Here is a 55,565-nt window from a genome sequence, read left to right as displayed (position 1 = left end):
TCAATGACTGGATCGGACGGCCGGTCACGCAAGGCGAGCGCATCCTGATGGTGGCGGAGCCCAAGGATGTGGAGCTGGAGATCAAGCTGCCGGTGGCCGACGCCATCGCCATGGACACGGGCGACCCTGTGTCGCTGTTCCTGAACATCGATCCGCAGCATCCGCTGGACGCCACCGTGCGCCTGGCGGCCTATCAGCCTGAGGTGGGCACGGACGGTGTCGCGGCCTATCGCCTGAAGGCACGGTTCAACGATGGCCAGGCCCCTGTGCGCATCGGCCTGCAGGGTACGGCCAAGATCTACGGCCAGCGCACCACCCTGTTCTATTACCTGTTCCGCCGCCCGCTGGCGGCGCTGCGTCAGCGGCTGGGCGTCTGATGAACGGTGAGGTTCCGAACGCCGCGCCCGCGTCGGTGGACGCCCCGCCCATGCGCCTGGCCCCCTTGCGGGAGGAACTGACCTTGCTGGCCGGGCCGGCCCTGGCGGATGGGTCGCCCAGCTGGACGCTGCATGACCAGGTAGCCGGACGCTTCTATCGGCTGGGCTGGCTGGAGTTCGAGATCCTGCGCCGTTGGCATCTGGAGGTGCCGCAGGCCATCGCCGCCGATGTCGCGTCCAACACCACGCTGCGCGTCACCGTCGACGATGTCATGGCCGTCTCGCAGTTCCTGGCGCTGAATAACCTGTTGCAGCGCCATGGGCCGCAGGCGGTTTCGACCCTCATGCGCCAGGCGGAGATGCGCAAGCCCGGCTTGTGGCAGTGGCTGCTGAAGAACTACCTGTTCTTCCGTGTGCCGCTGGTGAAGCCGGACCGTTTCCTGACCCAGGCCCTGCCTTATGTATCCTGGATCTTCACCCGCGGCTTTTTCCTGGTCACGCTGGCCGCCGCCTTGTTCGGCATTTACTTGGTGACGCGGCAGTGGGACCAGTTCCGCACCACCTTCGTCAGCTTCCTCTCCCCCTCCGGCCTCATCACCGGCGCCGTCGGCCTGGCCGTGGCCAAGGTGGTGCATGAGTTGGGACACGCCCTGACCGCCAAGCGCTATGGCTGCCGGGTGCAGACCATGGGCATCGCCTTCATGGTCATGTACCCGCTGCTCTACACCGATGTCAGCGACGCCTGGCGGCTGCCCAACCGGCGCCAGCGCCTGGCCATCGGCGTGGCCGGCATGGGGGCGGAACTGACCCTGGCCGCCTATGCCACGCTGGCCTGGTCCTTCCTGCCGGAGGGGCCGGTGAAGGCCGCCGCCTTCCTGCTGGCCACCACCAGCTGGATCATGACCGTGCTGGTCAACACCAGCCCCTTCATGCGCTTCGACGGATATTTCCTGCTGTCGGACCTGCTGGACGTGCCCAACCTGCATGACCGCGCCTTCGCGCTGGGTCGCTGGTGGCTGCGCGAGCGACTGTTCCACCTGGGCGAACCGGTGCCGGAGGAGCTGCCGGCCAAGCGCCGCACTCTGTTGATCGCGCTGGCGTTCGCCACCTGGATTTACCGCTTCACCCTGTTCGTCGGCATCGCCGCGCTGGTCTACCACCTGTTCTTCAAGGTGCTGGGCATCATCCTTTTCCTGGTGGAGGTGTGGTGGTTCATCCTTCGCCCGCCCCTGAACGAGGTGCGGGAATGGATACGGCGGCGGGGAACCATGACCTGGAACCGCCGCTCCGCCACCACGGCGGCCGTGGCGCTGGGCCTGCTGGCCCTGGCCGTCATTCCCTGGCGCAGCACGGTGACGGCGCCGGCCGTCCTGCGCGCCGCGCAGGAGATGGAGATTTTCCTGGACCAGCCAGGGCGGATGGACGCCGTGCTGGTCAAGGCCGGCCAGAGCGTGGCGGCCGGCCAGGAGCTGTTCCGCCTGAGTTCCCCCGACCTGGACTACAAGCTGGCCAGCCAGCGCCAGAAGATCCAGACCCTGCAATGGGAAGCGGCATACCGCGGCAGTGCCGCCGTTGACCCCAAACGCCAGCGCATCGCGGCGCAGGAGCTGGAGACCGCGCAGGCCGAACTGCGCGGGCTGGAGGCGGAGAAGGCCAAGCTGACCGTGACCGCCCCCTTCGCCGGCATCATGGCCGAGGTGGCGGAGCCGCTGTCGCCCGGCGAATGGCTGCCGGCCAAGGAGCGGCTGGGCCTGCTGCTGGACCCGGCGCATCCCATGATCGAAGCCTATGTGCGCGAGGCCGACCTGCACCGCGTGGCCGTGGGGGACCGGGGCCGCTTCCGCCCCGACCAGACCGTGACCAGCGCGGTGGACGGCCGCATCCAGGACATCGACGACACCAGCACCCGCGTGCTGACCCGGCGCTATCTGGCCAGCACTTATGGCGGCGACATCGCGGCACGCGAGGACAGCCAGCACCAGTTGGTGCCTGAGGAGTCGCTATATCGCGTGCTGATCGCGCCGGCCAAGGACACCGCCCCGGCCAGCCTGGAACGCGGCCGCGTGACGCTGGAAGGCGCGCGCGAAAGCCTGCTGGGCAGCCTGTGGCGCCGGACCGTGGCCATCCTGCTGCGCGAAGGCAGCTTCTGAACGCCAACCGCCGACCCCGCCCCTTATGAAAAGCCGCATGCGATGACAGACGACCTCACGCTTCCCCTCTTCTACAAGCAGCCGCGCCTGATGCAGGCCACCCTGGACGAGGCCATGTCCCTGCGGCAGCCCATCGGTTACGGCTTCGCCGCCGGGGCGCACGCGGTTCCCCTGGTGATGGGTGAGTTCGCCGCCGCCTGCCGGTCCATCCCCATCCTGTTCGCCGGCGAGGCCGCGGCCCCCATCGCCCTGCTGGGCCTGCGTGAAGGACAGAATCTGTTCGTGCACGCCGATGGCCGCTGGGACGAGGGCGCCTACATCCCGGCCTACGTCCGCCGTTACCCCTTCATTTTCCTGGAGGACGCGGAAGCGGACCAACTGACCTTGTGCGTGGACGAGGCGGCGGACGCCGTGGTGGCGGGAACGGAAAACCCTTTCTTCGTGAACGGCGCGCCCACCGACCTGACGCTTCAGGCTCTGGACTTCGCGCGCGAGTACCAGGCATCCCACGCGCTGACCATGGGCTTCGTCGCGGCCCTGCTTGACGGTGACTTGCTGACCGAACGGCGGGCGGACATCACCTTGCCCTCCGGCGAGACGCCCAGCCTGTCCGGCTTTCGCGTCATCGATGAGGAAAGGCTGAACCGGCTCCCGGCGGAAACGTTGGCGCATTGGCGCGACAAGGGTTGGCTGGCCGCGGCTTACGCCCACCTCATCTCCCTCAACGACTGGTCGGCGCTGATCCGGCGGGCCGGGTGATGGCCCGGTGATGGACCGATTGCTGCCGCAGGAGATCGAGACACCAACGCCGGAGATGGAACGGCTGACGGCACGGATGGTGCTGCCCATCCAGCCGCAGCTGATGGTCTATCTCGCCGAGGTGCGCGCGCAGGTGGACGCGGAGCTGCAGCCCGCGCTGCGGCCGGTCAGCCCGGTCAAGCCGTATCCCCTGGGCCGCTGTGAGGAGATCACGCGGGCGGCCATGGCGATCCTGGGCCGGCGCTTGCGCGAGCCTGCCCATCCGGTGGAGCACGCCCTCGCCTCCTTCCTTCGCCAGGGCGGCCGCATCCGCACCATCTGGGGCGCGCTGCGCGGCACCTATTTCCAGAACGCCTTCCAGATCGGCAGCCTGTACGCCGACGTGGCCAACGACACGGTCGTCGTCACCAAGCCCAAGGTCGAAATCCTGCCGGTGCAGGAGTGCGGGCTGGTGCCCATACGGGACATCGCCCATTTCATCGAGATCGCCGGCAAATATTGGGGTGGGGAGATCTACCCCAACCTGGTGATCCCCGACCTTGCCCCCCTGTTCCCCATGATCAGCCGCGTTCCCCACCAGTCCGTCCGGCCGCAAATGGGGTGCGACTACATGATCGACCTGTTTCGCCGGGACGAATTCCGCGGGCCGGAAGCCTTCCTGGCCACCGCCCTGCCGCCCCCGCCCGAGGTGGTGGACGAACTGCGCGGCCTCTGCCCCGAAACCATACGCCATGTCACCCCCGACAGCGGCCGGGACCTGGCCGTCGCCGCCTGCCGACGGGCGCGGGACATCCGGGCGGACGATGCGTGGCGGGACCGCCTGGTCCTGGACCTGTTGAGCATCAGGCGCCTGTGAAAGCCGCCGCCCCCGCCCCTCGTACTACCAATCGGTCATGGTCGCGGACGGGTCCCTGCGCTAGGCTTTCCCGATAATAAGATCGGGAGGAGTCCATGATGCGCGTAACGCGGTCCCTGCTGGCGATGACGGCCCTGGTGGGGCTGACAATGGCGCCGGCATCGGCTAGTGCCGCGGAACCCAAGGCCAAGGGGGAGCATCATCCCCGTTACGACTATCCCACCGCCGTGCGCGCCGACTACGTCATCGGTTGCCTGGCATCCAATGGTTTCAAGCACGAGCTGCTGGGCAAGTGCGCCTGTGGCATCGACACCATCGCCGACATGATGCCCTACGACGATTATGAGAAGGCGGACACGATCCTGCGCATGCAACAGGGCGGCCTCGGCGACCGGGGCGCGATGTTCCGCGACACCCCCATCGCCAAGGACGAGGTGGAAAAGCTGCGCCGCGCCCAGGCCGAGGTCAACCTGCGCTGCACGTGAGGGCCGGCGTCCATCCGTCTTGCGCCGCCCCCGGGCCCACGCCACAATCCGGCCGACCATTGCGGGGGAAAATAGACGGTGAAATACCATCCGGAGGCGCTGGACCCCATCGTCGGCTTCCTGCGTGACATTGGCTTCACGGTGACGTACGGCGCGGGGGCGCAAGGCGGCTTCCTCCCCGGCGTCAACATCGCGGCCGGCGTCCTCCATGTGGACCCTGAGACGCTGGTGGGCCCCGGCGACCTGTTGCACGAGGCCGGGCACATGGCCATCCTGCCCCGCCGCTTGCACGCTCTGTTGGGACGGGATCTGGAGGCCGACATGCGCGCCGCCATCGCCGCCGAGGCCGGACCCGGCCTGCCGGCCGATCCACGGTTGTCCGTGCCCCTGCAGCAGGGCGAACTGATGGCCCAGGCCTGGTCCTACGCCGCGGCCCTGCATTTGGGCGTGCCGCTGGAGTGCATCTTCTTCCCCGGTTCCTACCACGTCGACGCGTACGAAGGCCCGCATCCCATGCAGCGGTGGCTGGAGGCCGGCACCCACCACGGGCTGGCCGGGCTGGCGCGCGTGGGCATGACCGGCTTCACCGGCGTCTTCGCCCTGATGGACGACAACGGCCTGCCCCCCTTCCCCCAGATGAGCCGGTGGGTGCAGGCGTAAGCCCCCTCACCCCTTGTCATCGCCCGCGAAGGTGTGGCTGAAGGTGGCGTCGGTGCTGTCGCGCACGGTGACGGCTAGTGGGCCCTGGGGCCGATAGCTGAAGGTGATGGCCGGATCCTCGCTCAAGGAAATGTCGGCCTCCAGCTGGAAGACCAGGGCGTCGCCGCTTTTGACCGTAATGTCGCGGACAAAGCGCGCGGGCGTGTAGTTGCGGGTCACCTGGTCCATCTGCATGCCGTTGTAATTGGGATGGCTGATCAGCAGCTGGGCGGTGATCGCCCCCTTGGGCAGGCCGGCCGGACCCTCGGTCAAAGTCTTCAGCCGCATCTGGCCCAGGCGCTCCATGGCCAGGGCGGCGTCCTTGGTGGCGGGGGCGGAGCAGCCGCCGGCGGCCTTGATGTAGCGCTCGGTCACGAACCAATGTCCGTCCATCGTTTCCGCCACGGCGTGCATGTGGGTATAGGCGTCCACCCGGATGCGGGTCTTCACCTGCGCCGGCACGGCCGCAGGGCCGAAATGAAAGGTGCCGACCAGGGGGGCGGGGTTGTTGTCCACCACCAGGTAGAGGGCCTTCAGCGACAGCGTGGGGTCCAGGGTCACGGTCACCGGCACCAGGGCCGCGTCCATGGCCCGGTCCGGCGCCTCCAGCGCGATCTGCCCCTTGGCGGGGGTCAGGGTGTGGGCGGTGAACAGGGTCTGGCGCAGGTCCTGCCAACGGGCGGCGTCGGCCGCCGGGTCCTCGGCCCGGGCGACAAGCGGGGCGGCCAGGAGTGACAGCAGAACCAAAGCGAACAGGCGGGACTTCATGACGGATCCTCCCACTCCAGTTGCTTGAAGGCGGTGATGGCGTTGCGGCCGTTATAGGCGTCGAACAGTTTCCAGCGGCCCCGTTCCGACCGCGCCACCGTGGTGGCGGCGGCATCAATATCCCCGCCGTTTTTCAGCAAAGCCCGGACATCGCGGGCCAGCGTGGTGAGGTAGCGTTCCTCATCCGCCGCCCCGGCCGGCCAGGGCAGCTGGGCGGGGCCATGGCCTGGCACCACGCGTACCGCCGGCAGGGCCTTCAACTGGCCCAGCACCGTCAGCCAGCCGGTCAGGCTGCCGTCCAGCGCCGGGATGCGGTCCTGGAACAGCAGGTCGCCGGCCCACAGGGTGCGCGTCTGCCCATCATACACCGTCAGGTCGCTGTCGGTATGGGCGGCGCCATAGGCCGCCAGGTGCAGCACACGGCCGCCTAGGTCGATGTCGGCGGTGGTATCAACAGCCTGGGTGGGAGGCAGCGCGTCACCTGCCTTGGCCCCCGCCTGGGCCAGGTCACCGCCCAGGATGCGGGCCAAGCCCTGGCGATAGTAGGCCCCCCGCTCCGCCCAGGCGGCGGCGAAGCGGGCATGGGCCACCACCAACGGGTGATCGTCCGCGAAGGCGACGGCGCCCAGCACGTGGTCGGGATGGACGTGGGTGTAGATCAGATAACGGATGGGCAGGCCTGTCGTAGCCTTGATCTGCGCCCGCAACCGGGCACCGTCCCCGGCGCTGCCACCCGGATCAATGACGGCCACGGCGTCATGGCCGACGATGAAGCCGATGTTGGCGATGGCATCGTCATTGGCGGCGGTGGCGTCCTGCACCGCGCCGGAACGCACGTAGACGCCGGCCGCCACCTGAGTAAGAGAGATATCTTTCGCCCACAGGGACGCCGGCAGCCCCAAACCGGCCACCACGCAGAAGAGAAAACCGGCCCGGATCAGGGTTCGGCGGGCCATGTCTCCCTCACCTGGGTCCCGTCCACCGGACCTGTTTTCGCCAGCCCATATTGGCGATAGATGAACTCGGCCGGCGCTTCGCCACGCGCCCGCACCGCCGCCAGCATGACGCCGTGGTCGGGCGACAGGGCGCAGGCGGGATCGGTGCGGGCGGCATCGCCGGTCAGGGCGAAGGCCTGGCAGCGGCAGCCGCCCCAGTCCACCTCCCGCCGCTCGCACCCCTGGCAGGGTTCCGGCATCCAGGCGGTGCCGCGATAGCGGTTGAAGGCCTCGCTGTCGTACCAGGCCGCGGCCAGCGAGCCAGTGGCGACCGAGGGCCAATCGAAGCCGGGCAGTGTTTCCGCCGCATGGCAGGGCAAGGCGAGACCGGCGGGGGAGATGTTCATGAACCGCCGGGCCCAGCCGCCCATGCAGGCCTTGGGGCGCGCGGCGTAATAGTCCGGCGGCACGTAGTCGATGACCATGCGGCCCTTCAGCCGCACCCGCGCCGCCTCCACCGTCGCCGTGGCCGCGTCCAGCTGCGCCCGGCTGGGCAGCAGGGCGTCACGGTTCATCAGGCTCCAGCCATAATACTGGACGTGGGCGACCTCGATGCGGGCCGCCCCCAGCTCCAGCCCCAGGTCTATCATCTGCGGCAGTCGGTCCAGGTTCTGGCGATGCACGACGAAATTCAGGGTCAGGGGCAGGCCCGCCGCCGTCACCTGCCCAGCCAGCGCCAGCTTGCGCGCCTGGGCGCCCGGCATGCCGCCGATCCGCTCAGCACTCTCCACCTCCACATCCTGGAAGCTCAGCTGCACATGGTCCAGGCCGGCGTCGGCCAGCACGGCCAGCGACGCCCCGTCCAGCAACACGCCGGAGGTGATGAGGTTGGTGTAGAGGCCCAGGCTTGCGGCATGACGCACCAGGTCGGGCAGATCCTTGCGGGCCGTGGGCTCCCCGCCCGAGAAGTGCACCTGCAGGATGCCCAGGGCGGCGGCCTCGCCCAGCACACGCTTCCACGTGGCGGTGTCCATCTCCTCCCCCGCCCGCTGCAGCTCCACGGGATTGGAGCAATAGGGGCAGCGCAGCGGGCAGCGGTGGGTCAACTCCATCAGCAGGCCCATCGGCGCCTCCACCGGGGGCGACACGGCCCCACGGCCGGCCGCAGGAGAGGAAGCGGGGCTCATAGCAGGACCACGCCTTTCTCGGCCAAGTCGCGCAACATGCCGCCCACATCGCCCGCCATCTCGTCCCGCGACACGTCGAAGCGGGTGGCCAAGTCGTCGATGATGGCCCCCAGGCTGCGCTGGCCATCCACCAGCTTCAGGATCTCGGTGGCCGCCTCATCCGGTAGGAAAAGTCGTTCCGGTGCCAAAACCATCCAGCTTTTCCGGGTGTCGTCGAAGCGGAACTTCACGCCCCGGGCAAAGCGCGGCACCGATGCCTCGCCCACCGCTTCCGTGGTCGCGGCATCGGTCATCGCCGGCGTCCTTCCGGTATGAAGGCGCCGGGCGGGATGTAGCCGGGCTCGACATAGGCGAAGTGCAGGGCATCCAGTTGGGCCCACAGGATGTTGCACTTCTCCGTCAGGGCAGCGATGGCGCCCCGCTGCTGCTCCGCTGTGCGGGCGTGTTCCTTCACATAGGCCAGGGCGAAATCCACGTCGCGCGGCGCCTGGGTCAGGCGGGGGGTGAAGTAGGCCAGGGTTTCCTGGGTGATGAAGTCGTAATTGGCCAGCATCCCGGACACACGCTCGGCGATGATGGTGGGGGAAAACATCTCGGTGAGGGAGGAGGCCACCGCCTCCAGCACGCTACGGTCCCGCACCAGGGAAACATAGGCGTCCACGGCGAAGCGCGTGGCCGGCAGGATGCCGACGGTGGATTGGACATAGTCGCGGTCCAGCCCCACGCCGGTAGCCAGGCGCAACCAGCGCTCGATGCCGCCGTTGGCGGGGGTGTCCGCCCCGGGGAAGCCGTCATGGTCCTCCAGCCGGCTGCGCCAAAGCCGGCGCAGATCCGGTGTGGGCAGGCGGGACAGCAACACCGCGTCCTTGGCCGGGATACGGCTTTGATAATAATAGCGGTTCAGGGCCCAGGCCTGGACTTGGCCCCTATTCAAGGCGCCGCTGTGCAGCAACTTATGGAAGGGATGCAGGTTGTGGTATCGCTCCGCCCCCACGGCGCGCAACGCCGCCTCCAACTCTTCCGGCGATAGGACGCGATCCTGCGGCTCAGCGGTCATAAGGCGATTTCCATTCCGTCGAAGGCCACCTCCCATCCCGCTTGGTCCACCACCCGGCGCTGCGGGCTGTCGTCCATGAGGATGGGGTTGGAATTGTTGATGTGGATGAAGATTTGGCGGTGAACGTCCAGGCCGGCGAAGGCGGCAAGGGTGGCGTCCACGCTCATGTGTCCCATGCGCAGACCGGTCTTCTTCCCAAGGCCGGCATCGATCATTTCGGTATCGGTATAAAGTGTGCCGTCGAAGAACACCAACTCGGCACCGCGCAGGCGATCGGCCAGCGCCGCCGTCATGGCGGCACAGCCGGGAATGAAGAAGAAACGGCGTTCGCCGTCATCCACCGCCACGCCCACCGTGTCCTCCCCCTCCTCGATAGGGGGCGGCCCGTCGTGGCCCTCCAGATACAGCGGCACCTTGCCGGGCACCGGGAACAGCTCGATCCACAGCCCACTCTCCGCGCCGCCGATGCCGCCCCCGGTCAGGGGCACGCGCTCGTTCAGCGGCAGCACGCTTCGCGCCACCACGTCACGGGCCAGCACCTCGAAGATCGGATTGGCGTCCAGGATGCCCAGGGTGCGGGCGGTGCCGTGCAGGGTGAAGGGTTGGCGTTCCCGCAGGTTCAGCAAACCGGCGATGACGTCCACATCTCCGCCGCTCAGCACCACACCTGCGATGGGAGAGGAACGCAGACCGTGGCTGGGGTGCAGCGCCGGGTTGGCGGCAATTTGCTGCCGCAGGTCGGGGGACGCATTCAGCAGGAACCAATCCCGGCCGTCGCGGCTGACCGCCAGCGAGGCCTGGGTGCGGGGCAGTACCGCCGGATCGCCAGCGCGCGCCCGCCGGCAAGCCTCGGCATGCGAGTTCCATTGGGGAAACCCGCCGCCGGCCGCCGCGCCGAGAACAAGGATATGCATGGGTCCTTAGGCGCCAAGCCAAGCACGGGGGGCCGTCGCGGCCGGCCGGATCCAACGCCCGGAAGACCAGCGGCGGCCCCAAGTCGTTGAATTGCTTATTTCACTTCCGCGCAAGCGTAGCAGTTGATTTCCATGCCCAGCGCGATTTCAACGATCTTCGGAGTCTTCCAGCTCATAACATTTCCTCCGGTTTTGAGGAACGGCCACATGTCCGCCCCTGTATTTAAAATAATTCTAAATTACCTTTCCGTCAAGGCACCAGCCGGTGCCGCATCCACGGCACCCCCTCATCCCTTAGGCGCAAACAGGCGCGTTACGGCACCTACGGCTTTAAGCTTCGCATGCCTTCCACTGTTCCGCTGGATCGGCGCCCCGTCCATGGTGACCCCACGGCAGGGGGCGCCGTTAGAGGAATAAAGGCCGGTTAGAAGAACGCGATGGCGCCGGCGGCGATCGTGTCCTCCTGGGCCTTGTTGCCGCCGTGGGCCGTGGCGGTGGTGTGGGCATACTCACAGATCAGGTTGACCCAACTGGTCAGCTTATATTTGCAGCCGGCGGCCCAGGATTCGTTGGTCTTCACCAGCAAGGGGTTGACCTCGCCCGAGGCCAAGCCCAGGCGGCTCAGCCCATAGCTGCCGGACAGGGTGAACCTCTTGAAGAAGGTATAGCTGCCCTGGACGTAGTAGCCGTCCGAACTGCGCGCCTGTCCAGCGGCGCTGACGCCGTCGAAGAACAGGCCGGTGGTTCCCAGCGCGTCGCCGGTGTAGCCATAGGCCACCAGCTCGGCATCCGCGATATCGACCTTGGCGCCGAAGTCCCAGCCGGTGCCCCGCACGCTGCGTCCCTGCGGCAGTGCCTCGGCGGCCGACACGCTCTTCAGGTCCTGGGTGACGACGTTGGCCCATAGCTGGGCCTTCAGCAGGCTGCTGGCGTCGGTCGGCAGCTCATAGTTGACGCCGGCCTGGATCTGCGGATCGTCATGGGCGGACAGGGTGCCCGATTGGCCGGAGAAGTTGAAGGCGTCCAGCGGCTGGAAGATGCCGACCGAGGCGGTGAAGCCGCTGAACTTGGGCGTGGTGTAGGTGATCTGGGGCATGAAGTCGGTGTAGACATAGCCGATGCCGATCCGCCCCAGCGAGGTGTTGGACGGCGCCACGTTGCCGCCGGTGGATCCCACGCCGAACAGGGTGAAGTCGTTCAGGATCGCCTGCTGGCCGAACAGGCCGATGTCGCGGCCCACCTTGACCGTGCCCATGCTGGGCGTGCCCACCGTCAGGTACTGCTGGCGGAAGTCGATGCCCGACGTCGCCAGGGCATGCGCGGCGCCGGCGGAGTTGGCCCCCCCGACCCCCGACACGCTGTTCAGGCCCGGGTACAGGCCGAAATGGGCGACGATGTCGAAGCCTTCCTGCTGGGTCTTCAGCTCCACGGCGAAGTTGCCGGGTAGCAAACCGTTGCGGATGGAGGAGTTCTCGCTGCTGCCCACCGCCGCCAGGCCGCCCGCCACCACATGGTTGGGCGCCACGCTGTCCGGACTGTCGTGGACATAGTAGCCGTTGATCTCCCCCGACAGGGTGACATCGACGGGGCCGACATGCACGCCGATGCCCTTTTCCGTCATGCGCACGGCGAAGGGATCGGGCGGCGGGGCGGCGGCCACCGCCGCGGCGCTGGCGCTGGCTACGGCCGCCGGCGGCGGGGGTGGCGGCGTCTCGACCGCCTTGCGCTGTTTCAGTTGGTCGTATTCCTGCTGGGACAGGATGCCTTTGGCCAACAATTTGGCCAGAAGATCGTCGGTGGTGTCGGCTTTCGCCATGGATCCCGGCAGACATGCCAGGCCGCTGATCGCGGTCACGCCCAGAAACAATGCCATCCGCTTGGATTTCATTCTTGTTTCCTCCCGGCTTATATTTGCGGGGTGTCGGCCCGGTGGTCATGGCAATAAAACGCCATTCGGCGGAAGTTTCCGCGCGCCGATCATTTCCCTGCTGTTTGGCGGGGTCTTTCTTGGCCCCACCTTAATTTGAAACTTGAAGTCGTTTGCCTTGTCCGCGCAATAGAACTAAAGAACCGTTGCGGGTTGCCAGCCGGTTGCGCACGCTGGGAAAAGCCTATGAAATCATGGGGCGGTTCGCATGCGGCCCACCGGCCGCCGCACCGCACCCGGATGGACCCATGAAAACTAAGCCTGGCGACAATGGCCAATCCCACAGCGGCCAATCCCACAGCGGCCAATCCCACAGCGGACAGCAGCCCGGTGCCAAGACCCGCCCCGTTGACGGGCCCGGTGCCACATCCCCAACCAAAACCAAGGTGGCGGCGCGGTCCGGCAGCACCCCGCCGCGGATGAACGGTGCCACCCCCATGCCTCCGGCCCCTTCCCTGCCGCCCCTGCCGCCCTTCCCGGTGGCGCCGGCGCGGACGCGCGCCCGCGGCGATGGGGGCCCCACCCTGCCCTTGCGCCGCGGCGGGTCCGACAAGACGGACGCCCACGCGGCGGTGGCGGAGCTGCGCCAACAGATCGGGGACGGCGGCGACGCGGCTGGCATCCTGGTCTTCTTCTCCCCCGCCTATGACCGGGAGGAGATGCTGTCGGCGCTGAAGGAGGCGTTCGGTTCCACGCCTGTCTTCGGCTGTACCACAGCGGGCGAAATCACACCCTTCGGCTACATCAGCAACGGCCTCACCGGCATCAGCTTCCCGGCGGCGGATTTCATGGTCCATTCCGCCCTGTTCGAGGGGTTGAGCCAATTCCAGATCGCCAACACCATCGAGCGGACACATCAACTGGTATCCGAGCGCCATGCCCAGGCCCAGGGGCGGCCTGGCTTCGGCCTGCTGCTGGTCGACGGCCTGTCGACGCGCGAGGAACAGCTGGTCAGCGCCATCGGCAACGCGTTGGCGGGCCTGCCGCTGATCGGCGGGTCGGCCGGCGACGGACTGGATTTCAAATCCACCATCGTCCTGCATGAGGGCCGCTGCGTCAGCGACGCCGCCATCCTGCTGCTGATCACCACCCGCCGGCGCTTCTCCGTCTTCAAGACGGAGCATTTCGTGCCGACGGAACACAAGATGGTGGTGACCGGCGCCGACCTGGAAACCCGCCGGGTGTTCGAGATCAACGCCGAGCCGGCGGCCCTGGAATATGCCCGCCTGGTGGGCCTGTCGAACGAGCCGCTGACGCCCAAGATTTTCGCCGCCCATCCCGTGGTGGTGCGGGTGGGCGGCCAGTACCACGTCCGCTCCATCCAGAAGGTGAACCCGGACAACAGCCTGACCTTCCACTGCGCCATCGACGAGGGCCTGGTGCTGACGGTGGCGCGCGGCATCGATATCGTGGAAAATCTCCATGAATTGTTCCGCCGGCTGGAACGGGAGATCGGTCCCTTGGATGCCATCATCGGGTTCGATTGCGTCTTGCGAAACCTGGAAACGGAACAGCGCAACCTGAAGGCCGCGGTGTCGGATCTGTTCGTCGCCCACCGCGTCACCGGCTTCTGCACCTATGGCGAGCAGTACATGTCCATGCACGTGAACCAGACCTTCACCGGCGTCGCCATCGGTGGGACATGATCATTCCCAAGCCCCTGCCCGCCAACCGGGACGCAGCTCCGGTGCCGGCCGACGCGGACGCGACGCGCCGTATCGCCGACCTGGAACAGCAGGTGGCGAAGCTGACGCGCATCAACCAGTCGCTGATGGACCGGGTGGAGCGCCATGTGGACGGCCAGGGCTCAGCCTTTTCGCTGTTCCAGACCGCCATCAGTCTGGAGAACCAGGTCCGGTCGCGCACCCGGTCGCTGGAAGAGGCGCTGGTTGACCTGGAGCAATCCTATCAGGAAGCCGCCATGGCACGGGAGCAGGCGGAAACGGCCCGCCTGCGCCTGTTCACCGCCATCGAGGCGGTCAGCGGCGGCTTCGCCCTGTTCGATGCCGACGACCGGCTGGTGCTGTTCAACCAGGACTATCTCAGCTTCTGGCCCGGCATGGCGGGCGACGTCCACCCCGGCATGTCGTTCAGCGACATGGTGCACCTGGCGGTGCAGCGCAAAAGCGTGATGGATGCCTATCGCGACCCCGACGGCTGGGTCCGCCGCCGCCTGCGCCAGCATGCCGATTGCCAGGGCCCTACCGTCCACGCGCTGAGCGACGGCCGCTGGATGCAGATCAATGAGAAGCGCACCAATGACGGCGGCGTCGTCGCCATCTACACCGACATCACCGCCCTGAAACGACGGGAAACGCAGCAGTGGAAGGCGGCGCTGGCGCAGAAGAGCACCCTGCTGCAGGCCACGCTGGACAACATCTTCCAAGGGGTGGCGGTGTACGACGCCCAACTGGCGCTGGTGGCCTGGAACAACGAGTTCGTGCGCCTGCTGGACCTGACGCCCCGCTGCGTGCGGCGCGGCGCCGTCTTCGCCGATTTCCAGCGCTTCAATGACGGCCTGCTGGCCCATGGCATCAGCGAGCCGCGTTTCCTGGACCCCCAGAACAACCCGCTGCCGCTGCGGCTGGAACAGACCTGGTTCAACGGCCGGGTGCTGGATATCGAGCGCAATCCCATGCCCGACGGCGGCTTCGTCCTGACCTTCACCGACATCACCGAGCGCAAGCGCAATGAAGAAGCGCTGCGCGACAGCGAGCGGCGCATCCGCCTGGTGACCGACGCCATGCCGGCCCTGATCGCCTACGCCGACGCGGACGAGCGCTACCAGTTCGTCAACGCCCCCTACCGGCAATGGCTGCGCCGGCCGGAAACGGCCATTCTGGGCCGGCGCATGCGTAACGTGCTGGCGCCCGCCTTCTATGAGCGCAGCCGCGCCTACATCCGCCAGGCCCTGGCCGGGCAGACCGTGTCGTTCGAGGTGGAGCTGACGCCCACCGGCGATCCGGACAATCTGGCGGAGCCGCGCTACGCCCATGTCACCTTCGTGCCCCATATCGGGCTGCCCCATGCCGATCAGGATCGGGTGATCCTGGGCCTTTTCACGCTGATGCAGGACGTCACGGAGCGGCGCCGCGCCGACGCCGCCATCAAGGAGGCGAATGAGACGCTGGAGCGGCGGGTGACCGAGCGCACCGCGGCGCTGACCGCCCTGAACGGCCAGTTGCAGCAGGAGATCGCGGAGCGGCGGGAGGTGGAGCGCGCCCTGCAGTCCGCCAAGGTGGAGGCGGAGCAGGCCAACCTGTCGAAGACCAAGTTCCTGGCCGCCGCCAGCCATGACCTGCTGCAACCCCTGAATTCCGCCCGCCTGTTCGTGTCCGCCCTGGCGGAACTGGAGCATACGCGCAAGAACCGGTCGCTGATCGACAACATCGACGTGTCGCTTGGCGCGGTGGAAGGCCTGCTGGATGCCCTGCTGGACATCTCGAAGCTGGACGCCGGTGCGGTGTCGCCGGAAATCGTGGACTTCCCCATCGGCAGCCTGCTGGGCCCGCTGTCCACCGAGCACCAGGTGTTGGCGCAGGAACAAGGGCTGGCCCTGCGCTATGTGCCGTCGCGCGCGGTCGTGCGCAGCGATATCCGCCTGCTGCGCAGCATCGTGCAGAATTTCCTGTCCAACGCCGTGCGCTATACCCAGCGGGGGGGCGTGCTGCTGGGCTGCCGCCGGCGCGGCGACACCTTGCGCATCGAGGTGTGGGACAGCGGTCCCGGCATACCGCCCGACCAGCTGGACGAGATCTTCAAGGAATTCCACCAGTTGCATCGGGGCCCCATGCTGGGCAGCCCCACGGGGAACTCGACCAGGGGTGAGGGACGCACCCGCGCCACCGGCCGGGGCATGGGCCTGGGCCTGGCCATCGTGCGCCGCGTGGCCAAGGTGCTGGACGTGACGGTGGAAACCCGGTCCATGGTCGGCCGCGGCTCCATCTTCTCCGTCGCCGTGCCCTTGGGCGCCATGACGGCCTCGGCCGTCGCCCGCCGTGTGGCCGGCGACGGCAACGCCCGTCCCCTGGACGGAACCTTGGTCCTGGTCCTGGATGACGAGCCCAGCGCGCTGATGGGCATGCAGGCGCTGCTGTCCACGTGGGGCTGCGAAGCGGCGGTGGCGTCCACCGGAGAGGAAGCGCTGGAGGTGCTGGGCCGCCTGCCCCGCCCCCCCGACGCCCTGATCGCCGACTTCCACCTGGGCGATGGCCACACCGGCCCGGATGAGGTCACCCGCCTGCGCCAGGTCATCGCCGCCGACACCGGCCTGGCCCCACCCGCCATCATCGTCACCGCCGACCACACGCCGGAGGTCGAGGCCCAGGTGAAGCAGCACCAGTACTGGATGCTGAAAAAGCCGCTGAATCCGGCGCAGCTGCGGGCGCTGCTGTCCAGCATGCTGGGGTAGGGCCGGGTTCCGGACCCCGAGCGCCCGGTTGACACGCCTTCGCAACCGGCGATATGCCTGGCCGGTCGCTTTCACGCCCGAACAAGGTCCGGCCGCGCATGCGTTCCCTTCTGGCCGGTCTTGGCCCCGCCGATGTCCGCACGGCCCCCTTCCCCCATATCGTGGCCGACCGGCCCATGGAAGACGGTCTTTACCAGGAGCTGAGCGCCAGCTTTCCCGGATTTACCCGCATGGGCTGGGACTGCGCCCCGGACCAGGTGCCCAACAACCGGCGCTTCGAGCTGTCGGCCGAAATGATCCTCCAATCACCGGATTTGCCGGCCTGCTGGAAGGATTTCGCCGCCTACCATGCCAGTCCGGCCTTCCTGGCGGAGGTCGCGGCCCTGTTCGACGGCCACTGGGACCCGGCGATGCTGGCGGCCCTGGACGGGCGCCTGACGGGTCACAGTGCCGGGTTGCGGCGCCTGACCTCGACAGGGCCGTATCGCATCCACCAGGATGCGCGCATGGAGATCAACACCCCCGTGCGCGACCGCGCCTTCTCCTCGCGCGGCCCCCATCTCGACACGCCCAACCGCCTTTTCTCCTGCCTGTTCTACATGCGGGCGCCCGATGACGATGCACAGGGCGGTGACTTGGTGCTGTACCGCTGGCGCGACGGGCCGACAGGGCGCATTGCGGACTATGCGCTGCCGGAGACGGCGGTGGAGGAGGCCCTGACCGTGCCCTACGCCGCCAACCGTCTGGTGATCTTCCCCCAGAGCCTGAACGCCCTGCACGGCGTCAGCCCCCGCCACCCCACACCGCACACCCGCCGCTACGTCTTCGTTACCGCGGAACTGACCGAGGACTGGTTGCGCCAACCCTTGAGCGAAGGGGTATGACATGCGCCTGCTGGTCCATGGCATGCAGTCGAGCGGCGCCACCGCCTTCACCCGCGCCCTGGCGGAGCGGCCCGGCTGCGTCGCCCTGGCGGATATTCCCAACAACTTCGCCGCCCCGCGCGTGACCACGACGGCCGACTTCGTGGCCAAGGTGGTGGTGACCACGGCCTACCCCCTGGCGACCCACGTGGAACGCTTCCGCCCCGACAAGGTGGTCTTGTTCCTGCGCGACCCGCGTGACAACTACGCCAGCCTATCGACCGCGAACTACCGCCACCATTCCGGCCTGATGGACGAGAAGTTCCTGATTCTGGACCAGTTGTTCGCCGAGCGGCACCGGCTGTTCGACGCCGTCATCCATTATGAGGATTTCGTCGCCCGCGAGCCGTCGGTGTTCACGGCCCTGGCCGCCCTGGGCTGGCCGCTGGACGAAGCGCACTACACCTTCCGCCGCGACTACAACGACCTGCTGCGGACGCTGTGGGAAGCGGAACCAGCGTTACAGGAAACAATGGACGTGGTTTTCGGCAACACCCGCGGCGCGGGCGTGACCGACCGCTGGCGCGACAAGCCGCGCGACCCGGCCATCGATGCGCGGCTGGAAATTTTGTGCCCCCGGCTGCTGCGGCACTACCAGGGCCGGCCTATAAGAACCGGTCAGGCCAGGTCGGTCAGTGCGAAGTCATCGCCCTTATAGAGAAGGGCCGCGCCCTGCGCTTTGGCACAGGCATAGGCGAAGCAATCCCCCATGTTCAATGCGGCTGGATGACGGCCCTTCCCGTAGCGGGCGTAGGCATCATAGGCAATGTCCCACTCCCGCACGCCGAGGTCCACAAACCGGAAGCCCGCTTCCTTCAGGAAATCAAGTACATGGCTGCGCGCTGTTACCGGTGCAATTTTGTAGGATCGGCAAAGGCCAGCCGCCGTTTCCCAAACCGCAAGGGCAGAACAGAAGCGATCCGCGTGCATCTCCAGCCGGTCCGCCAAGGCGGCGGCATCCTCCTCCCCCGCAATGAGCGCAATAAGGGCCGACGCATCCGCGAAGATCATTCAGAGGTTTCCGGAAAGATCGTCAAAGAATGCCTTGTCGGCCGGCAGCCCGGTTGAGGCCGGCAACGGATGCCGGGCACGGAAAGCCGCTAGGCGATCCCGCAAAGGAACAGCCTCTGCCAGGCGCTGAAGTTCCGCCCGCACCGCCAGCTTGACCGCATCCTGTTTGGAAATGCCCCGGAGGACCGCCAACTCCGCCACCAATTCGGCGGTAACGTCGTCCTTGATGTAGAGAGGCATTGCCATTATCTCCCCAACGGGCCGCCGGATATCCAAGAAAGATACATCGGGATATCCGTGCATTCAAGAACCACCCGCGGTGTAAGAATTCCACCGCTGAGCGCTGGTCCGGAAAATTTGCCTTGTTCCTCGACGTGCAACTGACAACTGGGCAGATGCGCCGGCTTGCGTCCCCGCTGGGTCCGGCATTGGGCATTCTGACACCCGAACCGCACCTACATCCGGTAGCCGGGGGTGGGTGTCCACAGCTGGGTCAGCGGCCCGTTGGCACCAGTGACGGGATCAAGGGGCGGGAAAGGCAGGTGGGCGATGCGCTCCAGCTCCGCCGGCGTGGCCGCCTCGCGCCGGATGTCCCAGTCCTGGCCCGGCGGATAGCCGCCCACCACCAGGAAGTCATCGCTGGCGGCAACGCGGCAATGGCCGGTGCCCGCGGGCAGCACGGCGACGTCGCCGGCCCGCACCGCCACCCGGCGGCCATTGGGCCCGCCCAGCATGAGTTCCGCCTGCCCCCGGGCAAAGCCCAGCACCTCATGCGCGGACGTGTGATAGTGGTGATAGTCGTAGATGCCGTCGCGCCAGCGCGCGGGCCAGCCGTTGCGCTGGAACAGCGCCTCGAACACCGCCGCCGGGTCGCCACCGCCCAGGGGCACCATGCCCCGGTAGATCAGGACGTGCAGGCGGGCGTTGTTGGGCACCCAGCTGAGGCTGTGCAGGATGAAATTCTCCGGCCAGCGGCCGTGTTCACCCGCCATGCCGCCGTAGGCATCGGCTTCGGCGTGCTGGTCGGCCATGGCGTGTCTCCCTGAGGGCGGAACGGTTCCACCCTCTGAAATCCGCTGGGCCGCCGCAGGTTCCGGATCAGCCTTCCGCCACGTCGGCGAAGCTGTCCAGGTGCAGGCGGCCGGCCATGACCACGGCCTGGGTCCGGCTGTAGACGCGCAGCTTGTGCAGGATGCTGGAGACGTGGGCCTTCACCGTGGTTTCGGCGATATCCAGGTCATAGGCGATTTCCTTGTTCAGCTTGCCCGTGCCCAGCAGCTGCAGCACGCGGCGCTGCTGCGGCGTCAGCGTCAGGACCCGTTGCAGGAAATCATCGTCCGCCGCCTGGCCCTTGGGATTCGGGGCTGGCTCGGCCAGCGCCAAGTCGTCGGGACGGTAGGTGCCCCCGGCGGCCACCAGCGACAGGGCGGCCACGATCTCAGCCCGGGGGGTCGACTTGGGGATGAAACCCATGGCGCCCAAGGCCAGCGCCTCGCGTACCAGGCGCGGATCCTCCAGGGCGGAGATCACCACCACGGGGGTGGCGGGAAATTGACTGCGGATACGCACCAGCCCTTCGAACCCGTCCACACCGGGCATGCGCAGATCCAGCAGCAAGAGGTCAGCGGCGCCGATGGACTCCAGCAACTGCATCACACCCGCCAGATGGGCGCACTCCAGGATTTCAGGCTGGTCAAACGCGGACTCCACGGCCAGGGCCAGGGCGCCCCGCACCATGGGATGATCGTCGGCAATGATTATTTGCGGCATGCGTCGCCTCGTTTGCGGGCGATTATGATTCGGCGTTTCCTCGAGCTTGACGATAGTCGATATCGGTCAACCCGGCTAGTGCCTGGGAGGGTTAGGCCGCGTCCCGTCGGCGCAGCCTCCGCCACTGCTGGGCGTCTGTATGCAACCCTTTGACATGCAATCAATATCAGACTGGAAGAGCGAACGCCGACACCCCCTGCGCGGGTGCGGCACGGGTGTCAAATTACCCTTGTACCAAAGTACAATTGGCACCCGGGACGGGCTTCTTGAAGATGGGCAGCAAGCCGAACGGTGGCGCATTCCCTCTGAAGTTCCAAAGGGAAGGCCGGAAGGAACGGCGCCCCGGAGAGGAACGGCCCGGCGGGAAAGCCCCGGCGGGCCAGCAAAGACGAAGAACTGGCAGAGTCGAAGTTCCCGCGTGATCATGGGCCTGCGGCGTGACCGGTTATTGGCATCCCGACCGCCCCCTTTTTGCCGACAGCCGCCTGGTTTCAAGGGTATCTCTTTCATACCTTGCGACATCGGGCGCGAACGACATCGATCCCACGAAGGCCGGTATGCCGGTCCCCGTGGATGGCAGGGGTGGAGACGGGATTGCCCGTGGCGGCCAGCGGCCCAGGACGGGATGGGAACAAGCGGGATGGAAACCGGTCCGAAGGGACCTATCCTTAACCTTCTCAAGGAGAGACCCGATGCGTTGGAAGAAGCCCATCGTCACCGAGATCGCGCTCGGCATGGAAATCAATTGCTACGCCTGCGCGGACGTCTGACGCCCCCGCCATAATCGGCCGGCCCACGGACCCGGTCGGACGTGCATCCGCCCGATGTGCGTCCTTATGCGTTTTGTCCCCAGTCTCCGGCCTGGATATCCGCCCGTGCCGGCGGGCTAGCGGCCCCTGATCAGCCTAATCGCGTCGCCCATCCGCCGGCCAGGCGGACACCAATCGGACCGGACCTACCGGCCAATCCCCAGGGAGGGAAATCAGATGAAACAGCGGAAGAAGGTGTTGTTGTCGTGGACCGCCCTCGTGACGGCCAGCTTGCTTTCCAGCCATCCGTCGCTGGCCAACGACGAGCTGACCAAGGCGAGCAAGGACCCCAAGCAATGGGTCATGCAAGCCGGTGACTACGCCAATCAGCGCTACAGCTCCTTGAAGCAGATCACCACCGCCAACGTTAAGGAACTGCGCCCGGTGTGGACCTTCTCCACCGGCGTGCTGCGCGGCCATGAAGGCGGCCCGCTGGTCGTGGGCGACGTCATGTACGTCCACACCCCCTTCCCCAACGTGGTGTATGCGCTGGACCTGAACAACCAGGGCCGCATCCTGTGGAAGTATGAGCCCAAGCAGGATCCGACCGTCATTCCCGTCATGTGCTGCGACACCGTGAACCGCGGTGTGGCCTATGGTGACGGCAAGATCATCCTGAACCAGGCCGATGCCAACGTCGTGGCGCTGGACGCCAAGACCGGCAAGGAACTGTGGAAGGTCGCCAACGGCGATCCCAAGAAGGGCGAGACCATGACGGGGGCGCCCGTCATCGTGAAGGACAAGGTGCTGGTCGGCATCAGCGGCGGCGAATTCGGCGTGCAGGGCCGCATGACGGCGTACAACCTGAAGGACGGCTCCGTCGCGTGGAAGGCCTACTCCGTCGGCCCCGACGACCAGATCCTGGTCGACCCGCAGAAGACCACCAGCCTGGGCAAGCCCATCGGCGCCAACTCCTCCCTGTCGACTTGGCAGGGCGACCAGTGGAAGACCGGCGGTGGCGCCACCTGGGGCTGGACCAGCTATGACCCGCAGCTGAACCTGATCTACTACGGTTCGGGCAACCCCTCGACCTGGAACCCCAAGCAGCGCCCCGGCGACAACAAATGGTCGATGACCATCTTCGCCCGCGACGCCGACACGGGCATGGCCAAGTGGGTCTACCAGATGACGCCCCATGACGAATGGGACTATGACGGCGTCAACGAGATGATCCTGGCTGACATCAAGGTGAAGGGCACGCCCGTCAAGGCGTTGGTCCACTTCGACCGCAACGGCTTCGCCTACACCATGAACCGCGAGACCGGCGAGCTGCTGGTGGCGGAGAAGTACGACCCGGCGGTCAATTGGGCCACGCACGTGGACATGAAGACCGGCCGGCCGGAAGTCGTGGCACAGTACAGCACCGACAAGAACGGCGAAGACCACAACACCAAGGGCGTCTGCCCGGCGGCCCTGGGCAGCAAGGACCAGCAGCCGGCCTCCTACTCGCCTGACACCGGCCTGTTCTACGTGCCGACCAACCACGTCTGCATGGACTATGAGCCGTTCAAGGTGTCCTACACCGCTGGCCAGCCCTATGTCGGCGCCACCCTGTCCATGTTCCCGCCCAAGGGCGAGAACCACCTCGGCAACTTCATCGCCTGGGACGCCAGCACCGGCAAGATCGTCTGGTCCGACAAGGAAACCTTCTCCGTCTGGTCGGGTGCCCTGACCACGGCCGGTGGCGTCGCCTTCTACGGCACGCTGGAAGGCTACCTGAAAGCCGTGGACATGAAGACCGGCAAGGAGCTGTACAAGTTCAAGACGCCGTCGGGGATCATCGGCAACGTCACAACCTATGAGCACGGCGGCAAGCAGTACATCGCCGTGCTGTCCGGTGTCGGCGGCTGGGCCGGCATCGGCATGGCCGCCGGCTTGGGCGGCGACACGGACGGCCTGGGTGCCGTCGGCGCCTACAAGCAGTTGGCCAACTACACCCAGCTGGGCGGTGTGCTCACCGTCTTCGCACTACCGTAACCCCTCTCTCCTTCTCAGCCCCGCCTGGGGATCATCCCTCAGGCGGGGCTTCTTTGCCCCTTGAGCTAAAGCACACATGCCTGGACTCCCCACTTCGCGAAAAGAGGTCCGACTGATGCCGAAACGCTTGGCGCTGGCCGCTGCCGTCACCCTTCTGGCCCTGCCCCTCAGCGTCGCCGCCGGCGCCGCCGATGGCAGCGCGCCCACCGCAACCAAGGTGGCGGCCGAGGCCAAACCCTATAAAGTCGAAGGCGGCAAGGTCGATCCCGGCACCTACAACGGCTATCGCCGCTATGGCGAGTCCTGCATGCGGTGCCATGGTCCTGACGGGGCCGGCAGTTCCTACGCCCCGGATCTGACCGACAGCCTGAAGCACATGGACTACGACACCTTCGCCGAGACGGTGATCAACGGCCGCAAGAACGTGAATACCGCCAACAACAACGTCATGCCGTCCTTCGGCACGACGGAGGACGTGGCGAACTATCTGGATGACATCTACGGCTATCTGAAGGCCCGGTCCGACGGCGCCATCGGCCGCGGCCGGCCGCAGCGCATCGGGGACTGAGAACAACGGCGGCATCCTCATGAAAACGGCCTTCCGCCTGGCGCTGGCGGCGTTACTGCCGCTGGCCCTGCCCGCATCCCAAGCCCTGGCCCAAACGGCCGAGCTGGTGTCCCGCACCGAATTGCGCGTCTGCGCCGACCCCAACGACATGCCCTATTCCAACCAGAAGGGCGAGGGGTTCGAAAACAAGATCGCCGCCATCATCGGCCAGGATCTGAAGCTGCCCGTCAGCTATGTCTGGTTCCCCCAGGTCATGGGCTTCGTGCGCAACACCCTGCGCGCCCGCCAGTGCGACCTGGTCATGGGCACGGTGGCCGGCGACCCGCTGATGGACAATACCAACGCCTATTACCATAGCGGCTACATGATCGTGACGCGGGCGGACGCCGGCATCACCGCCACCTCGGTCGGCGATCCCAGCCTGGCCGACAAGCGCTTCGGCCTGGTGGCCGCGACGCCGCCCACCGACCTGCTGCTGCGCCATAACCTGATGGCGCACACCACCTCCTACGCCCTGACGGTGGACACGCGGTATGAGTCGCCCTCGCGCGCCATGCTACAGGATCTGGCCGACCGCAAGATCGACGTCGCCCTGCTGTGGGGCCCCATCGCCGGCTATTACATCAAGCAGGACAAGCTGCCGCTGAAGGCCGCCTTCCTGGACCCCGAGGGGGACGGCAACCGGCTGGATTTCCGCATCGCCATGGGCGTGCGCGCCAATGAGCCGGAATGGCGCCGCTCGGTGGATCAAGCGCTGCAGCGCCATCGGGCCGAGGTCGGCAAGCTGCTGGCGGACTATGGCATCCCGTTGCTGGATGAGCAGAACAAGCCCATCCCCGCGTCCTTGCCGGGGGCCGCCGGCGCCAAGCCATGAGGGCCCTGCCCGCGGCCGTGCTGGCAAGCGCGATGGCCATCCTGCCCGCCATCGCCGCGCCGGCGCAGACGGCCCCGGCCGTGCCGGAGCCACCAGGCTATCGCCTGGATGATTACCGGGCGCCGGTGCCGGCGACGGTCTCCGGCGGCCGCGTGCTGACCACCGCCGCCCTTCAGGAGTTGCTGGCGCGGGAGGGGACCCGTGTGGTGCTGGTGGACGTGCTGCCCTCCCCCCGGCGGCCGGCCGGCATGACACCGGGATCGCCCTGGATGCCCCTGCCCCATGACGACCTGCCCGGCAGCGTCTGGCTGCCGGACGTGGGGCGGGGCGCGCTGAACCCAACCCTGGAAAACTGGTTCCAGCAACAACTTGCGACTTTAAGCGGGGGCGACAAGAACCGCCCGCTGGTGTTCTATTGTCTGCCCGAGTGCTGGATGAGCTGGAATGCGACCAAGCGTGCCGCCGGTTATGGTTACACCAATGTCGCCTGGTACCCGGACGGCGTTGACGGCTGGCGTGCCGCCGGGTTGCCCCTGGCCACCGCCACGGCACTGACACCCCCGGAATCCCCGGGGGCTCCCTGAGTTCAAAAGTTCACGACGACCAGAGACCAGGTAAAGGAGAGCGGAAGGTGCGACGTATCGGATTTTGGGCGGCGGTTGCCGCCACGATCATCGCGGGTGGAACGGCCGGAACGGCCCTGGCGGATGGTGATCCCGCCGCCGGCCAGGTGGTGTTCAAGAAGTGCGCGGTCTGTCATTCCATCGACGCCGGCGTGAACAAGGTGGGCCCCAGCCTGCATGGCATCATCGGCCGCAAGTCCGCCACTGCGCCGGGCTACGACTATTCCGCCGCCATGAAGGGCGCCAACAAGGAATGGACGGCCAAGGAGCTGGACACCTACCTGACCGACCCGCGCGCCGTCGTGCCGGGCACCAAGATGGTGTTCGTCGGCCTGAAGGACCAGAAGGACCGTGACAACGTCATCGCCTACCTGGCGACGCTGAAGTAAACGGCTTCATCCTCAAAAGCCCTATTCCCAACACCCCCGTCCGGAGCCGCCGGACGGGGGTGTTTTCGTTTGGCGTCACGGGTCTTTACGGCACCATGTTAATGGGCCATTAATCCTTGTCCTGCATCATGCCATCGGCATCAGAGAGGGGCGGGGGCCCGTGAGCACCAGAGCCGGTACGACGGTTTCAGACACGGTCATGTCGCGCGGCGCCGCCGCAGCGCCGGCGCCCCTGATTCGCGCCTGCGAACAGCAAGGCCGCGTCATGGACCAAGCCTGGCAGGCCCTTGGCGACACCGATCCCGCGATCGCCCCCGTGGCCCAGTCCGGTCCAGCCTTCAACCTGGGCCTGAGCCCCAGGGCGTTCAAGGTGCTGTGGTCACTGCTGGAAGCGGGGGCGGTGGCGTCACTGGGCGGCATTCTGCTCTCACTGGCGGTGCGTGCCGGACTGGTCGCGGCCGACGACCTGCGCATCGGCCTGTGTCTGGCCGCCGGCCCCGCGCACGTCATCCTGGCCTGGATGCTGGGCCGCCACGCCCGGCCGCGCCACTCCGACGAACCGTCATGGTCAGTGGTTGCCCAGGTGATGGCGGCCTTGTTCGCCTGCCTGCTGGCGGTGGCGCTGGCCAACGACAGCGGCGTCGCCACCATCGCCTGGATCGCCCTGTGGTCTGTGTTGGCCACCGGCGCCCTGGTCCGGGTCCATCGCCTGGAGGGCGCCATCGCCCCCCTGGCCATCGCCCGCCGCTGGCGGGTTCGCCATGCCGTCATCGTCGGCGCAGGACCTGCCGTCCTGCGGCGGGTGAAGGACATGGCCGGCCGTATGGATTATGAGGTCGAGCTGCTGGGCATGTTCGGCGACCGGCCGCCCAATGGCGGTGCCTCGCCCCGCCAGCCGCCCTATCTGGGCGGCCTGGAGGCCCTGTTCGACTTCCTGGCCCGTCATGGTGCCCGGCATGGGGAGATGGGTGTGTTCATGGCCCTGCCGTGGACGGCCAGCGACCGTACCGCCGCCGTGCTGGAACGGTTGCGCACCGTGCCCGTCACCGTCTGGCTGGTGCCCGACCCAGAGCTGTCGGCCCTGGCGCTGCCACAATCAGGGCCCAATCAGGCGGGGCCCAGTCAGGCGGAGCGCTAGTCAGGGCCGCGCGCCGGCGCCGGAATGCCAGGGCCGATGATACTACCCACACGTTCCGTTCGTCAGCGCCGCTTGTTAATCTCCCGGTTCATCCGCAAGCTTCCGTGACGTGTGGACATGCAGCTTCTGAGCACCCTGGCCACGATCGGCTTCGTCCTGCCCGTGTTCGCCGCCCTTATGGGCATGCTGCTGGCGCGGCGCGATTATAGCGTGGCGGCTGCCTGGGGCGGCGGCGTGGTGCTGTCGCTGCTGATCGCCCTGGCGATCCGCGGGATGCTGCGCGCGGACCCGGACCTGCCGCACTTTCCCAGCGGGCACGTCACCCTCGCGGTGGCCTTCTATGGCGGACTGCTGGTCATCTATCTGCGCGGTGGCCACAGCCATGGCCGCATGGCCCTGCCGGTGATCCTGACGGCCCTGGCCAGCATCGCGCTGGTGGAGGGCTGGTCGCGCGTGCTGCTGACGGAACACACCTGGGTGGACGTCATCGGCGGTTTCCTTGTCGGATCCCTGGGCCTGCTGGCCACGGGCTGCCCCTGGGCGGTGCGCCGCATCCAGCGGGGCTCCCGCCTGTATCTGGCGGCAACCCTGGCCGTGGCCATTCCACTGGCCTTCCTGAATGTCCGGTGGCTGGACAGCCTGATCCGGACCTTCGTGGTGCTTTAGCTCCTACCTCCCCTCCAAAAAGACGCAAAGCGACCACGGTCACCGGGCTGGTGTCGATATCAGCCCGGCGCGTGGAATGCCGCGCCATGCGTCGGTGACTGAACCGTCTCGAGCTTCAAATCTTCGACCCTTTCGACAAGACCCCAGGGGGTCCAGGGCGGCATTTTCCCCCTCGTGCCGGCCATCCCGTCCGGCAGCATTTTTGAAATCCCGCCAGCTTTCGCGAGGAAAACACCATGTCCATCACGGCCACGCCCACCCCCGGCGCCAAGCTGCTGACCCCCACCGATCACACCCTGATCATGATCGACTTCCAGTCGCAGATGTCCTTCGCGACGCATTCGATCGACGCCATCACGCTGCGCAACAATGCGGCCCTGGTGGCCAACGCCGCCGCCGGCTTCAAGGTGTCGACCATCCTGACCACGGTGGCGAAAAGCAGCTTCTCCGGCCCGATGTACGCCGAGATCACCGACGCCTTCCCGGGCCAGGACCTGCTGGACCGCACGTCCATGAACACCTGGGAAGACGCCGCGGTGATCAAGCAGATCAACGCCATCGGCAAGTCGCGCATCGTGCTGTCGGGCCTGTGGACCAGCGTCTGCATCGTCGGCCCGGCCCTGTCCGCCATTGACCAGGGTTTCGAGGTCTACGTCATCACCGACGCCTGCGGCGACGTCTCGGCCGAGGCGCACGAGCGCGCGGTGGAACGCATGATCCAGGCCGGCGCCCGTCCCATCACCGCCCTGCAGTACCTGCTGGAGCTGCAGCGCGACTGGGCCCGCACCGAGACCTATGACATGACCACCGGCATCGCCAAGAAGTGGGGCGGCGCCTATGGCCTGGGCATCACCTACGCCAAGACCATGTTCAACGCCCACGAGGGCTGAACCGTCAGCGCGGCCGGGCATGCGCCCGGCCGCGTCCTTCTTCTGGTGGCAGGGAGAACGCCCCCATGAAAGTCTACCTCTTGTCGCTGGGCGCCGGGTTGCTGGTGGGCGTTATCTACGCCCTGATCAACGTCCGCTCCCCCGCCCCGCCCGTGGTCGCCCTGGTGGGTCTGCTGGGCATCCTGGTGGGCGAGCAGATCCCGCCCCTGCTGAAGACACTGTGGGCCAAGGAGCCGGCGGCCCTGTCCTGGGTGCAGGAACAGGTGCGCCCGCACATGTTCGGCCACCTGCCGCAGGGGGCCCCCAAGGCCGCCGCAGATGCCGCCGCACCCGATACCGCTAAAGGGACCTGAGAAATGACCACCGCTGCCGATGTCCAGACGGCCGACCTGATCCTGCATCACGGCCTGTTCACCACGCTGGATCGCGCCAACCCCACCGCCACCGCCGTGGCCGTGAAGGACGGCCGCTTCCTGAAGGTGGGTGGGGAGCATGAGGTGATGGCCCATGCCGGCCCGGCCACCAAGGTGATCGACCTGAAGGGCCGCCGCGTCCTGCCCGGCCTGATCGACAACCACCTGCACATCATCCGCGGCGGCCTGAACTTCAACATGGAGCTGCGCTGGGACGGCGTGCGGTCATTGGCCGACGCCATGGCCATGCTGAAGCGCCAAGTGGCCATCACCCCCGCCCCGCAGTGGGTGCGCGTGGTCGGCGGCTTCACCGAGCACCAGTTCGTGGAAAAGCGCCTGCCCACCATCGAGGAACTGAACGCCGTGGCGCCCGACACGCCGGTGTTCATCTTGCACCTCTACGACCGCGCGCTGCTGAACGGCGCCGCCCTGCGCGCCGTGGGCTACACCAAGGACACGCCGGAACCGCCGGGCGGCCAGATCCTGCGCGATGCCAAGGGCAACCCCACCGGCCTGCTGCTGGCCAAGCCCAACGCCGCCATCCTCTACGCCACCCTGGCCAAGGGGCCCAAGCTGCCCTTCGAGTACCAGGTGAACTCCACCCGCCATTTCATGCGCGAGCTGAACCGTCTGGGCGTCACCGGCGCCATCGACGCCGGCGGCGGCTTCCAGAACTATCCGGACGACTATGAGGTCATCCAGAAACTGGCGGATGAGGACCTGCTGACCATCCGCCTGGCCTACAACCTGTTCACGCAGAAGCCCAAGGGCGAGAAGGACGACTTCCTGAACTGGACGCGGACCTCGACCTACAAGCAGGGCACCGATTATTTCCGCCACAACGGTGCCGGCGAGATGCTGGTGTTCTCCGCCGCGGATTTCGAGGACTTCCGCCAGCCCCGCCCCGACATGGCTCCGGAGATGGAAGGCGACCTGGAAGAGGTGGTGCGCATCCTGGCGCAGAACCGCTGGCCCTGGCGCATGCACGCCACCTACGATGAAACCATCAGCCGCGCGCTGGACGTGTTCGAGAAGGTGAACCAGGACGTGCCGCTGGAGGGCCTGAACTGGTTCTTCGACCACGCCGAGACCATCTCCGACGAATCCATCGACCGCATCGCGGCCCTGGGCGGCGGCATCGCCGTGCAGCACCGCATGGCCTATCAGGGCGAATATTTCGTGGAGCGCTACGGCCTGGGGGCCGCCGCGGCCACGCCGCCGGTGGCGCGCATCCTGGAAAAGGGCGTCAAGGTTTCCGCCGGTACCGACGCCACCCGCGTCGCCAGCTACAACCCCTGGGTCTCGCTGGCCTGGCTCATTACCGGCAAGACCGTGGGCGGCCTGCACCTCTACCCCCGCGCCAACTGCCTGGACCGCGAGACGGCCCTGCGCATGTGGACGGAGAACACCACCTGGTTCTCCAACGAGGAGGGCAAGAAGGGCCGCATCCAGGAAGGCCAGCTGGCCGACCTGATCGTGCCGGACCGCGACTTCTTCGCCTGTGCCGAGGATGAGATCGCCGACACCACCGCCCTGCTGACCGTGGTGGGGGGCAAGGTGGTCTATGGCGCCGGCGACTTCGCCGGCCACGACGCCGCCCCCATCCCGCCGGCCATGCCTGACTGGTCGCCGGTGCGCACCTTCGGTGGCTATGGCGCCTGGAACCTGCTGGAACCGACGAACGCGAAGCTGCAGCGCCAGGCGGCCCAGTCCTGCGGCTGTGACAGCGCCTGCGGCGTGCATGGCCACAGCCATGCCACCGCCTGGTCGGCCAAGCTGCCCATCCGCGACCTGAAGTCCTTCTGGGGCGCCTTGGGCTGCGCCTGCTGGGCCGTCTGATCATGGAAGGCTTGGCCGTCCGCGTGTTGACGCCACCCATCGTCCGGTGGGTGGCGCTGCTGGGCCTCTGCGCCGCCTATCTTCAGGGCGGCATCAACAAGGCCCTTGATTTCAGCGGCGCCGTGGCGGAGCTGGCGCACTTCGGCATGCCGGCCTATCCCGCGCTGGCGGCGGCGGTCATCGTGCTGGAGCTGGGGGCGTCGGTGATGATCCTCAGCGGGCGCCTGCGCTGGATGGGCGCCCTGGCCCTGGCCGGCTTCACCCTGTTCGCCACCGTCGTGGCCAACCGCTACTGGGAGATGGCGGGGCAGGAGCGCTTCATGACCGCCAACGCCTTTTACGAACACCTGGGACTGGTCGGCGGCTTCGTTCTCGTGGCCTGGCACGACCTGAAATCCCGCCCCCCTTCCTCGTCCGCATCCTGATGGGAGCCTTTCCGATGCGTATCCGTTCTTATGCCGCCGCCCTGCTGATGGGCGCCTGCCTGGCCCTGCCCCTGGCGGCACAGGCGGCCACCTCCGCCAGCCCGGCCGTCGCCGTGGCGCCGCAGTACGACACCACCCACGTCTATGTGGCGGTGGAGGATGTCGACAAGTTCGTCGCCAGCTTCCTCGCCACCTTTGGCGGGCAGAGCACCAAGCAGGTGGTGGCCACCGTCACGCCGACGCCCAGCAGCACCACGTCGCAGCTGCTGCAGACCCCGGTGGGCACCGTCTCGCTGTTCGGCTTCAAGACCCCCATCCCCTCCCCCTTCGGTGCGGAGCGCACGGGCTATCTGGTCACCGACATGGACGTGGCGACCAAGGCCGCCGTCGCCGCCGGCGCCGACGTGCTGGTGGAGCCCTTCCCCGACCCCATCGGCCGCGACACCGTCATCCAGTGGCCGGGTGGCGTGAACATGCAGCTGTACTGGCACACCACGACGCCCAACTACACCGCCTTCGAAACCGTGCCGGAGAACCGCGTCTACGTCTCCGCCCATAAGGTGAAGGAGTTCGTGAAGGACTGGGTGGCCTTCAGCCACGGCAAGGTGGTGTCGGATGATGCCAAGGCCCCGGGCGTGGAAATTGGCCGTCCCAACGACACCTACCGCCGTGTCCGTATCGAGAGCGCCTTTGGCAAGATGACCGTCCTGGTCACCGACGGCCACCTGCCCTGGCCCTATGGCCGGGAGATGACGGGCTATGAGGTCAAGAACCTGGATGAGACCCTGGCCAAGGCCAAGGCCGCCGGCGTGACCGTGGTGGTGGAGCCCTACACCGCCGACCACCGCAAGGCCGTGGTGGTGCAGTTCCCCGGCGGCTACGTCGCCGAAATCCACAGCGCGTCCTAAGACCCGTCATGATCCGCCGACGGCACCCGTCATCGCGCCCGTGCCGTCGGCACATGATGGCATCCGCGCTCGCTCTGGGCACCCTGGCCCTGGCCTGCGCGGTTACCGCCAGCGCCAAGGCGCAGGAGGACGACACGATAGAGACGCCCGCGGCCCCGGCCGCGACCCGCCCGGCCATCAAATCCAACCGATGGCAGGAGGACTGGTCGGCCCTGGCCAACCCGGCGTTGCGCACCGAACCGCTGGACGGGCTGAAGTACATCCCGCTGGACGATACCAACGCCCAGACCTACCTGTCGCTGGGCCTGACCCTGCGCGAACGGTTCGAGGATAACGAGGCGCCCCTGTTTGGCATTGGGGGGCGCAAGGGCGACAGCTACGTCATCCAGCGCCTGCAGACCCATATGGACCTGCGCATCGATGGCCACTGGCAGCTGTTCGGCCAGTTCGAGGACGCGCGCGCCTTCGACAAGACCACGCTGACGCCGGCCGACCAGAACCAGGCCGATCTGCGCCAGGCCTTCGTCGCCTACAGCGGCGACCTCACCGACGACATCACCCTGAAGGTGCGCGCCGGACGGCAGGAGATGGGCTTCGACCGCCAGCGCTTCGTCTCCACCCGCGATGGCCCCAACGTGCGCCAGGCCTTCGATGCCGTGTGGGTCAACGTCGAGACCGCCCCTTGGCGCATCATCAGTTTCTGGAGCCACCCGGTGCAGTACCGCACGGGGGAGCCGTTCGACGACTATTCCAACACCCACCTGCAATACGGCGGCATCCGCGTGGAGCATGCCGGTGTGGGCCCCGGGGAATTGTCCGCCTACTATTCCCGCTACCAGAACGACACCGCCAAATACCTGGACGCCAGCGGACTGGAGCGGCGCGATATCTTTGACCTGCGCTATGCCGGTGCCGCGGCCGGCTTCGATTGGGATGTGGAGGGCATGGCCCAGTGGGGGTCGGTGGGCCCCAAGGCGGTGGGGTCCTGGGCGGTTGGCGCCCTGACCGGCTACACCTTGAATGACGTCGTCTGGACGCCGCGCCTGGGCCTGCAGGCGGACGCCGCCTCGGGCGACGACCGCGCCGGCGACGGCCGCCTGGGGACCTTCAACCCGCTGTTCCCCAACGGCTATTATTTCGCGCTGGCGGGCTATACCGGCTATGCCAACCTGATCCACCTGAAGCCGTCGCTGACGGTGAAGCCGATGCCGAAGCTGAGCCTGATGACGGCGGCGGGCCTGCTATGGCGGCAGACGACGGCCGATGCCGTCTATGTCCAGCCCAGCAACGCCGTGCCCGGCACCGCCGGCAAGGGCACCCCCTGGACCGGCGTTTACGGCCAGCTGCGCGCGGACTATGCCGTCACGGCCAACCTGACCACGGCGGTGGAGGCGGTGCACTACGCCATTGGCGACACCTTGCGCCGCGCCGGCGGGCATGACAGCGATTATCTGGGCATTGAAGTCAAACTGGGATGGTAAGGCCATGAAACAGGGTTTGCCCGTGTTGTTGAGCGTCAACGGCGGCTATGTCGACACCGCCGGTTTCCTGGCCTTGCAGGGGCTGTTCACCGCCCATGTCACCGGCAACTTCGTCACCTTCGGCGCCTCGCTGGTGCTGGGCACCTCGGGCGCCGGGGCCAAGCTGCTGGCCCTGCCGGTGTTCTGCGTGGTGGTGATCCTGTCGCGCTTCCTCTGCGCGGGGCTGGAACGGCGGCAGATCCCCATCCTGCGCACCCTGCTGGTGCTGAAGATGCTGCTGCTGGCCGCCGGCGCCGCCCTGGCCATCCACTTCGGCCCCTTCCACAACGGCGACGCCCTGCCCGCCATCGTCACCGGCATGGTGCTGGTGACCGCCATGGCCCTGCAGAACGGCATGCACCGCGCCCATATGAGCACGACGCCGCCCACCACCCTGATGACGGGCACCACCACCCAGATCATGATCGATCTGGCTGACCTGATGCGCGGCGTGACGGGGGAGGCGCGGGCCGCCGCCAAGGGGCGCCTGGGCAAGATGTCGGCCAGCGTCATCGGCTTCGCGTTCGGTTGCGCCGCCGCCGCCGGCCTGTTCCTGGTGGTACGCGAATGGGCCTTCGTCGTGCCGCCGGTCATTGCCTTCATCGGCGTCCTGGTGACGGGCGACGTCCAGGCTAGCCCTGTGGCGCCAGCAGGACGGTGAGCAGGATCTCCTCCCCCACCTCGCAGTCCTGGTACAGCGCCTCTTCCAGCGCGTTCAGCGCCCGGTTAATGCGCGCCAGCTTGGCGGCGTTCGCGCGCACCACGTGGAAGCGCGCCGCCAAGGTGCGCTGATCGCCCTCGAAGCGCGGAGTGCCCCCCTCGATGGCGGCGGAAACGGCGCGCGCACCGGCCTCCGCCACCCGCAGGGCCGCCCGGGCATAGGTGCGCCGCCCCTCCTCCGTGCCCACGGCGGAGGAGGAGGATAGGTGGTCCGCCACCATGGCGTAGACCGCCTCCGGCCGGCGGGCCCCCCGCCGTTCCCCCACCACCCGCAACAGCCCGATCTCCTCCATCTGTTTCAGGTGATGGTAGAGCGAGGTCACCGGCCGGCCCATGCGCTGGGCGATTTCCCGTGCCGTCGCCTGCTTATCGATCTCCAGCCGCTGGATGATGGCCAGGCGGATGGGGGAGGTCAGGCAGTCCAGCTGCGGCTGGGTCAGGATGTGGGTGCTGGACATCAATCGCAGGCCATGACTTGTGCTTTCCAATAATTCAAAATATAAGCGTTTTTAGAATTATCTGGAAGAGGTGTTTCGTGGGCTTGCGTGGACCCTTGGCCGGTGTGCTGGCCCTGCTGCTGACGACCATCCCCATCGCCAGCGCCATGGCGGACCCGGTGCCGGCGGCGGCCATTGACCGCGACGTGACGGCCGCCCTGCGTCGCTTCGGCGTGCCCGGTGCGGCGGTTCAGGTGACCCGCCAGGGCACGGTCATCTACACCAAGGCCTTCGGGTCGCGGGACGTCCCAGGTGGCGCACCGGTGCGACCGGACACGTTTTTCGAGATCGGCTCCATCACCAAGCAGTTCACCGCCGCCGCCATCTTGCAGTTGCAGGAGGCCGGCAAGCTGCAGGTCGACCGGGCGCTGGCCGACTATCTGCCCGACGCGCCGCACGCGGCCGAGGTCACGTTGCGCCAGTTGCTGACCCACACCAGCGGCCTGCATGAGTATCTGGACGGGCCGGGGATCGATGAGTTGGCCACCCGGCCCATCGCCTATCCCGACCTGATCGCGCGGGTGGCACCCCTGCCCCTGGACTTCCCGCCCGGCAGCCGATGGTCCTATTCCAACACCGGCTATTTGCTGCTGGGCAAGGTCATCGAGGCGGTGTCGGGCGAGAGCTACCGCGCCTATCTGCAGCATCACATCTTTGACCCGCTGGGCCTGGGCGAAATGCGCACGACGGCGGAGGAGCCGCACCTGTCCAACATGGCCATCGGCCACCACCATGTGGATGGCCGGCTGGAGCGCGCCGGCATCATCGGCCCCGACTGGGCGGGTCCAGCCGGTTTCCTGGTCATGCGGCTGAGCGATCTGGCGGTGTGGGATGCGTCCCTACGCAGCGGCAAGGTCATCTCGGCGGACAGCTACCGCCAGATGACGACGCCCTTCATGACCAGCCAGAACGGCAGCGCCGACTACGGCTTCGGACTGTTCGTCGGCACTGTCTACGGCCAGCCACGCATCGGCCACACCGGCGGGTCGCTGGGCTTCACCACCGCCGACGAGTATTTTCCCCGCCAGGACGTGCGCATCGTGGCCCTGACCAACCTGGGCGATAACTCGCCGGAGGCAGGGGAGGCGCTGACCAATATCGTCTTCGCCGACCTCTACCCCGCCCTGGTGGCGGCGGCCGAACGGCCCGCCCCGGATGAGGACACCCACGTTACGCAGGCGGCGACGGATGCCTTCCGCGACCTGCAGACCGGCGGGGACTATGCCCACTTCGGTGCCATCCTGGGGGCCAAGCTGGCGAACGGCAAGGGCGCCAAGTTCGTCACCGACCTCGGCCCCTACGGTGCGCCCACGGCCGCGACCTTCAAGGGCGCGCGGCAGAGCGGGGCGGAGCGTTGGTACGACTACGTCCTGCATTTCGGCCCCGGCGTCTTCCTGTCCTTCGCCGTCCGCCTGGGGGAAGATGGCAAGGTGGCGGGCTTCTCCATCGGCTAGCGCTTCCTTCCCACCGCCGCTATAGTTACCGGTAACATGCCGAGTGGCGATAAAGGGGAGGAAACATGAACGGGACCAAGCGGGTACTCGCCCGATGCGTAATGGCGGCTGTTTGCCTGGCCGGGCAGGCCGGAAATCCCGCACTGGCCGCCACCGTCGAACACACCACTGTCGAGCGTGCGCCCTGGGGCACTGGCCCGGGCGGAGAGAAGACGGAGACGCTGACCGTCGCCAACGATATCGCCCGCCTGACGCTGTCCACCTATGGCGCGCGTATGGTGTCCCTGCAGCTGCCCGACCGCGACGGCCATTGGTCGGACGTGCTGATCCTGCCCGATACACCGGCCAAGCTGACGGATTTCTGGGTGATGGCCGGTGCCTCCATCGGCCGGTTCGCCAACCGCATCGCCAACGGCACCTTCCCCCTGGACGGCAAGACCTATCAGGTGGATCGCAACCTGGGGCCGCATACCCTGCACGGCGGGTCCAACGGCTTCGACAGCCGGATGTGGGAGGCCAAGGCCGTGCGCGACGGCGTGGAATTCCACTATGTCTCGGCGGATGGGGAAATGGGCTTCCCCGGCACCCTGGACGTGAGCGTGACCTATCATCTGGCCCGGCACGGCCACCAGGCCATCGTCACCATTGATTACGCCGCCAAGACCGACAAGCCGACGGTGGTCAACCTCACCAACCATTCCTTCTTCAACCTGGCGGGCGCCGGCCAGCCCATGACCGGCCAGGCCGTCACCATCGCCGCCGACCGCTATACCCCCACCAGCCCCGACGCCATCCCAGACGGCAGCGTCAAGCCGGTGGACGGCACCCGCTTCGACCTGCGCCACTCCACCCCGTTCAGCGCCATCCTGGGCAGCGGCGGCATGGACCAGAACTTCGTCCTGTCCGCCCCCAGCCTGAAGACCCTCGTGGCCACGGTGACCGACACGGCCTCCGGCCGCATGATGGAGGTCTATACCACCGAGCCCGGCCTGCAATTCTACCTGCCGGCCAAGCCGCCCGCCCTGAACGGCGTGCCCACCCACGGCTTTTCCCTGGAATCCCAGCACTTCCCGGATAGCCCCAACCACCCCTCCTTCCCATCCACCACCCTGCGACCGGGCCAAACCTTCCACTCCACCACCCGTTATGTGTTTACGGTGGGGCAGTGAGGGCACGCTCAGGATCCGGAGCCATCAATCATGGGAGCCGAACCCGGGAATCATACGGCGGCGTTTGATGAGGACCAGGGGGCGCAGGCTGCAAAGGCTGCGCGCTCTGCTGAACGCGTCCATGACTGCGGGCGGTCACAACAGCGACGACGACCTGGCCCGGATGTCGGATGCGAAGGCGGCGGAACTGGCCAAAACGGTCAGGCGTCCGTCTCACGATTGACGTAAGCGAGCCGCTTTTCAGCCAACGCTGACAGCACGGCCTTCCGTAACGCCGTGACCATTTTCAGCGGCAGTAGACCGTAGTCAAAACGCCCCGGCTTCCCAGGAATGGCGCGCATATCCGGGGATGGCCAGGCATCGATATTTGCTTCACTTAGAATGATCCAAGACGGCTGGTCGGTATCCAGGCCCAAGTGGCGCTTGATCGGTAACGGGATCTCCAAGGCGGGTGCGTCACCAGGCTGTCGCGTCGTTATCGGGACGATCAGCACACGTCTGTTTCCAACCGTGCCGGCAATTGACAACACAACGCAGGCGGGGCGTTCCTTGTCACCTACATCTTTGCCAGCCAACGCCTGACGCTTCCACACATACTCGTAACGAAACACCAGGCCAGGCCTGGCATCGCGCAGCGCCATGTCACTCGTCCATCAGGTGGTCGAGTGCAGCCTGGTCAGCGTCGTAGTAGGGTTCCTGCAAGGCGCGGAGAAATTCTTCCGGCATCTCCTCCATGGAGATCACCATCTTGTCGCGCTGCTTCAGGCGCTCGAACTCATCAACGGACAGAATCACCAAGCGATCCCGACCGTGGTAGCTGACGGTTACGGGCTCCCGCAATGCGGCCTCCTGGACCTGGGCTACGTTGCGCTGAAGATCGAGGGAACTGAATCGCCGCATCCCAAACTCCATAAAATACGTAAATTATGAATGCTGACCGTCCAAATGTCTACCCCTGCCGCCGCCGCCAAGCCGCCGGGGGCATGCCCGTGGCGGCGGCGAAGACGCGGGTCAGGTGACTTTGGTCGGCGAAGCCGCAGGCCAGCGCGATCTCGGCGATGGACTGCGGGCCGCGCAAAAGCTCTCGCGCGCGGGCCACACGATGGTCCAGCAGCCAGCGGTAAGGCGTCTGCCCCGTGGTTTCGCGGAAGGCCTTGATGAAGTGGCTGCGCGACAGGCCGCATTCGGCCGCCACCTCAGCGATGGCGACCTCGCCGCCCAGGTTAGCGGTCAGGAACTCCTTCGCCCGCGCCTCCTGCCATTGCGACAGGCCGCCCGTGCGCCGGCCGCCCGGCGGCGCCAGCGGGGCCATGCCGCCATAGGTCTGGGCCACGTGGATGGTCAGCGCCAGGGTCACCTGGTCCACAAACAGGCGGTTGCTCCGGTCCGGCATGTCCAGCGTGGGCAACAGGGCGGACACCAGGCCATAGGCCACGGGGTCCACCGTGCCCCGCGCGCGGGCGAAGCCGCTGACGGCCGGGCGCTCCAGTTCTTCGGACAGGGCGTCCAGGCTGGCGCGCGGAATCTGGACGCGGACATTGTCGAAGGATGAAAGGTGGCGGCAGGCCCAGCCCTCCCCCAGGTGGGTGACGGACAAGGCCATGCGGGCGTGCCCGCCGGCAAAGACCAGGCGGCCGCCGCGCCATAGCTCATGCCGGGCGAAGTCGCGCAGCTGGACGATGATGGAGAACATGTCCAGGCACGGGATATCCTGCCGGTCGCGGCTGGCGGGGTGGTCCTGGCGCAGGCGCAGGACCTGCGTGTCGCCCGCCCGCAGGCCGGTGGCGCGCGGTTCATCCGCGTGGGCACTGGCCAACTGAGTGTCCGGCATGATCTCCCCCATCTGGTTGGCGCGATCCCGCTTCCCCCTGGTGGGGTGCGCCACTAGACTACAGCCGCTGGGGACGGGTTGTCGAAAGACAAGGGCGGGGGCCGAACCGTCGCCGGCATGCCCTCCACCGTCCCGCCGTTTTGGCGGGACTATCGTTCAAATCCACGCGCATCCGACAAGAACGGCCGGCCGCCGCCCCCTACCGTGGCCCGTCGTTCGCGTGGATAAATGTTTTGCCGGAAAACCGTTGGGGGATCATGAGCAGCGTCGGGCAGTTCGAATTCATCCTGCTGCTGCTGGTGGCCATCCTGGGCCTGCGGCTGCTGGCTGGCCGCCTGGGTCTGCCGCCAGCGGCGGCGCTGATCATCGGTGGCATGGGCCTGGCCTTCGTGCCCGGCGTGCCGGCCTTCGACCTGGATCCCGATCTGGTGCTGGTGCTGTTCCTGCCCCCACTGCTGATGGATGGGGCCTACTACACCGTCTGGCGGGAGTTCCGGCGCAACCTGGCCGCCATCCTGCAACTGGCCATCGGTGCCGTGCTGTTCACCACCCTGGCCGTGGGCATCGTCACCCACATGCTGGTACCCAGCCTGCCCTGGGCCGTGTGCTTCGCCCTGGGCGCCGTGGTCTCACCCCCCGACGCGGTGGCGGCCAAGGCGGTGCTGGAGCATGTGACCCTGCCTCGCCGCCTGGTCGTGCTGCTGGAGGGGGAAAGCCTGCTGAACGACGCGGCCGGCCTGGTGCTGTTCCGCTTCGCCATCGCCGCGGCGCTCACCGGCGCCTTCAGCCTGGGCCAGGCCACCCTGGCCTTCACCGGTCTGGCGGTGGGTGGCGTCATCGTCGGCGGCGTGCTGGGCTATCTCTGGATCCGGGGCTTGCGCCTGCTGAAACATGAGCACCTGACCATCACAGCCATCTTCATGCTGCCCTGGGCCGCCTATATCCTGGGGGAGGCGGCCGGCGTTTCCGGCGTCATCGCCACGGTGGCCGCCGGCCTCGTGCTGGGCTGGCACCAGCATGAGGTCTTCACCGCCAGCGTGCGCCTGATGGGCACCGCCGCCTGGCAGGTCATGGTCTTCGTGCTGGAGGCTTTGGTCTTCATCCTGATCGGCCTGTCGCTGCGCGGCGTGATGACCCGCCTGGGCGGCGTGGAGCATGCGCTGGGCACCCTGGCCGTGCCGGTGCTGGCCGTGCTGGGCACCGTGGTGGTCGCCCGCTTCCTCTGGGTCTTCGCGGCGGAAGGGGCGGGCCAGATCCTGGGCTTGCTGGTGAAGCGCCGGCCGTTATGGTCCCCCGCCAGCGCCCTGTTGCTGAGCTGGGCCGGCATGCGCGGCGTGGTCACCCTGGCCGTGGCCCTGTCCATCCCCACCGAGGTGCCGGGGCGCGACCTGATCCTGGCCGCCGCCTTCGCCGTCATCCTGGGCACCGTGCTGATCCAGGGCAGCAGCCTGGGCCCACTGATCCGCTGGCTGGGCCTGGACAAATCCGCCGGGCACCAGGGTGCGGTGCTGACGGCACCCCAGGCCATGGCCGCCGTTAGCGCCGCCCAGCTGGAGGCCGTGCGCGCCCGCGCCCACAATGCCGACGGCAGCGTGCGCCATCCCCGCCTGCTGGAGCAGTACACCCACCGCGCCCGGGTGGCCGAGCGCTACTCCAAGGAGCGGGACGTCCTGAGCGCCGACCGCAGCGAGCATTACGACGTGATCCTGGCCACCATTGCCGCCGGCCGAACGGAGGTGCTGCGCCTGCACCGGACCGGCCGCATCCATGACGACGTGCTGCACGTGCTGGAATATGAGCTGGACTTGCAGGAGATGGCGGCCAGCACGTCGCGGATGAGGTTGGGTTAAGGTTTGTTTTTGTCGTCCGCCGCCAGCACGGCGATGGCCTTGCGGCAAAAGTCCACCCACAGCGTCTCCGCCATCACGCCGGCCTGCAGCACCAGATGCTGCAGCTCCCGCTGGCGGGTGGGACTGTCGCCCGCAAAGTCGCGCCGTTCGATCTCCTGATACAGGGCCAGCTTTTCCAGATGCTGGGCCAGGCGGCTTTCGATGTCGCGCACCAGGTCGGTGGGGCCGATCACCGCCTCCGCCCGCAGGCGCACCATCAGTTCATCGCGCAGGGGTTTGGGCTCCTGCGCCTCGCCCGTCCAGCGGCGCAGTTCCTTCCGTCCGGCCGGCAGCACCTGATAGGCCCGCTTGCGGCCCCGGCCGACCTCCGGCGCCAAGGCCGTGATCCAGCCCAGTTCCTCCAGCCGCTTCAGTTCGCGGTAAATCTGCTGATGCGTCGCCTGCCAGAAGAAGCCGATGGAGCGATCGAAACGGCCGGCCAGTTCGGAGCCGGAGCAGGGGCGCTCCAGCAAGGCGGTCAGCAGGGCGTGGGGCAAGGACATGAAGGCTCATCCAAGGGGGCACCTTTCGACGGTACCCGTCTGGACCGCCTTTATGCAACCAGTTGCATAAACGAGCCGCCTGCCCCATTATGCAACAAGTTGCATAATAAAAGACGGGCCCCCCACCATGACCACCCCCTACCCCCACCTGCTGCAGCCGCTGGACCTGGGCTTCACCCAGTTGCGCAACCGCGTGCTGATGGGGTCCATGCATACCGGGCTGGAGGATAGCCGTCAGAACCTGCACCGCCTGGCCGCCTATCTGGGGGAGCGGGCGGCGGGTGGGGTGGGACTGATTGTCACCGGCGGCTTCGCCCCCAACATCGCCGGCTGGACCAAGCCCATGGGCGGCACCCTGGCGCTGACGTCCACCGCGCGGCGCCACCGCCCCATCCCCGAGGCCGTGCATGCGGAGGGGGGCAAGATCGCGCTGCAGATCCTGCACACCGGCCGCTACGGCTATCATCCCTTCGCCGTAGCACCCTCGCGCATCAAATCGCCCATCAGCCCCTTTACCCCGCACGCGCTGAGCGCGCGGGGGATAGAGCGGCAGATCCGCGCCTTCGTCCGCTGCGCCCTGCTGGCGCGGGAGGCCGGATACGACGGCGTGGAGATCATGGGGTCCGAGGGCTATTTCATCAATCAGTTCCTGGTGACCCACACCAACAAGCGTACCGACGCCTGGGGCGGCTCTTACGAGAACCGCATGCGCCTGCCCGTCGAGATCGTGCGGCGCACGCGCGAGGCCGTGGGCCCGGATTTCATCATCATCTACCGCCTGTCCATGCTGGACCTGATCCCCGACGGCAGCACGTGGGAGGAGGTGGTGCAGTTGGCCAAGGCGGTGGAGGCGGCGGGCGCCACCCTGATCAACACCGGCATCGGCTGGCATGAGGCGCGCATCCCCACCATCGCCACCTCCGTCCCCCGGGGGGCCTTCGCCTGGGTGACCAAGAAGATGAAGGGCGAGGTCGGCATCCCCCTGGTCACCACCAACCGCATCAACACGCCGGAGGTGGCGGAGCGGATCCTGGCCGATGGCTGCGCCGATATGGTGTCCATGGCCCGGCCCCTGCTGGCGGACGCAGCGTTCGTGAACAAGGCCGCCGCCGGCAAGGCGGATGAGATCAACACCTGCATCGGCTGCAACCAGGCCTGCCTGGACCACACCTTCAAGGCCCAGATTTCTACCTGCCTGGTGAACCCCCGCGCCTGCCATGAGACGGAGTTGACCTACGCCCCCGCCGCCGTGCGCAAGCGTATCGCCGTGGTGGGTGCCGGTCCCGCCGGCTTGGCCGCCGCCACCGTGGCCGCCCAGCGCGGCCACGCCGTGGAACTGTTCGAGGCGGCGGGCGAGATCGGCGGCCAATTCAACATGGCCAAGCGCATTCCCGGCAAGGAGGAGTTCCAGGAGACGCTGCGGTATTTCCGCCGGCAGATCGAGCTGACGGGCGTCACCCTCCACCTGAACCGCAAGGTCACCGCCGAAGACCTGATCGGCGGCGGCTTTGACGCGGTCATCCTGGCCACGGGCGTCACCCCGCGCGATCCACGCATCCCGGGGCAGGAGGCCGGCATGGCCAGCGGCCGGGTGGTCACCTACCTCGACGTGCTGCGCCACAACAAGCCGGTGGGCCGGCACGTGGCCGTCATCGGTGCCGGCGGCATTGGCTTCGACATCAGCGAGTATCTGGTGCAGGACGGCCCCTCCCCCACCCTGGACCTGGCCGCCTGGCAGGCGGAGTGGGGCGTGACCGACCCGGCCACGACGCGCGGTGGCGTCACGCGGCCGGAGATCACGGCGCCGGCGCGCGCGGTCACACTGCTGCAACGCAAGCCCGGCGGGCTGGGCAAGGGGTTGGGCAAGACCACTGGCTGGATCCACCGCCGCCTGCTGAAGATGAAGAACGTGCAGATGCTGGCCGGCGTGAATTACGAGCGCATCGATGAGGGCGGCCTGTTCATCACCTTTGGCGAGAAGCGGGAAAACCCGACCGTCATTGAGGCCGACACCATCGTGCTGTGCACAGGGCAGGAACCGCTGCGCGAGCTGCACGAACCGCTGACGGCAGCGGGCGTCGCGGTCCACCTGATCGGCGGCGCCGACGTGGCGGCTGAGCTGGACGCCAAGCGGGCGATCAACCAGGGCAGCCGCTTGGCCGCCACCCTCTGACGGAGGCCATCATGACCGACCTGCCGCTGCATCCCGCCGTCGCCGCCAGCCTGGAGAAGTGGCACGACGGCGTCGCCCGCCGCGACCTGTCCTTCCTGCCCGCCATCGTGCATCCGGAGGCGGTGTTCCGTTCCCCCATGGCGTTCACGCCCTATGGCCCGGCGCAGGCCCTGGTCCTCATCCTGGGCACCGTCATCCAGGTGTTTCAGGATTTCGCCTATCATCGCCAGTTCGTCGACGCCGACGGCCTGAACGTGGTGCTGGAGTTCAGCGCCAAGGTGGGCGAGCGCGCGTTGAAGGGCATCGACATGATCCGCTTCGACACGCAGGGTCGCATCGTGGAGTTCGAGGTGATGGTCCGCCCCATGAGCGGCCTGCAGGCCCTGGGCGAGGAAATGGGCCGCCGCCTGGCCCATGCCCTGCCCGCGCACAAGCAGCGGATCTGACCAAGCCCGGCGCCTGAGGGAGCGGAAAGCCATGACACATGCGGTCCCCCAGAGGGCGGTCCCCCAGAGGGTCGGCCTGGACATCCAGGGCGCCATTGCCAATGTCCGCCTGACCCGGCCGGAAAAGCTGAACGCCCTGGATTTGGACACGCTGCGCCAACTGGTGCGCACGGCCGCCACCATCCGGCGCCAGCCGCAAATCCGCGCCGTCATTCTCAGCGGCGAAGGGCCAGCCTTCAGCGCCGGGCTGGACTTCGGCGCCGTCACCAAGCGACCGTGGGAGGTGGTGAAGGCCTTCGTCACCCTGGGCCGCAGCACCAACTTGTTCCAGCGCGCCTGCTGGTGCTGGCGCGAGCTGCCGGTGCCGGTCGTCGCCGTGCTGCACGGCCGCTGCTACGGCGGCGCCCTGCAGCTGGCGCTGGCGGCGGACTTCCGCATCGCCACGCCGGACTGCGAGCTATCGGTGATGGAGGGCAAGTGGGGCCTGATCCCGGACATGAGCGGCAGCGTGTCTTTACGCGAACTGGTGTCCATCGACGTGGCAAAGCGTCTGACCATGACGGCCCAGGTGATCAGCGGGACGGAGGCCAAAGCCCTGAACCTGGTGACCGAGGTGGCGGACGACCCCATGGCGGCGGCGGAAGCGTTGGCGGCCGAGCTGTGCGCCCGCTCCCCCGACGCGGTGGCCGGCGCCAAGACCCTGTTCCAGCGCGCCTGGAGCGCCAGCATCCGGGGCGCCTTCGCGGCCGAGCGCCGCATCCAGTTCCAGATCATGCGCGGCCCCAACTGGCGCATCGCGCTCAGCGCCGGCCTGGAGAAGAAGGCGCCGCAGTTCCGTGAACGAAGCTTCCGCCGCTGAACCTTACCAGCCGTTGAAGCGATCCCAGCGACGCAGGTCACCACCATCCTTGGGCAGGACGGTATAGGCGTCGAACTGGGCACCGGTGGCGCAGGCGTGGTTGGGCAGGATGCGCAGCTGGGTGCCGATGGGGAACAGCGCCTCCAGGTCGGCGCCGGCCGCCCCCGTCCAGTGCAGCACGCCATGTTCCTGGTTGGCATCGCGGAAGGCCAGGTCGGCGATGGGCGTGCCGTCGACGGCGGCGACCAGGCCGTAGCCATGGTCCTTGGCCTGGCGCTGGGTCCCCCGGTCGCGGCTCATGGCCATCCAGCCGCCATCGGTGATGATCCAGCCCGTGTCGGCGCGGTGGCCGATGACGGTGGACAGCACCGACAGGGCGATGTCGTCCACCGCGCAGACGCCCACCCCGGCCATGACCAGGTCGAAGAAGACATAGACGCCGGCGCGCACCTCCGTCACCCCCTCCAGATGCCGGGCGCTGAGGGCGGTGGGGGTGGACCCGACGCTGACCACCGGGCAGGCATGGCCGGCGGCGCGCAGGCGTTCGGCCGCGCGCACGCAGCCCGCCCGTTCTTGCTCCGCCATGGCCGTCAGCGCCTCGGGCGTGGTGAGGCCGTAGGAGCTGCCGGCGTGGGTCATGACCCCGCTGAGGCGGGCACCGCCGCCGCCCTCGACCGTCAGGGCCGCCGCCACGTCCAGCAGCGCCGGCGCCTCCGGGTGGATGCCGGAGCGGTGACCATCGGTATCGACCTCGATCAGCACGGTGTGGACATGGCCGTTCTCCCGCCCATGGCGGGACAGGCGCTCGGCCGCCGCCGCCGATTCCACCACCAGGGTCAGGCGCACGCCGGCCTTGGCCAGGCGCAGGGCGTGGTCGAACTTGGGCGGTGCGATGGCCACGGCGTAGAGGATGTCGCCATAGCCGGCAGCGAAAAAGCACTCCGCCTCCTTCAAGGTGGACACGGTCAGGCCCCGGGCACCGGCGGCCACCTGGCGCCGCGCCACCTCCAGGCACTTGGCCGTCTTCACATGGGGCCGGAAGCGCACCCCCAGCGCATCCATGCGGATCTGCATGCGGGCGATGTTGGCCGCCATCCGCCCCTCGTCCAGCAGCAGCACGGGCGTTTCCAGGTCGGGGGGAAGGACGGGACGGGTCACCAGGGCTCTCCTGCCGGCGGTCGAAAGCGGCCGAAGATAGCGCGCGGACGGCCCCGTCCCCAGAAGAAAAGCCCGGTTCGATCGGGTGAGCGAACCGGGCCTGAAGGTGGGTAGGAAGGAAGATGAAGCCCCGCGCGCCCGGTCCGCCCGAATGGGAAGGGACGCGCGGACACCTGGAACCCGCCAGCCGGGCATCGGTTCCAGGGCGGTCCATGACGGTTCTGAGGCCCCGAGTTCCTTGCCGGATCCGCCGGCGGCTGCAGCCCGCTTAGCGATACGACGCGAAGCTGGGGTCGATGGGGGACAGCAGCAGCTGGTGGCGCTGTTCATAGGTCAGGGGGTGGAAGATTTCCCCCAGCAGTTCCGCCCAGCGCAGGGGATAGGGCGAGGGCTGGCCGTTGGGCAGCAGCACGCCCGTCTGGTCCAGGGGATGGATGGCGGGATGGCGCCGCAGCGCTTCCAGCTTTTGATCCAGCAGCGCTTCCGTCCGCGCCAGCCAGGCGGCGGTGAGCGGCGTGCCCTTCCTGAAAATGAAGGCGCAGAGGCCGATCAGCTCCTGATGAGAGCGGCGCAGCAGGTCGCCGAACTCCCCGGTGATGTGCGGAATGCCGTGGGCCAGCTCCTGATAGCCGAGGGCCAGCTTGTCCGATGCCGCCAGCTGGTCGAAGAACGGCCCCCACCTCTTGGAGGTGCTTTTGATGTCAGTGTAGCCACCGCCGTAGTGGTGCATCAGATAGCAGCGCAGATAGTCCGCCTTGTGGGTGGAGCTGAGATAGGGCCAGGCGGGGTGCAGGGGGAAGTCAGGCTTCACCCAATCCCCCACCGTCTCGCGCGTGATGAAGGCGACGCCGCAGCCGGTGTTGCGGAAGATGGTCCACAGCGCCCGCAAGCGGGCATCCGACATGATCTCCGGCCCCGTCCACAGGCAGAAGACGATGCGGCCGGCAAAGGCGTCCAGGTCGTGCGGCGTGGCGGTCCCGGGGGCGGTCATGATAAGGCAGCCGTTAGAGCATGGAAGGGGTGGCCGGGATGCCCAGGCCATTCATCAGCGACACCCGCCGCTGCGCGATATCCGCATTGGGTGCGGGGTGGCGGCGGTAGACATAGAGATAATCAATGACGACGTTGTAGTCGTTGGCCGCGCGGCTGTCCCCCCGGCGGTCCGTCGTCGCGTCCTTCACCTCGAAGATGCGGGAGGCCAGCACCGGCACGTGCACCGGCATCTGCCGGTTGATGACGGCCAGCATGAAATCCCAGTCCTCATAGGCCCGCATGAACACGTCGAATTCCAGCCCCGCCAGCAGCGTGCGCGGAAAGGCGCAGCACGACATGTGGACCTGATTCTTGATGTAAATCTCCAGCGTCAGGCGCCCGGCCACGTCCATGAAGCCTTCGTCCAGGAATTCCGGCCTGTCCGGCCCCCGCCGTTCGGTGACGACGCTGCTGTTGCCGTAAACGGCCAGGCCTTGCTGCACCGCAGGCTGGGCCAGCAGGGCGGGGATGAAGTTGGCGTGCCAGGCGTCGTCGTCGTCCAGGAACAGGACATAGCGCCCGCGCGCCAGTGACAGGCCCAGGTTGCGGCTGGCCGAGGGGCCGGGGGCGCCGTTGCGGCGGATGTAGATATCGTCCGCCGACAGCCATGCGGCGCAGGCGCGGTCCGTCTCTCCATCCGTTGCGTCGGAAACGACAATGACTTCCACCGCCGCCGGCTGCTGCTTGACGGATTCCAGGGCGCGGCGCAGCAGGTGCGCCCGCTTGTGCGTGGGAATGATGACGGTGACATCGGGTTGGGCGGCCATGGTGGTTCCGATGGTCAGCGCTTGCCCGCCTTGCGGCCGGCGGCGGGCTTGCTGGCCGCGCCATGGGTCTGTATTTCTTCCGCCAACCGCGCCGTCACCGCCGCCATGACCGGGCCCCATTCACCCGGTGCCGGCTGGCGGAACTGCGTCAGGTTGGGGTACCAGGGGCTGGTCTCCATCCCCGCCTCCAGCCAGCGCCAGCAGCTGTCGAAGCGGTTCAGCAGCCACACCGGCCGGCCCAACGCGCCCGCGAGGTGGGCCACGGCGGAATCCACGCTGATCACTAGGTCCAGGCCTTGTACCAGGGCCGCGGTGTTGGCCATGTCGGCGAAATCCGCCGTCCAGTCGATCAAACCCAGGGCGGCGCCGTCCCCCCCCTTCTGCAGGGAGAAGAAGCTGGCCCCCACCTGGTTCAGGAGGGGACCCAACAGGTCCGGCGCCACGGAGCGGCTGCTGTTGCGCGGGTGGTTGGGGTTGCCCGCCCAGCACAGGCCCACCCGCAGGCCCTGGTGCGCGGCCAAGCGCTGGGCAAACGCCGCCGCCTCATCCGCGGGGGCGGCCAGGTAGGGCACCTCCGCCGGCACCGTCGCCAGCGTGGTGCGGAAGGCGCCCATCAGGTTGTGCAGAGGCAGGCGCAAGTCGAACCCGGCGGAAAGCTCGCCGATGGCCACCGCCTCATCCACCTCCGGCATGGCGGCCACCAGGCGCAGCAGCTCCGGCTGGCATTCCACGACGACGCGGGCGCCCAGGGCCTTCAGCGGCCGGGCGTAGCGCACAAACTGCAGCGTATCGCCCAGGCCGCTGTCGGCCGACAGCACGATGGTGCGTCCATCTTGGCGTATGGGCCGGCCGGCCGGATCCATGAACAGGCCGATCTGGCTTTCCGTGATACGGCCATGCCAAATCCAGGCGATGCCCTCCGCCCCCTTGACGAAGTCGCCCTTCCGCAGGTGTTGGCGGCCGGTATAGATGTTGGCTTCGACATGCGACGGGTTGATGCGCAGCGCGTTGGCCAGGTAGGCCAGCGCCTCATCCGTCCGCCCCAGATGCTCGGCGTACTTGCCAAGACGGCAGTAAACGTCGTCGAGGTTGCCCAGCAGACCACCCTTTTCCTGCAGCAGGGCCACCGCGTCCTCATAGGCCCCCAGCGTGTCATAGGCCTGGGACAGCGCGTTGATGACCCGGGGGTCGTCGGGAGCCGCCGCCAGCGCCCGGCGCAGCATATCCCGCCCCTCCTCCGCCCGCTGGTTGGCCACCAACTGGTTGCCCAGGTTCAAGAGGGCGTCGACGTAGGCGGGATTGATCCCAAGCGCGCGACGCAGCAGGCGCTCGGCGTCCGAAAAGGGGGCGATCAGGGCCAGGTTGTTCATGACCACCAGATTGTCCGGATCGGCGGCCAGGATGGCGGCGTAGGCCGCGTGCGCTTCCGCCACGCGGCCCTGCTGATGCAAGCCGATGGCCTCGGCGAACCTGGTGCTGATTTCCTGCCGGCGCGCCACCTGGGCGAACCGTGCCGCACTGTCGTCGGCCGCGGCACCCAAGCCCCAGCCCTTGTTCCGCTTGCGCAACACGACCTCGATGGCCGATTCCGACGGGCCCTTCAGGGTTTGGTCGCGCAAGGGCGCGTCATACTGGAAGCCGCTGTCCAGCTTCTCCAGCTTCAGCACCTCCACCTCTTCCTTGAACAGATCCAGCAACTGCACGACGCTGATCGACTTCGGCGACCAGCTCTGCGGCTTCAGGATGGTGAAGGTCCATTTGTGGTCCTGGTTGAAGATGGAGGGCCACACGCCCTGCTCATACATATCCTCGTCCGGAATGGTGATGATCAGATGGCCGCCGGGCTTGCAGATGCGGATCCAGTTGCCGAGCGACCGCACGGGGTCCACCAGCTTTTCCAGGCAATGGCTGGAATGGACGAAGTCGTAACTGTTGTCCGCCACCCCTTCCATCAACATGGCGTCACCATCGGGCACATCCCACGGCCGGGCGGACTTCATCAGCGGAAAATAGTCCCGGAGGTTGCCCAAGGGACTGGGGCCGCAGCCGATGTCTATCCCATCGCCCACGATCCAGCGCCGGGCGAAGCGCCCGTCTGCGGCACGGCGCAGCATCTGCTTGGTCGTCTCATCCGCCATCACGCCACTCCGCATATCGGCAGCGTCCCGTCCCGGGACGCGTCGAGAAAATGACCAAACCGAGCCGCAGGCATCCTGTCACCGCGGGGTCAGCGCCAGATAACCATCATCGGCATAGTCGCGGACGATAGTGTGAGTGTGGCGGAACTGGCGGAAGACGAAATCGATGTTTCGGTCGTAAAAGGCCAGCTTGTGCTCAGGCACTGGCACGGCACCGTCGGCATAGGGGCCGTCTTCATAGGCGCGCAGACCATTCACCAGAATCACGTCGCGGCTGCGTGGCCGCAACTGCCGCAACTGGGCCATCAGGCTTTCCAGCGGCGGGCGCAGGGCGTCGTTCCCACCGGGGCCATACTTGGCCTGGTGATAGGCGGGGCCGGGTTCGTGGCCATCAAGCCAGAACAGTATGGGAAGCTGCGCCGGGACCAAGGGCAGCACGGCCTTCAGCACATCCTCGCGGGTGGCGTACAGCAGCTGGGCCCGAGGCACACCCGCCAGGCGCGTGCGCGCCTGGTTCAGGGTCTCCGTCGCGGTTTCGGCGGAGAACAGCCGCTCGAATCCGAAGGACGCGGCATGCAGCACGTTGTCGCCCGTCCCTGTCAGGGTCTCCAGATAGACCTGGCACTGATAGGCGTCCAGCAGGCCCTTGAGATCGAAATGACGCAGTGTTCCCATGCGACCCACCGTTGGATGTGCAGCCCTTTACCGTCCGCGTCCCGGCATCAGCCGGCCTTGCCAGGCGTGACCCGGATGGACAGCAGCCGCTCTTCCAGCTCCTGGACAAAGCGGTCGGTGTCGCCCAGGGTGCGCCGCCAAGCCTCGCCACCCGCCAGCGCATCGCGGAAGGCCTTGTACTCCTTGGGCTTGTTGCCCAGCTTCACCGCCAGTTTCACATAATCATCCACACTGGTGGTCACGCCCTGGGGCAAGCCCACGGTGCGGAGCAGGCTGCCCGCCATGCGCGAGGCGAAGGTCTTGCCGGATAGGGTGACGATGGGCAGGCCCATGCGCAAGGCGTCGCTGGCCGTGGTGCCGGAGTTATAGGGATAGGTGTCCAGAAACACGTCGGCCAGCGGCAGGCGAGCGAGGTATTGCGCCGGGCTGGCCGGGCCGGCGAACAGCAGGCGGCCGGGATCGATGCCTCGGGCGCGCGCCCGTTCCTGCATGTTCTGCCGCGCCCAAGGCGTGCGGGCCAGCAGCCACAGCACGGAATTATCCACCCCACCCAGGATGCGCATCCAGGCGTCGAAGACCTCTTCCGTGATCTTGTAGGTGTTGGAGAAGCAGGTGTAGACGAACTTGTCCGCCGGCAGGCCCACGCTTTCCCGCGTGGGGGACGGATCCACCAGCGCCTTGCTGTCGTTCACCTGATAGCAGATGGGCATGTACAGCGGCTTGGGGTGGAAATCGCCGGCCAAGTCCTTCGGCACGACGAAATCGTCGACGATAGCGTAGTCCAGCTCAGGAATGGGCTGCGAACCGACGAAGCCCAGGTAGGTGATCTGGACGGGCGCCGGCTTGCGCCGGACGATGCCGGGCCGTGACCCATCGGTCAGGCCGTTGAGATCGACCAGGATATCCAGCTCGTGCTGGCGCATCAGCGCCGCCACTTGGTCGTCGCTCATTTCCACGACGCGGAACCATTGGTCGAAGGCGCCCAGGATGCGATGCCGCAGATAGCTGTTATCGTCCAGGCCCATGTCATAGCCATAGACCTCGAACTTGGTGCGGTCGTGCTTCTCGATCAGCTCCACCATCAGCATGCTGACGGGGTGCAGGTTGTAGTCGGACGACAGGTATCCGATGCGCACCTTCTCATGGGCGTAGCCCTGCGCCGGGGCCAGCCGCTCCGGCGTGCCGAAGCGGGAAATCCATTGTTCGACCCAGCGGTTGACCACCGCGTTCTCATCGAACAGCGACATCAGCGTCAAACCGCCGGAGCTGGCGACCATGTCATCCTTGGTCAGGCCGGGAATGGGCAGGTAGACAGGCCAGGCGCACATCTTCAGGCGCAGGTGCACCCAATGGCTGATGGCGTCGGACTGCTTGGGCACGGTCAGGAGGCTGCGATACAGCTCCCGCTCCGCCTCCTCGAACCGGCTCAGCCGTTCCAGCAGGCGGCCCCGCTGGTTCAGCAGGGTGGTGCGCATGTCGTCGGGCTGAATGGATCGGCGCCAAATCTCCAGCGCCTCATCATGCTTGCCCTGACCTTCGGACATCAGGCCGAGGTTGATGGCGGCGATCAGGAAATCGGACTTCAACGACAGGGCGGCGTTGTAGGCCGCACCGGCCGCAACCGTGTCGCCCACGTTGGCCAGTTCCACACCCAGATTGAAATAGGCCGCGTGCCGCAAGGTGGCGTCCGCCGGTACCTCATCCAGCCAAAGCTGGTACAGCGAGGCGGGCCGCATCCAGGGGGCGGCCTCCCGCGCCGCCTCGACCAAGCCCAGCAAGGCCGTGAAATCCAGACGGCCCACCAGGTAACGAAATGCAGTTTCCTCGATCCCTGGCGGGATCTTCCACGCTCTGGCGGTCAGGTATTCGATAACGTCAGCGGTTTGCAGCGGTGCCTGATGGGTAATGGAAGCAGCAGAGGCCACGGTCGACGTTCCACGAATAAAGCGCCTCAGGACTTCTTAGTCCCTGAAATATCAAATGGAATCATAACACGATATTGACGGTGGAGCGATCCGCAACTTTAGCCTGCTCGCTGCCCGGCGCCGCTGTTTCCGGCGGCGCCGGCGATGCCGGCGCGGAGGCCGCGTTGTTAACGGGGGTCGCAGCGGCCTGGGCACCGCCATTTTGCGACCCAGATGCCTGGGCGACGGCCGTCTGGGTCTGCACGACCTTGGCATAGGCCGTACTGCCCTGCAGCTGGCGCGAGGGCGACAGCCGGAAAGCGCCTTTTTCGGACTTTTCGTTCTTCGTCGTCACGTTGTCACCAACCCGAACCGCCGGCCGCTGATATCCCGGCATCGCTGGCGATGCCTGTGCCGCCATATTATACGCCGCCACGCCCGACAGCATACTCTGCTGAGAGATTCGGACGGCATCCGCCGGGGTACTGCTCTGGGCGGGCCTGGGCGGGGCCGCCGCGGCGCCCGTCTTGGCCAGGGCTTTCTGAAAGTCGGTGTCACCCCGGCTGGCGGGCGTAGCCTTGGTAAGGGCGGTCCTGCCGACCACCCCGCCTATCGGCCGCGATGACACCGGATCGTTACCCATTAACCCCAACCCCGCACACGTCCCCACTGTCGGGATGCATGCCTTAACCACGAATCGAGGGCTCTGAAAAGCGCCGAAGATTGAAAGGCTCAGCGCCCCTCAATCCTCTGGCACCCGCCGCCCCTGGACGGGCCGGAGATGCTGCCCCGCAGCCCCGGCCCGAACCAACACGCCCCCCTTACATCCTTACCCAGACAGACCCGTCAGCCAAGCGTTGACCTGATCGGTATTGAACGCGTGGACCTGGGCCGAAGTGAACACGCTGGCCTGGGCCGTCGTCAGGTTCGACAGCTGGTCGGTGGTCAACCCGGAGACTTGGTCTGTCGTCAGGCTCGTCACCTGGCTGGTCGTGAACTCCCGGATATCCGCCGTGGTCAGCGCGCTGATCTGGGCCGTCGTCAGCGACTGCACCTGGGCGCTGCTGAGGGCCGCTACCTGGTTGCTGGACAAGGCCGACAGGTTGTCCGTCGTCAGGCCGGACACCTGGCTGGTCGTCAGCGCCTGCACCTGCGCGGTGCTGAGCGCCCGGACATCCGTGGTGCTCAACGCCCCCAGCTGATCGGTCGAGAGCGCCTTGACCTGGGCACTGTTCAGGCCGGTCACCTGACTGCTGCCCAACGCGGAAAGCTGGGCCGTGGTCAGCGACTGGACCTGGGTCGTCGTCAGCTTGGTCACCTGGGCCGTGCTGAGGGCGTTCAGGTTATCCGTGCTGAGCGTCGACACCTGCGCCGTCGTCAGGGACGAGACCTGGGCCGTGGTCAGGGCCCGCACATCCGACGTGCTGAGGCTGTTCAGCTGGTCGGAGGTCAGGGCCTGAACCAGAGCGGTGGTCAGGCTGGCCACCTGGGCGGTGCTGAACGCCGTCACCACGTCGGTGGTCAGGTTCGACACCTGCGCCGTCGTCAGCTGGCCGATCTGGCCGGTCGTGAACTCCCGGACATCGGCGGTGGACAGCGCGTTCAGCTGGGTGCTGGTCAGCGACTGGACCTGGGCGCTGGTCAGAGCCTGGACTTGGTTGCTGGTCAGAGCCGACAGGTTGTCACTGCTGAGGCCAGGCAGCTGGGCCGACGACAGAGCCTGGACCTGGGTGCTGCTCAGCTTCGTCACCGTCGTGGTGGACAGGGCGTTCAACTGGTCGGAGTTAAGCGCCTTCACCTGGGCCGTTGACAGGCCGGTGATCTGCGCCGTTCCCAGCGCCGAGACCTGGTCGGTGGTCAGGGCACCCACCTGGGTGGTCGTCAAACCGGCTTCCTGCGTCGTCGACAGCGCCGCCACGTTGGTGGTGCTGAGGGCCGACAGCTGCGCCGTCGTCAGTTGGCCGATCTGGGCGCTGCTGAGCTCACGCACGTCGGCGGTCGTCAGGCCATTCAGCTGATCCGTGGTCAGCGACTGGATCTGGCTGCTGGACAGCTTCGCCACCTGATTGCTGGACAGCGCGTTCAGGTTGCTGGTCGTCAGGCCGGACACCTGGCTGGTGGACAGCGCGCTGATCTGCGCCGTCGTCAACGCTTGGGCGTCCGCCGTGCTGAGCGAGGCCAGCTGGTCAGTCGACAGCTGCTGCACGTCCGTCGTCGTCAGACTGGCAACCTGCGCCGTCGTCAGGGCCCCCACATTGGTGGTGCTCAGGTTCGAGACCTGGGCCGTGGTCAGCTGGCCGATCTGGGCCGTCGTCAGTTCCTGCACGTCCGCCGTGGTCAGGGCGTTCAACTGATCCGTGGTCAGCGACTGGACCTGGGTGCTGGTCAGCTTCGCCACCTGGGCGCTGGTCAACGCGTTCAGGTTGTCGCTGCTGAGGTTGGACACCTGCGCCGTCGTCAGCTGGCTGATCTGCGCCGTCGTGAACTCACGGACGTCGGCGGTCGTCAGGCTGTTCAGCTGGCTGCTGGTCAGGGCCTGGACCAGCGCGCTGGTCAGGCTGGACACCTGGGCGCTGTTCAGGGCGCTCAGGTTGGTGCTGTTGAGGCCGGAAATCTGCGCCGTCGTCAGCTGGCTGACCTGCTGGGTCGTCAGCTTCTGCACCGTGTCGGTGGACAAGGCGTTCAGCTGGTCGGTCGTCAGGGCCTTCACCTGGCTGGTCGACAGGCTGGTCACCTGCGCCGTCGTCAGGGCCGCGGCCTGGTCGGTCGTCAGCGACTGAACCTGGGCGGTCGTCAGGCCGGCCACCTGGGTCGAGCTGAGGGCCTGCAGGTTCGTGGTGCCCAGCGTCGACAGCTGCGCCGTCGTCAGCTGCCCGACCTGGGTGCTGCTGAGCTCACGCACGTCGGCGGTCGTCAGGCCGTTCAGCTGATCCGTGGTCAGCGACTGGATCTGGCTGCTGGACAGCTTGGCCACCTGAGTGCTGGACAGCGCGTTCAGGTTGCTGGTCGTCAGGCCGGACACCTGGCTGGTGGTCAGCGCGCCGATCTGCGCCGTCGTCAGCGCCCGGGCGTCCGCCGTGCT

At 67.4% G+C, this 55,565-nt stretch carries 56 protein-coding genes (1 of these 56 running past the window's edge); 31 read left to right on the top strand and 25 right to left on the bottom strand.

Going from position 1 to position 55,565, the window contains the following annotated elements:
* From FBZ88_RS05580 to FBZ88_RS05555, 6 genes are all read left to right on the top strand, one after another.
* Positions 1–377: the end of an efflux RND transporter periplasmic adaptor subunit gene (locus tag FBZ88_RS05580; protein ID WP_145615817.1), read on the top strand. 1,015 nt of this gene lie to the left of the window's left edge; only the last 377 of its 1,392 coding nucleotides appear in the window; its start codon lies off the left edge, out of view; the stop codon is at positions 375–377.
* Positions 377–2,527, top strand: coding sequence for a site-2 protease family protein (locus FBZ88_RS05575; RefSeq protein ID WP_145615816.1), 2,151 nt, complete (start codon positions 377–379; stop codon positions 2,525–2,527). Before FBZ88_RS05580 ends, FBZ88_RS05575 begins: the two co-directional genes overlap by 1 nt.
* 42 nt (positions 2,528–2,569) lie before the next feature.
* The gene (locus tag FBZ88_RS05570) at positions 2,570–3,286 is read left to right on the top strand and encodes a SapC family protein (protein ID WP_145615815.1); all 717 of its coding nucleotides are present in this window, start codon (positions 2,570–2,572) and stop codon (positions 3,284–3,286) included.
* A 10-nt stretch (positions 3,287–3,296) separates the two neighbouring features.
* Complete coding sequence (locus FBZ88_RS05565) at positions 3,297–4,142, top strand: hypothetical protein (protein WP_145615814.1); 846 nt, start codon at positions 3,297–3,299, stop codon at positions 4,140–4,142.
* A gap of 95 nt (positions 4,143–4,237) precedes the next feature.
* The gene (locus tag FBZ88_RS05560; protein ID WP_145615813.1) at positions 4,238–4,627 is read left to right on the top strand and encodes a hypothetical protein; all 390 of its coding nucleotides are present in this window, start codon (positions 4,238–4,240) and stop codon (positions 4,625–4,627) included.
* A gap of 78 nt (positions 4,628–4,705) precedes the next feature.
* Positions 4,706–5,287 (top strand): hypothetical protein, encoded by a 582-nt coding sequence (locus FBZ88_RS05555; protein ID WP_145615812.1) that lies wholly within the window; start codon positions 4,706–4,708, stop codon positions 5,285–5,287.
* A gap of 6 nt (positions 5,288–5,293) precedes the next feature.
* Here FBZ88_RS05555 and FBZ88_RS05550 read toward each other — a convergent pair whose 3' ends face one another.
* From FBZ88_RS05550 to FBZ88_RS05515, 8 genes are all read right to left on the bottom strand, one after another.
* A complete protein-coding gene (locus tag FBZ88_RS05550; RefSeq protein ID WP_145615811.1) occupies positions 5,294–6,094 on the bottom strand; it encodes a quinoprotein dehydrogenase-associated SoxYZ-like carrier in 801 nt (266 codons plus the stop codon).
* On the bottom strand, positions 6,091–7,050 hold the full coding sequence (locus tag FBZ88_RS05545; protein ID WP_145615810.1) for a quinoprotein relay system zinc metallohydrolase 2: 960 nt from the start codon (positions 7,048–7,050) through the stop codon (positions 6,091–6,093). Before FBZ88_RS05545 ends, FBZ88_RS05550 begins: the two co-directional genes overlap by 4 nt.
* The gene (gene pqqE, locus FBZ88_RS05540; RefSeq protein WP_145615809.1) at positions 7,032–8,216 is read right to left on the bottom strand and encodes a pyrroloquinoline quinone biosynthesis protein PqqE; all 1,185 of its coding nucleotides are present in this window, start codon (positions 8,214–8,216) and stop codon (positions 7,032–7,034) included. Before pqqE ends, FBZ88_RS05545 begins: the two co-directional genes overlap by 19 nt.
* Positions 8,213–8,509: a pyrroloquinoline quinone biosynthesis peptide chaperone PqqD gene (gene pqqD, locus FBZ88_RS05535; protein WP_145615808.1), complete on the bottom strand. Its 297-nt coding sequence runs from the start codon at positions 8,507–8,509 to the stop codon at positions 8,213–8,215. The genes pqqE and pqqD overlap by 4 nt, the downstream gene beginning before the upstream one ends.
* Positions 8,506–9,273, bottom strand: a complete 768-nt coding sequence (pqqC, locus tag FBZ88_RS05530; RefSeq protein WP_040849582.1) for a pyrroloquinoline-quinone synthase PqqC — start codon at positions 9,271–9,273, stop codon at positions 8,506–8,508. The genes pqqD and pqqC overlap by 4 nt, the downstream gene beginning before the upstream one ends.
* The gene (pqqB, locus tag FBZ88_RS05525; RefSeq protein WP_145615807.1) at positions 9,270–10,187 is read right to left on the bottom strand and encodes a pyrroloquinoline quinone biosynthesis protein PqqB; all 918 of its coding nucleotides are present in this window, start codon (positions 10,185–10,187) and stop codon (positions 9,270–9,272) included. Before pqqB ends, pqqC begins: the two co-directional genes overlap by 4 nt.
* Positions 10,188–10,282: 95 nt before the next feature.
* A complete protein-coding gene (gene pqqA, locus FBZ88_RS31505) occupies positions 10,283–10,363 on the bottom strand; it encodes a pyrroloquinoline quinone precursor peptide PqqA (RefSeq protein WP_040849585.1) in 81 nt (26 codons plus the stop codon).
* Between the two features lie 248 nt (positions 10,364–10,611).
* A complete protein-coding gene (locus tag FBZ88_RS05515; RefSeq protein WP_211102539.1) occupies positions 10,612–12,075 on the bottom strand; it encodes a porin in 1,464 nt (487 codons plus the stop codon).
* Positions 12,076–12,362: 287 nt separating this feature from the next.
* Here FBZ88_RS05515 and nosP point away from each other — a divergent pair, with 287 nt between their 5' ends.
* The 4 genes from nosP to FBZ88_RS05495 all read left to right on the top strand — a co-directional run bounded on the left by nosP (position 12,363) and on the right by FBZ88_RS05495 (position 18,106).
* Complete coding sequence (nosP, locus tag FBZ88_RS05510) at positions 12,363–13,760, top strand: nitric oxide-sensing protein NosP (RefSeq protein WP_246138518.1); 1,398 nt, start codon at positions 12,363–12,365, stop codon at positions 13,758–13,760.
* Positions 13,757–16,525, top strand: coding sequence for a hybrid sensor histidine kinase/response regulator (locus FBZ88_RS05505; RefSeq protein ID WP_145615806.1), 2,769 nt, complete (start codon positions 13,757–13,759; stop codon positions 16,523–16,525). The genes nosP and FBZ88_RS05505 overlap by 4 nt, the downstream gene beginning before the upstream one ends.
* 98 nt (positions 16,526–16,623) lie before the next feature.
* Positions 16,624–17,409: a 2OG-Fe(II) oxygenase gene (locus FBZ88_RS05500; RefSeq protein ID WP_186464223.1), complete on the top strand. Its 786-nt coding sequence runs from the start codon at positions 16,624–16,626 to the stop codon at positions 17,407–17,409.
* Position 17,410: 1 nt separating this feature from the next.
* Positions 17,411–18,106 carry a hypothetical protein gene (locus FBZ88_RS05495; protein WP_145615804.1) on the top strand — a complete coding sequence of 232 codons (696 nt, stop codon included), beginning with the start codon at positions 17,411–17,413 and terminating at the stop codon, positions 18,104–18,106.
* Here FBZ88_RS05495 and FBZ88_RS05490 read toward each other — a convergent pair.
* The 4 genes from FBZ88_RS05490 to FBZ88_RS05475 all read right to left on the bottom strand — a co-directional run bounded on the left by FBZ88_RS05490 (position 18,067) and on the right by FBZ88_RS05475 (position 20,229).
* A complete protein-coding gene (locus FBZ88_RS05490) occupies positions 18,067–18,459 on the bottom strand; it encodes a type II toxin-antitoxin system VapC family toxin (RefSeq protein WP_145615803.1) in 393 nt (130 codons plus the stop codon). The genes FBZ88_RS05495 and FBZ88_RS05490 overlap by 40 nt on opposite strands.
* The gene (locus FBZ88_RS05485; protein ID WP_145615802.1) at positions 18,460–18,699 is read right to left on the bottom strand and encodes a type II toxin-antitoxin system VapB family antitoxin; all 240 of its coding nucleotides are present in this window, start codon (positions 18,697–18,699) and stop codon (positions 18,460–18,462) included.
* A 215-nt stretch (positions 18,700–18,914) separates the two neighbouring features.
* Positions 18,915–19,490: a cupin domain-containing protein gene (locus FBZ88_RS05480; RefSeq protein WP_145615801.1), complete on the bottom strand. Its 576-nt coding sequence runs from the start codon at positions 19,488–19,490 to the stop codon at positions 18,915–18,917.
* Positions 19,491–19,557: 67 nt separating this feature from the next.
* Positions 19,558–20,229: a response regulator transcription factor gene (locus tag FBZ88_RS05475; protein WP_145615800.1), complete on the bottom strand. Its 672-nt coding sequence runs from the start codon at positions 20,227–20,229 to the stop codon at positions 19,558–19,560.
* A gap of 557 nt (positions 20,230–20,786) precedes the next feature.
* Here FBZ88_RS05475 and pqqA (FBZ88_RS31500) point away from each other — a divergent pair.
* The 15 genes from pqqA (FBZ88_RS31500) to FBZ88_RS05400 all read left to right on the top strand — a co-directional run bounded on the left by pqqA (FBZ88_RS31500) (position 20,787) and on the right by FBZ88_RS05400 (position 33,929).
* On the top strand, positions 20,787–20,999 hold the full coding sequence (gene pqqA / locus FBZ88_RS31500) for a pyrroloquinoline quinone precursor peptide PqqA (RefSeq protein ID WP_411861204.1): 213 nt from the start codon (positions 20,787–20,789) through the stop codon (positions 20,997–20,999).
* A gap of 216 nt (positions 21,000–21,215) precedes the next feature.
* Entirely contained in the window at positions 21,216–23,015 is a 1,800-nt protein-coding gene (gene xoxF5, locus FBZ88_RS05465) for a lanthanide-dependent methanol dehydrogenase XoxF5 (protein WP_145615799.1), read from the top strand.
* A gap of 115 nt (positions 23,016–23,130) precedes the next feature.
* Positions 23,131–23,583, top strand: coding sequence for a c-type cytochrome (locus FBZ88_RS05460; RefSeq protein WP_145615798.1), 453 nt, complete (start codon positions 23,131–23,133; stop codon positions 23,581–23,583).
* Positions 23,584–23,602: 19 nt separating this feature from the next.
* The gene (locus tag FBZ88_RS05455; RefSeq protein ID WP_145615797.1) at positions 23,603–24,457 is read left to right on the top strand and encodes a substrate-binding domain-containing protein; all 855 of its coding nucleotides are present in this window, start codon (positions 23,603–23,605) and stop codon (positions 24,455–24,457) included.
* The gene (locus FBZ88_RS05450; RefSeq protein WP_145615796.1) at positions 24,454–25,041 is read left to right on the top strand and encodes a PQQ-dependent catabolism-associated CXXCW motif protein; all 588 of its coding nucleotides are present in this window, start codon (positions 24,454–24,456) and stop codon (positions 25,039–25,041) included. Before FBZ88_RS05455 ends, FBZ88_RS05450 begins: the two co-directional genes overlap by 4 nt.
* Before the next feature lie 47 nt (positions 25,042–25,088).
* Complete coding sequence (locus FBZ88_RS05445; protein WP_088875745.1) at positions 25,089–25,469, top strand: c-type cytochrome; 381 nt, start codon at positions 25,089–25,091, stop codon at positions 25,467–25,469.
* Positions 25,470–25,629: 160 nt separating this feature from the next.
* Positions 25,630–26,607 carry a nucleoside-diphosphate sugar epimerase/dehydratase gene (locus FBZ88_RS05440; protein WP_145615795.1) on the top strand — a complete coding sequence of 326 codons (978 nt, stop codon included), beginning with the start codon at positions 25,630–25,632 and terminating at the stop codon, positions 26,605–26,607.
* A gap of 117 nt (positions 26,608–26,724) precedes the next feature.
* A complete protein-coding gene (locus tag FBZ88_RS05435) occupies positions 26,725–27,273 on the top strand; it encodes a phosphatase PAP2 family protein (RefSeq protein ID WP_050897954.1) in 549 nt (182 codons plus the stop codon).
* Between the two features lie 236 nt (positions 27,274–27,509).
* The gene (locus FBZ88_RS05430; protein ID WP_145615794.1) at positions 27,510–28,163 is read left to right on the top strand and encodes a hydrolase; all 654 of its coding nucleotides are present in this window, start codon (positions 27,510–27,512) and stop codon (positions 28,161–28,163) included.
* Between the two features lie 65 nt (positions 28,164–28,228).
* A complete protein-coding gene (locus tag FBZ88_RS05425) occupies positions 28,229–28,516 on the top strand; it encodes a XapX domain-containing protein (protein ID WP_145615793.1) in 288 nt (95 codons plus the stop codon).
* Positions 28,517–28,519: 3 nt separating this feature from the next.
* A complete protein-coding gene (locus FBZ88_RS05420) occupies positions 28,520–30,415 on the top strand; it encodes an amidohydrolase (RefSeq protein WP_145615792.1) in 1,896 nt (631 codons plus the stop codon).
* A 2-nt stretch (positions 30,416–30,417) separates the two neighbouring features.
* Positions 30,418–30,840 carry a DoxX family protein gene (locus tag FBZ88_RS05415; RefSeq protein WP_145615791.1) on the top strand — a complete coding sequence of 141 codons (423 nt, stop codon included), beginning with the start codon at positions 30,418–30,420 and terminating at the stop codon, positions 30,838–30,840.
* A 14-nt stretch (positions 30,841–30,854) separates the two neighbouring features.
* Entirely contained in the window at positions 30,855–31,748 is an 894-nt protein-coding gene (locus FBZ88_RS05410) for a VOC family protein (protein WP_145615790.1), read from the top strand.
* Between the two features lie 53 nt (positions 31,749–31,801).
* Positions 31,802–33,229 carry an alginate export family protein gene (locus FBZ88_RS05405; RefSeq protein WP_246138517.1) on the top strand — a complete coding sequence of 476 codons (1,428 nt, stop codon included), beginning with the start codon at positions 31,802–31,804 and terminating at the stop codon, positions 33,227–33,229.
* 4 nt (positions 33,230–33,233) lie between these two features.
* The gene (locus tag FBZ88_RS05400; RefSeq protein ID WP_145615788.1) at positions 33,234–33,929 is read left to right on the top strand and encodes a DUF1275 family protein; all 696 of its coding nucleotides are present in this window, start codon (positions 33,234–33,236) and stop codon (positions 33,927–33,929) included.
* Here the strand turns inward: FBZ88_RS05400 and FBZ88_RS05395 are convergent.
* Positions 33,901–34,446: a winged helix-turn-helix domain-containing protein gene (locus tag FBZ88_RS05395; RefSeq protein WP_145615787.1), complete on the bottom strand. Its 546-nt coding sequence runs from the start codon at positions 34,444–34,446 to the stop codon at positions 33,901–33,903. The two genes, FBZ88_RS05400 and FBZ88_RS05395, sit on opposite strands and share 29 nt — an antisense overlap.
* A gap of 77 nt (positions 34,447–34,523) precedes the next feature.
* On the opposite strand from FBZ88_RS05395, the gene FBZ88_RS05390 reads away from it, so the two are divergent.
* Together FBZ88_RS05390 and FBZ88_RS05385 are read left to right on the top strand one after the other, a co-directional pair.
* The gene (locus FBZ88_RS05390) at positions 34,524–35,939 is read left to right on the top strand and encodes a serine hydrolase domain-containing protein (RefSeq protein WP_145615786.1); all 1,416 of its coding nucleotides are present in this window, start codon (positions 34,524–34,526) and stop codon (positions 35,937–35,939) included.
* A gap of 101 nt (positions 35,940–36,040) precedes the next feature.
* Positions 36,041–37,108, top strand: a complete 1,068-nt coding sequence (locus tag FBZ88_RS05385; RefSeq protein WP_186464221.1) for an aldose epimerase family protein — start codon at positions 36,041–36,043, stop codon at positions 37,106–37,108.
* A 200-nt stretch (positions 37,109–37,308) separates the two neighbouring features.
* On the opposite strand, the gene FBZ88_RS05380 is transcribed toward FBZ88_RS05385, so the two are convergent.
* From FBZ88_RS05380 to FBZ88_RS05370, 3 genes are read right to left on the bottom strand one after another with little or no spacing between them, the layout of a single operon-like run.
* On the bottom strand, positions 37,309–37,749 hold the full coding sequence (locus FBZ88_RS05380) for a type II toxin-antitoxin system PemK/MazF family toxin (RefSeq protein WP_145615784.1): 441 nt from the start codon (positions 37,747–37,749) through the stop codon (positions 37,309–37,311).
* Position 37,750: 1 nt separating this feature from the next.
* A complete protein-coding gene (locus FBZ88_RS05375) occupies positions 37,751–38,008 on the bottom strand; it encodes a type II toxin-antitoxin system prevent-host-death family antitoxin (RefSeq protein ID WP_145615783.1) in 258 nt (85 codons plus the stop codon).
* Between the two features lie 49 nt (positions 38,009–38,057).
* Positions 38,058–38,939: an AraC family transcriptional regulator gene (locus FBZ88_RS05370; RefSeq protein ID WP_186464220.1), complete on the bottom strand. Its 882-nt coding sequence runs from the start codon at positions 38,937–38,939 to the stop codon at positions 38,058–38,060.
* A 257-nt stretch (positions 38,940–39,196) separates the two neighbouring features.
* Between FBZ88_RS05370 and FBZ88_RS05365 the strand changes: the two genes are divergently transcribed.
* Entirely contained in the window at positions 39,197–40,789 is a 1,593-nt protein-coding gene (locus FBZ88_RS05365; protein WP_145615781.1) for a Na+/H+ antiporter, read from the top strand.
* On the opposite strand, the gene FBZ88_RS05360 is transcribed toward FBZ88_RS05365, so the two are convergent.
* Positions 40,786–41,331 (bottom strand): PadR family transcriptional regulator, encoded by a 546-nt coding sequence (locus FBZ88_RS05360; RefSeq protein WP_145615780.1) that lies wholly within the window; start codon positions 41,329–41,331, stop codon positions 40,786–40,788. The genes FBZ88_RS05365 and FBZ88_RS05360 overlap by 4 nt on opposite strands.
* Before the next feature lie 127 nt (positions 41,332–41,458).
* Here FBZ88_RS05360 and FBZ88_RS05355 point away from each other — a divergent pair, with 127 nt between their 5' ends.
* From FBZ88_RS05355 to FBZ88_RS05345, 3 genes are read left to right on the top strand one after another with little or no spacing between them, the layout of a single operon-like run.
* Positions 41,459–43,504: an oxidoreductase gene (locus FBZ88_RS05355; protein ID WP_145615779.1), complete on the top strand. Its 2,046-nt coding sequence runs from the start codon at positions 41,459–41,461 to the stop codon at positions 43,502–43,504.
* Between the two features lie 11 nt (positions 43,505–43,515).
* Positions 43,516–43,950: a nuclear transport factor 2 family protein gene (locus tag FBZ88_RS05350; RefSeq protein ID WP_145615778.1), complete on the top strand. Its 435-nt coding sequence runs from the start codon at positions 43,516–43,518 to the stop codon at positions 43,948–43,950.
* A gap of 31 nt (positions 43,951–43,981) precedes the next feature.
* Positions 43,982–44,809, top strand: a complete 828-nt coding sequence (locus FBZ88_RS05345) for a crotonase/enoyl-CoA hydratase family protein (RefSeq protein WP_145615777.1) — start codon at positions 43,982–43,984, stop codon at positions 44,807–44,809.
* Positions 44,810–44,812: 3 nt separating this feature from the next.
* Here the strand turns inward: FBZ88_RS05345 and FBZ88_RS05340 are convergent, their stop codons facing one another.
* The 8 genes from FBZ88_RS05340 to FBZ88_RS30120 form a co-directional block, all read right to left on the bottom strand.
* Complete coding sequence (locus tag FBZ88_RS05340; protein ID WP_246138516.1) at positions 44,813–45,967, bottom strand: alanine racemase; 1,155 nt, start codon at positions 45,965–45,967, stop codon at positions 44,813–44,815.
* A 268-nt stretch (positions 45,968–46,235) separates the two neighbouring features.
* On the bottom strand, positions 46,236–46,958 hold the full coding sequence (locus FBZ88_RS05335) for a glycosyltransferase family 32 protein (RefSeq protein WP_145615776.1): 723 nt from the start codon (positions 46,956–46,958) through the stop codon (positions 46,236–46,238).
* 13 nt (positions 46,959–46,971) lie between these two features.
* Positions 46,972–47,766 carry a glycosyltransferase family 2 protein gene (locus tag FBZ88_RS05330; RefSeq protein ID WP_145615775.1) on the bottom strand — a complete coding sequence of 265 codons (795 nt, stop codon included), beginning with the start codon at positions 47,764–47,766 and terminating at the stop codon, positions 46,972–46,974.
* A 14-nt stretch (positions 47,767–47,780) separates the two neighbouring features.
* A complete protein-coding gene (locus FBZ88_RS05325) occupies positions 47,781–49,904 on the bottom strand; it encodes a tetratricopeptide repeat protein (RefSeq protein WP_145615774.1) in 2,124 nt (707 codons plus the stop codon).
* Between the two features lie 78 nt (positions 49,905–49,982).
* Entirely contained in the window at positions 49,983–50,579 is a 597-nt protein-coding gene (locus FBZ88_RS05320; protein WP_145615773.1) for a hypothetical protein, read from the bottom strand.
* A gap of 47 nt (positions 50,580–50,626) precedes the next feature.
* Positions 50,627–52,504 carry an O-linked N-acetylglucosamine transferase, SPINDLY family protein gene (locus tag FBZ88_RS05315; protein WP_246138515.1) on the bottom strand — a complete coding sequence of 626 codons (1,878 nt, stop codon included), beginning with the start codon at positions 52,502–52,504 and terminating at the stop codon, positions 50,627–50,629.
* Between the two features lie 61 nt (positions 52,505–52,565).
* A complete protein-coding gene (locus tag FBZ88_RS30125; RefSeq protein ID WP_186464219.1) occupies positions 52,566–52,838 on the bottom strand; it encodes a hypothetical protein in 273 nt (90 codons plus the stop codon).
* Between the two features lie 474 nt (positions 52,839–53,312).
* Positions 53,313–55,565, bottom strand: a 2,253-nt coding sequence (locus FBZ88_RS30120) for a beta strand repeat-containing protein (RefSeq protein WP_186464218.1), incomplete at its 5' end; no start/stop codon positions are given.

The sequence above is a fragment of the Nitrospirillum bahiense genome (genome assembly GCF_007828025.1).
In the GTDB taxonomy this organism is placed as follows: domain Bacteria; phylum Pseudomonadota; class Alphaproteobacteria; order Azospirillales; family Azospirillaceae; genus Nitrospirillum; species Nitrospirillum amazonense.
The sequence above is the reverse complement of the archived record's forward strand: the minus strand, read 5'-3'. Positions and strand labels throughout refer to the sequence as shown.

Bases quoted from the DNA above. Each gene is read 5' to 3' on its own strand.
- FBZ88_RS05515 (WP_211102539.1), bottom strand. From the start codon at position 12,075: ATGAAATCCAAGCGGATGGCATTGTTTCTGGGCGTGACCGCGATCAGC.
- FBZ88_RS05505 (WP_145615806.1), top strand. From the start codon at position 13,757: ATGATCATTCCCAAGCCCCTGCCCGCCAACCGGGACGCAGCTCCGGTG.
- FBZ88_RS05560 (WP_145615813.1), top strand. From the start codon at position 4,238: ATGATGCGCGTAACGCGGTCCCTGCTGGCGATGACGGCCCTGGTGGGG.
- FBZ88_RS05570 (WP_145615815.1), top strand. From the start codon at position 2,570: ATGACAGACGACCTCACGCTTCCCCTCTTCTACAAGCAGCCGCGCCTG.
- FBZ88_RS05480 (WP_145615801.1), bottom strand. From the start codon at position 19,490: ATGGCCGACCAGCACGCCGAAGCCGATGCCTACGGCGGCATGGCGGGT.
- FBZ88_RS05550 (WP_145615811.1), bottom strand. From the start codon at position 6,094: ATGAAGTCCCGCCTGTTCGCTTTGGTTCTGCTGTCACTCCTGGCCGCC.
- FBZ88_RS05330 (WP_145615775.1), bottom strand. From the start codon at position 47,766: ATGGCCGCCCAACCCGATGTCACCGTCATCATTCCCACGCACAAGCGG.
- pqqA (WP_411861204.1), top strand. From the start codon at position 20,787: ATGCCGGTCCCCGTGGATGGCAGGGGTGGAGACGGGATTGCCCGTGGC.
- FBZ88_RS05360 (WP_145615780.1), bottom strand. From the start codon at position 41,331: ATGTCCTTGCCCCACGCCCTGCTGACCGCCTTGCTGGAGCGCCCCTGC.
- FBZ88_RS05365 (WP_145615781.1), top strand. From the start codon at position 39,197: ATGAGCAGCGTCGGGCAGTTCGAATTCATCCTGCTGCTGCTGGTGGCC.
- FBZ88_RS05460 (WP_145615798.1), top strand. From the start codon at position 23,131: ATGCCGAAACGCTTGGCGCTGGCCGCTGCCGTCACCCTTCTGGCCCTG.
- pqqA (WP_040849585.1), bottom strand. From the start codon at position 10,363: ATGAGCTGGAAGACTCCGAAGATCGTTGAAATCGCGCTGGGCATGGAA.
- FBZ88_RS05545 (WP_145615810.1), bottom strand. From the start codon at position 7,050: ATGGCCCGCCGAACCCTGATCCGGGCCGGTTTTCTCTTCTGCGTGGTG.
- FBZ88_RS05345 (WP_145615777.1), top strand. From the start codon at position 43,982: ATGACACATGCGGTCCCCCAGAGGGCGGTCCCCCAGAGGGTCGGCCTG.
- FBZ88_RS05385 (WP_186464221.1), top strand. From the start codon at position 36,041: ATGGCGGCTGTTTGCCTGGCCGGGCAGGCCGGAAATCCCGCACTGGCC.
- FBZ88_RS05325 (WP_145615774.1), bottom strand. From the start codon at position 49,904: ATGGCGGATGAGACGACCAAGCAGATGCTGCGCCGTGCCGCAGACGGG.
- FBZ88_RS05565 (WP_145615814.1), top strand. From the start codon at position 3,297: ATGGACCGATTGCTGCCGCAGGAGATCGAGACACCAACGCCGGAGATG.
- FBZ88_RS05355 (WP_145615779.1), top strand. From the start codon at position 41,459: ATGACCACCCCCTACCCCCACCTGCTGCAGCCGCTGGACCTGGGCTTC.
- FBZ88_RS05420 (WP_145615792.1), top strand. From the start codon at position 28,520: ATGACCACCGCTGCCGATGTCCAGACGGCCGACCTGATCCTGCATCAC.
- FBZ88_RS05410 (WP_145615790.1), top strand. From the start codon at position 30,855: ATGCGTATCCGTTCTTATGCCGCCGCCCTGCTGATGGGCGCCTGCCTG.
- pqqE (WP_145615809.1), bottom strand. From the start codon at position 8,216: ATGAGCCCCGCTTCCTCTCCTGCGGCCGGCCGTGGGGCCGTGTCGCCC.
- FBZ88_RS05415 (WP_145615791.1), top strand. From the start codon at position 30,418: ATGGAAGGCTTGGCCGTCCGCGTGTTGACGCCACCCATCGTCCGGTGG.
- FBZ88_RS05405 (WP_246138517.1), top strand. From the start codon at position 31,802: ATGATGGCATCCGCGCTCGCTCTGGGCACCCTGGCCCTGGCCTGCGCG.
- FBZ88_RS05350 (WP_145615778.1), top strand. From the start codon at position 43,516: ATGACCGACCTGCCGCTGCATCCCGCCGTCGCCGCCAGCCTGGAGAAG.
- FBZ88_RS05430 (WP_145615794.1), top strand. From the start codon at position 27,510: ATGTCCATCACGGCCACGCCCACCCCCGGCGCCAAGCTGCTGACCCCC.
- FBZ88_RS05320 (WP_145615773.1), bottom strand. From the start codon at position 50,579: ATGGGAACACTGCGTCATTTCGATCTCAAGGGCCTGCTGGACGCCTAT.
- nosP (WP_246138518.1), top strand. From the start codon at position 12,363: ATGAAAACTAAGCCTGGCGACAATGGCCAATCCCACAGCGGCCAATCC.
- FBZ88_RS05575 (WP_145615816.1), top strand. From the start codon at position 377: ATGAACGGTGAGGTTCCGAACGCCGCGCCCGCGTCGGTGGACGCCCCG.
- FBZ88_RS05400 (WP_145615788.1), top strand. From the start codon at position 33,234: ATGAAACAGGGTTTGCCCGTGTTGTTGAGCGTCAACGGCGGCTATGTC.
- FBZ88_RS05395 (WP_145615787.1), bottom strand. From the start codon at position 34,446: ATGTCCAGCACCCACATCCTGACCCAGCCGCAGCTGGACTGCCTGACC.
- FBZ88_RS05380 (WP_145615784.1), bottom strand. From the start codon at position 37,749: ATGGCGCTGCGCGATGCCAGGCCTGGCCTGGTGTTTCGTTACGAGTAT.
- FBZ88_RS05335 (WP_145615776.1), bottom strand. From the start codon at position 46,958: ATGACCGCCCCCGGGACCGCCACGCCGCACGACCTGGACGCCTTTGCC.
- FBZ88_RS05450 (WP_145615796.1), top strand. From the start codon at position 24,454: ATGAGGGCCCTGCCCGCGGCCGTGCTGGCAAGCGCGATGGCCATCCTG.
- FBZ88_RS05475 (WP_145615800.1), bottom strand. From the start codon at position 20,229: ATGCCGCAAATAATCATTGCCGACGATCATCCCATGGTGCGGGGCGCC.
- xoxF5 (WP_145615799.1), top strand. From the start codon at position 21,216: ATGAAACAGCGGAAGAAGGTGTTGTTGTCGTGGACCGCCCTCGTGACG.
- FBZ88_RS05435 (WP_050897954.1), top strand. From the start codon at position 26,725: ATGCAGCTTCTGAGCACCCTGGCCACGATCGGCTTCGTCCTGCCCGTG.
- FBZ88_RS05375 (WP_145615783.1), bottom strand. From the start codon at position 38,008: ATGCGGCGATTCAGTTCCCTCGATCTTCAGCGCAACGTAGCCCAGGTC.
- pqqD (WP_145615808.1), bottom strand. From the start codon at position 8,509: ATGACCGATGCCGCGACCACGGAAGCGGTGGGCGAGGCATCGGTGCCG.
- FBZ88_RS05495 (WP_145615804.1), top strand. From the start codon at position 17,411: ATGCGCCTGCTGGTCCATGGCATGCAGTCGAGCGGCGCCACCGCCTTC.
- pqqB (WP_145615807.1), bottom strand. From the start codon at position 10,187: ATGCATATCCTTGTTCTCGGCGCGGCGGCCGGCGGCGGGTTTCCCCAA.
- FBZ88_RS05500 (WP_186464223.1), top strand. From the start codon at position 16,624: ATGCGTTCCCTTCTGGCCGGTCTTGGCCCCGCCGATGTCCGCACGGCC.
- FBZ88_RS05370 (WP_186464220.1), bottom strand. From the start codon at position 38,939: ATGCCGGACACTCAGTTGGCCAGTGCCCACGCGGATGAACCGCGCGCC.
- FBZ88_RS05485 (WP_145615802.1), bottom strand. From the start codon at position 18,699: ATGCCTCTCTACATCAAGGACGACGTTACCGCCGAATTGGTGGCGGAG.
- FBZ88_RS05455 (WP_145615797.1), top strand. From the start codon at position 23,603: ATGAAAACGGCCTTCCGCCTGGCGCTGGCGGCGTTACTGCCGCTGGCC.
- FBZ88_RS05425 (WP_145615793.1), top strand. From the start codon at position 28,229: ATGAAAGTCTACCTCTTGTCGCTGGGCGCCGGGTTGCTGGTGGGCGTT.
- pqqC (WP_040849582.1), bottom strand. From the start codon at position 9,273: ATGACCGCTGAGCCGCAGGATCGCGTCCTATCGCCGGAAGAGTTGGAG.
- FBZ88_RS05490 (WP_145615803.1), bottom strand. From the start codon at position 18,459: ATGATCTTCGCGGATGCGTCGGCCCTTATTGCGCTCATTGCGGGGGAG.